Source organism: Streptomyces sp. NPDC111744 (genome assembly GCF_055634995.1).
This window is the reverse complement of record NZ_JBVKCG010000015.1, coordinates 1-56,199: the sequence shown is the minus strand read 5'-3', so window position 1 is coordinate 56,199 and position 56,199 is coordinate 1. Positions and strand designations below refer to the sequence as shown.

The window sequence follows — 56,199 nt, the reverse complement described above, 5'->3', positions numbered from 1 at the left end:
GGATCGAGGCACGGGCATGCCGCAGCCGCGAAGCTCGGAACGGCGCTCGTGGAGGCCGGCGCGACGGCGAGCCGGAGTTCGAGCGGTGAGACGGGGACGTAGGAGCCGAACACCAACCGCGCCCCCGCGGCCAGTGGATCCGCCTGCCCCCCGCACCCGCACCCGCACCCGCACCCGCACCCGCACCCGCACCCGCACCCGCACCCGGGCGAGTCTCACCGCCGCTCCCGGGGCGGTGTCTCCACCACCGGCCCGGCGGTGTGTCTGCGAAGTCCGTCGTCGAGCCTGAGCCACCCTCTGCGGCAGCAGCCGTCCTCAGCCGTGACGCTGCGGACGTGGCGCCCGCCGGGACCACCGGTGGGCCACGACGGCACAACTCGTTTTGCCTCTGAGGCAACTTACCGTGCCGGGTGCCACACCCAGCGTGAGGATCACGCCATCCCGACCCGGAGGCGCTGCCCCCGGCGCTCAAGCCCGACGACCCGCTGATCCTCCGGGTCGCCCGGCTGGCGGCCGAGATGGTGGTGTGCGTCGGCTACTGCGAGGACGGTGGGACCGAGCGCCACAACGCGGCCGTCTGTGTGAGCGGCGACGGGATCCTCGGCCATCACCGCAAGGTGCATCTGCCGGCCGGGGAGACCGCCGCCTACACGGCCGGCGACCGTTTCGACGCCTTCGACGCCCCGGTCGGCCGGCTCGGCATGCTCATCGACTACGACAAGACCTTCCCGGAGTCGGCCCGTTCGCTGGCCCTGGACGGCGCCGAGGTCCTCGCCTGTCTCTCCGCCTGGCCGACCAGCATCACCAACCGCGCCCCGCGGATGCCCCAGGACCGCCAGGCCAAGCTGTTCGACCTGTACGACCAGGCGCGTGCCGCCGAGAACCAGGTGGTCCTCGCCTCCTCCAACCAGACCTGCGCCCTCGGCGGAATGCGCTTCCTCGGCCAGGCCAAGGTCGTCGGCCCCGGTGGGGACATCCTCGCCCGCACCTGGTCCAAGGCGGCCCTCGCGGTGGCCGAGCTCGACGTGGCGGCCGAGATCGAGCGGGCCCGCCGGGTCCTGCGCCACCTCGGCGAACGCCGTCCGGACGCCTACCGGGAGACCCAGTCGTGAAGATCGCCCTGCTGACCTACTCCACCAAGCCGCGCGGCGGGGTGGTGCACACTCTCGCCCTCGCCGAGGCCCTGGCGGCGCTGGGCGAGGACGTCACGGTGTGGACGCTGGGCCGGGGCGGCGACCCGGGCTTCTACCGGCCCGTCTCCCCTGCGGTGCGGGTGCGGCTGGTGCCGTTCGCCGACGGCCCGACCGGTGAGACGGTCGGGGAGCGGGTCCTGCGGTCCATCGCCACGCTCCGCGGGGCCTTCGACCCGGCGCCCTACGACGTCGTCCACGCGCAGGACTGCATCAGCGCCAACGCGGCCGGCCGGTGCGTCCGTACGGTCCACCACAGCGACCACTTCACCACGCCCGAGCCGGCCGCCTGCCACGAGCGAGCCATCGTCGAGCCGTACTCCCACATCTGTGTGTCGGCTGCCGTCGCCGCTGAACTCGCCGACGGGTGGGGCATCGAGGCCACCGTCGTCCCGAACGGTGTGGCCTATGACCGCTTCGCCACCACCGACGCCACAGCGAGGGCGAGTTGGCGCTCCCGGCTGGGTCGCTACGTGCTCACCGTCGGCGGCATCGAGCCCCGCAAGGGTTCGCTGGACCTGCTGGAGGCGTATGCCCTGCTGCGCGCCGATCACCCCGGCGTACGGCTGGTGATCGCGGGCGGCGAGACCCTCTTCGACTACCGTGACTACCGCGCCCGTTGGGAGCAACGCGCCGCCGAGCTGGGCCTCGACCCGGTGGTGCTCGGCCCGGTGCCCGAGGACGAACTCCCCTCCCTGGTCGCCGCCTCCGGGGCCTTCGCCTTCCCGTCCCACAAGGAGGGCTTCGGACTGGCCGCGATGGAGGCCCTGGCCGCCGGGGTGCCACTGGTGGTCCGCGAACTCCCCGTGCTGCGCGAGGTGTTCGGCCCGGCGGCCCGCTTCGCCGGCACACCCCGGGAGCTGGCCGACGAGCTCGGCCACGCCCTCACGTCCGACGACCCGGACCGCCGGGCCGCCGGACACGTGCTCGCCGCCCGCCACACCTGGCGCACCGCGGCCCGCCGGCACGTCGACGTCTACCGGTCCCTCGGGGCGACAGGGGCCGACTCGGCCTGATCCGGTCGCCGGCCGCGGACGCCGACAGGCAACCGACAGCGCTGTTTCACCGGGGGCTCATGTAGGGGTGGTCACTATCGGGATGCCGTCTGAACAGGTGGTGCCCGAAGACCGTACCCCTGGACGGATCAACGAGAAGCTCCGCGGAAGGGACCCCCTCACATGACCAGCGCATCGCTCAACCCCTCAGCCGGACCGGCGCGTCGTACGATCATGGCGGCTGCCGGAGCGGCGGGGCTCGCCGCCGCGCTGACCGCCTGCGGGTCGTCGGACGACTCGTCGAGCTCGACGACCACGAACAACGCGGGCGGTGGCTCCACCACCCAGGACAGCAACGGCTCGGGCGGCGGCTCGACCGACACCTCCACCGCGGCGGCCGGCGGCACCGCGCTCGCCAAGACCTCGGACATCCCCGAGGGCGGCGGCACGATCTTCAAGGACCAGGCCGTGGTCGTCACCCAGCCGACGTCCGGCACCTACAAGGCGTTCGCGACCAAGTGCCCGCACGCCGGCTGCCCGGTGACCAGCGTGGCCAACGGGGCGATCGTCTGCCCCTGCCACGGCAGCCAGTTCTCCATAGAGGACGGCAGCGTGAAGCACGGCCCGGCGACCACGGGTCTGACGGCCGCGAACATCACGGTCTCGGGCGACCAGATCACCCTGGCCTGACCCTCGGCTCAGGCCCTGCGTGGGTTCGTGAGGCAGCCGAGCACCTCGTTCGTGGTCGCGACCGTGGCGACCAGCGCGAGGGTATGGCGGACCATCGCGGGGGTGTACTCGGCGGGCACTCCCGCGATGGCGTCGGCCGGGACGACGGCCGTGTAGCCCCGGTTCACCGCGTCGAAAACGGCGTTGGGGACGGCCACGTTGGCCGAGACCCCGGTGACGATCAGGGTGCGGCAGCCGAGGTTGCGCAGCAGCGGGTCGACGTCGGTCCCCTGGATCGGCGACAGGCCGTGCAGCCGCCGTACGACCAGGTCCTCCTCCGAGACCTCGATGGGGGGCGCGACGCGGACCGCCGAAGTGCCGGAGAGCTGCTGTACGGGCAGCCGCTCGGCGGCTCGGAACAGGCGGGCGTTGCGGCTCGCGCCCCGGCCGTCGGGGCGGCGTTCGGCGAGCGCATGGATCACCTGGACGCCGGTGTCGTGCGCGGCGGCGACCAGCCGTGCGATGTTGCCGAGGGCGCCCGACGCCCTGGCCTCATGGGCGAGTTCGGGCAGCGCGCTCTGCGGCCCGACCACGCCCTGCTGGCACTCCACGGTGAGCAGGACGGTGCTCACGGGATCGATGAGCTCCGCAAGCCGTTCGTACGACGGCATGTAACGGCCCCCTTCCACCTTGGTGCGGGGCGGGCGAGACTAACCAGCATTCCGCGGGAACGGAAGAAGAGGGGGCCGCATGACCGTCACTCAGCGCCGGGGCCGCAAGATCATGATGACGCCCGGTGAGCTGGACGAGTTCCTCACCACACAGCGCACCTGCCGGGTCGCGACCATCTCGGCGACAGGCGCCCCGCATGTCAGCGCCCTGTGGTTCGCCTGGGACGGCAAGTCGCTGTGGCTCTACTCGGTGGTGCGCAGCCAGCGCTGGAAGGACCTGAGCCGCGATCCGCGGGTGGCGGTCGTCGTCGACTCCGGCGAGGAGTACGACCAGTTGCGTGGCGTGGAGCTGCGAGGGACCGTCGAGTTCGTGGGCGAGGTGCCGCGCACCGGTGAACTGGTCGCCGAACTCGACTACGTCGAGACGCTGTTCGCCCGAAAGAACTTCGGCCTGGACGAGATGCCCCACGACGGCCGGCACGCCTGGGCCCGGCTCACCCCGGCGAAGATCGCCTCCTGGGACTTCCGCAAGCTGGGGGGCTGAGGAGCGTCGCGTCCGGGGCCTGCTCGATGGCGACGGCCGCGGCGGACAGGAGGGTGGCCGCGGCCAGGGTGCCCCAGAGGGCGGCCGGGCCGCGTGCCGCGAGCGTGGTGCTGCGCTGAGCGGCCACAGTCCGCTTGTTCGGCAGGTCGCGGGGCGGTTCAGGAGATCGTCTTTGCCGCGCCCCGCAGGGCCTGTACGGCCGCCCGGATCGAGGGGCGGCGGTCGGCGTCGGCCCGCATGTAAGCGATTCTAAGAGGTGCTGCTCGTCAAGTCCCGCTCGCGCTACGACGTCTGCTCCAGCAGGGTGGACGGCATGTGCCCCGTCCGCGCCCCCAAGGGACGCCTGGTCCCGCCTAGGCTTGGATGCGGCCCCTCGCTGGTGTGACCGCTGCGGCCACGGCCGCCGCCAACGGACCGGTCTCCTCGGGGGTCAATGTCGAGACGGTGATCCGGATGCCGGGCGGGGAGGCCAGGCGGTACACCGCCCCAGGGGACACCGCCCACCCCTCGTGCAGCAGACGGGACACCGCGCCCGTCTCGTCCGGGACCGGGACCCAGACGTTCATGCCGCTGCGGCCGTGGGCCTCGATGCCGTGGTCCGCGAGCGCGTCGATGAGCAGTTCACGGCGGGCCCGGTAGGCCGCCGCCACCTCCGGGCCGTGCACCGCGCCGTCCGTCCGCATCCGGATCACCGTGCGCTGGAGCAGGCGGCTCACCCAGCCCGGGCCCAGCCGCTGCCGGCCCCGCACCCGGTCGACGGTGACCTCGTCGCCGGTCACGACGGCCAGCCGCAGGTCCGGGCCGTAGGCCTTGGCGACCGAGCGGACGAAGGCCCAGTGCCTGGTGGTGCCCACCAGGGGATGCAGCGGGAGATCGACGATGCCGTGGCCGTGGTCGTCCTCAATCAGCAGGGTGTGCGGGTGGTCGCGCAGCACGGCACGCAGCGCACGCGCGCGTGCGGCGCTCACCGCGGCGCCGGTGGGGTTGTGCGCCCGGGCGGTGACGATCAGGGCGCGCGCCCCGGACTCCAGCGCTCGACGCAGGCTGTCGGCGCGCGGTCCGTCGTCGTCGACGGCCACCGGGACGGTGCGCAGCCCCAGTGCGGGGACGAGATCGAGGGTGCGGCCCCAGCCGGGGTCCTCGACGGCGACCGGGTCGCCCGGCTTGAGGTGCGCCAGCAGGACCCGCTCGACGGCGTCGAGGGAGCCGGAGGTGACGGTGAGCGGTCCGTCGGGCAGGCCGTCAGCGGCGAGTTCGGCGCGCGAGATCCGCTCCAGCTCCGGCTCGACGGGGTCGGCGCCGTAGAGGACCGGGGGGCGGTCGCCCTCGTCGGCCGCCATCGCCGCCAGGACCGGCGCGAGGGCGGGGAGCAGCGCGGGGTCGGGGTTGCCGGAGGACAGGTCCCGCACGCCGGCCGGGACGTCGACCCGGATCTGGTCCCGCCCGGTGGTGGCCGGCTTGGACCGCACACGGCTGCCCCGTCGGCCGGCGGTCTCGATGACCCCGCGCTCACGCAGGGTGCGGTAGGCAGCCGCGACCGTATTGGGATTCACCCCGAGCCGGGTCGCCAACTCCCGCATCGGTGGCAGCAGTTGACCCGGCTCCAGCTCGCCCGCACCCACCGCGCGCTCGACGCTGGCCGCGATCTCCGCTGCGCCCCGGCCTTCGATCCTATATTCTCCTAGCACAAAGCAGATTATGCACTAGTGCAATGGAGATGTGCAATGGGAACCACCGCCGTGCAGGGGACCGTACCGGCACAGCCCGCCGCCTACACCCCGACCGACCGCACCGTCCCGACGCGCTCTGCGGAGAGGGCGTCGTACGACAGGGAAGTGGTGCACTCGATCCTCGACGAGGGGTACCTCTGCCACCTCGGCTTCGTGCGCGACGGCGCGCCGGTGGTGCTGCCCACGCTGTTCGCCCGGGTCGGCGAGGTGCTGTACCTGCACGGCTCGACGGGCTCGCGCCCCCTGCGGATGACCGGCCAGGCCGACCCCGGGCTCCCGGTGTGCGTCACGGTCACCCATGTCGACGGCCTGGTGCTGGCCCGCTCCGCCTTCCACCACTCGATCAACTACCGCTCGGTCGTGGTGCACGGAGTCGCCCACCAGGTCACCGACCCCGAGGAGAAGCGGCTCGCGCTGGACTCCCTGGTCGACCACGTGGTGCCGGGCCGCTCCGCCGACTCCCGCCCGGCCGACCGGAAGGAACTGGCCGCGACGGCGGTGATCCGCCTGGACCTGGCCGAGGTCTCGGCCAAGACCCGCACGGGCGGCGCCAACGACGAGCCCGAGGACATGGACCTTCCGTACTGGGCGGGCGTGGTGCCGCTGCGGAAGGGCTACGACGCTCCGATCGCCAACGGCGACCTGGCGGCGGACGTCCCGGTTCCGTCGTACCTCGAGCGCGGCTGACGCACGTTCCGGCAAGGGCTGACGCGCCCCTCGGCAGGGGCGCGGGGCCCTGGCGGGGTACGACCCGCCACGGAACGTCCGCACCCGCCGACGGGCCGGTCACCCCGCAGGCGTCGAGGCGACCCGCTCCTCCACCGCACTCCGGCCCACCACCGACTCCTTCGCCGGAGCCGACGACTGCGCGATGAAAGCGCCCAGCAGCACCACGGCCCCGCCCAGTACCTGCGGCAACGCCAGCCTCTCCCCCAGCAGCACCCAGGCCAGCACCGTTGCCACGACCGCCTCAAGGCAGGCCACCACCCCGGCGACCTGCGGGGACAGCCGCCGTACCGACAACACACCGGTGACGTAGGCGACGACCGTCGCGACCAGCACGATCCACACCAGCAGGGCGGCCGCCGGCACCGTCGACCCGTTCATCCGCGCGGAGCCGGCCAGCACCGACCAGTCCATCGCCCACGGCCGTGCCACGACCGTCAGCACACCGGCCCCCACCAACAGCCCGTACGCGATGACCCCCAGGGGATCCACCCCGTCGCCCCCACCGTGATCGGCGAGCACGAAGTAGCCCACCTGACAGCAGGCCGCCCCCAGGGCCAGCGCCAGCCCCAGCGCGTCAAAGCTCAGCCCCGACCACACCTCCACGACGCAGGCGAGGCCGCCGGCCGCGAGGACGACGCCGAGGGCAGCGGCGCGGGTGACCGGCCGGCGCTGTACGAAGCGGACCCAGCCGAGCACCAGCGCGGGGGCGAGGTACTCCACGAGCAGCGCCACCCCCACCGGGATGCGGGAGATCGCGGCGAAGTAGCAGGCCTGGACACCCGCGACGGCGAGCAGGCCGAACCCGGCGATCAGCGCGGGCCGACGACGCGGCAGGTCACGGTGGCGGACGGCGAGCGGCAGCATCACCAGGGCGGCCCCGGCCACCCGAAGCCACACCACGTGCAGCGGGTCGAGCCCGGCTTCGATCAGCGGCTTGGCCGCGACTCCGGACCCGCCGAAGGCGAGCGCCGATCCGAGGGCGAGGGAGAGCCCGAGGCCCCTTCCATGACTGCTGTCGGTGATACGCACCGGCACATGATGACAGGGGGCGACATGAGCGTCACCCCCTTTGACCCCTGTCTCAACGGCTGGACGTGCGACTCTCCGCCTCGGTGGCGCGCACTCCGCCGTCCCCGTCGATCCGCACGGCCAGGGCAGGGGCGGCCACTCCGGCCCGCTCCAGCACCTCCACGGCCCGGGACTCCGGGTCGACGACCAGGCCCGCCAGCAGATCGGTGCCGTCGGCCTGGTCGGCGGTGCGGCGCCGGGCGCGGCTGCGGGCGTACTCCAGAGCGGCCGCAGCCACCGGCGACCACGCCCCGTCACCCACCGCCGCAGCCTGTGAAACGGCCGGGAGCGCGCCGGAGTCCTCGACCCCGCTCTGCCAGCGCAACCCGTAGCCGATGCTGCGCTGCACGAGATAGCCGAGCAGACGGGCGAGTTGCGGGGCGTCACCGATGACGGCACGGACCTCGGGGTCGTACTCGATCAGGGAGTGCAGCAGATGGGCGGTGTCGACCTGGCGGTCCCCGTCCCGCACGGCCCGCCGACGGGCACCGGCGACCACCGCTGCCAGCTCGTCGCCGAGCCCGGCATCGTCGTCCGCGTGGATGCTGCCGTGGTCCTGGACGGGCCGGCGGGGAATACGGGGTTGCACACCCCTACCTCATCAACCGCAAGCGCTTGAGTCATCGCCGAGGGGAAGCATCTTCACGTCCCACGAAGAGTGGACGGCGACGGCCGGAATCTCCTCCTTACGGATGAGATCAGGCCGATTCCCCCTCGGGGGCGCGCGCCCTGTTGCCGTGCGCCTCGTGCGCAACCGCCGCACACCGCTCGTACGTCTGTCGTCGATGTGGAGAGCGCGTGCGGTTGCTGGCTGGTCGCGCTGCCGTCGGTCGACGGCAGGCAGTACGTGTACCGGGTGTACGCGCCCGAGGACGCGCTGCTCGCGGACCTCTTCTGGGAAGCGTGGCACTGTCACGACGAGAGCGCGTTCCCACGGGCGTGGGACCTGTTCGACGCGGCGGAGATACGGCGGGTGGGCTGAGACTCCGGGCATGGCCGGGGATCCGCACATTTCCTGACGGTTCATCAGTATTGAATGTTCGAGGCCCTGCGGCTACGTTCCGCGACACCGTAGCCTGATACGAAGGGGTGGTCGCATGGCCGAAGTCAGCGCGGAGGCACGCATCCAGGCACCGGCCGAGAAGGTGTGGGCACAGCTCACCGACTGGCCGGCGTACGGGGAGTGGAACGCGACCCACACCAGTTTCCCGAAGGGCGGCCCCGAGAACCTGGCGGTGGGCGGGACCTTCCAGGAGAACATGAAGCTGATGGGCTTCCCGGCTGAGGTCGAGTGGACCATCGAGGAGCTGGAGCCGGCGCGGGTGCTGGCGATCCGCGGCAAGGGCCCGATGGCGGTGACCGTCGCGACCCGCTACACACTGACCCCGGACGGGGACGCGACGGTGGTGCGGATCGACGGCGAGTTCACGGGCGCGGCCGTGTCGCTGATGGCGGGCAAGCTCAAGGACTCGGCGACGGCGGCCCTCAACGAGTCGCTGCGCAAGCTGGCCGGGTTGGTGGCCTGAGTCCTGCCCCGAGACGACGGAGGGGCGCCCCGCGGATCTCTTCGCGGGGCGCCCTGTTCGCCGTGCCCACGAGGATCAGTCCTCGTCGGCGAGGATGAGGTACAGCTTCTTGCGGGTCTCGTTGATGACGGCCAGCGCCTTCTCGCGCTGTTCCTTGGTGCCGGTCTTCCAGACCTGCCCGAAGGCCTCCATCAGACCGAAGCCGGCCTGCCGGATCTCGCCGAGGGCCTCGAAGTCGACGCCGCGGGAAGCCTCTTCCCAGGGGGCGTCCGGACCCTCGTCGGCGGCCGTACGGCCGCTGTCGGTGAGGGAGAACAGCTTCTTGCCGCCCTCGCTCTCACTGGTGATCAGGCCCTCGTCCTCCAGCAGCTGGAGGGTGGGGTAGACCGAGCCGGGGCTGGGCTTCCACGCACCGCCGCTGCGCTCGGCGATCTCCTGGATCATCTCGTAGCCGTGCATCGGGCGGTCCTTCAGCAGGGCCAGGATCGAGGCCCGTACGTCACCGCGCCGCGCCCTTCCCCTGGGACCGCCGCGCCCTCGCGGCCCCCAGTGCCCGGGTCCGAAACCGGGCCCGCCGGGGCCGAAGCCGGGGCCACCCGGGCCGAAGGGCCCGAAGGCCGCACGGCGGCCCTGTCGCTCTCCATGTCCACGCTCATGTCCGTGGGAACGCATCGCAATCACTCCATTCCATCGTTGATCTGTCGCGTATCGTTCGCGATGCGTCAACGATATATCGGGAGCGATCGAATGGCAACCCCCTCCACCCATCCGTCCGCCGACCCGTTCAGCCATGAACTGCGGCGTTGCATGACCATGCGGTGTGGTGCATACTCTTCCTATGTCCAAGGTCCTCACCTCCCTTCCCGCCGGCGAGCGCGTCGGCATCGCCTTCTCCGGCGGGCTCGACACCTCGGTCGCCGTCGCGTGGATGCGCGACAAGGGCGCCGTTCCGTGCACCTACACCGCCGACATCGGCCAGTACGACGAGCCCGACATCGCCTCGGTGCCCGGCCGCGCGCAGACCTACGGTGCCGAGATCGCGCGTCTGGTCGACTGCCGGGCCGCGCTGGTGGAGGAGGGCCTGGCGGCGCTGACCTGCGGCGCGTTCCACATCCGCTCGGGCGGGCGGGCGTACTTCAACACCACCCCTCTCGGCCGTGCCGTCACCGGCACACTGCTGGTGCGGGCGATGCTGGAGGACGACGTCCAGATCTGGGGCGACGGCTCGACCTTCAAGGGCAACGACATCGAGCGGTTCTACCGGTACGGGCTGCTCGCCAACCCGCATCTGCGGATCTACAAGCCCTGGCTGGACGCGGACTTCGTGACCGAGCTCGGCGGCCGCAAGGAGATGTCCGAGTGGCTGCTCGCGCACGGGCTGCCGTACCGGGACAGCACCGAGAAGGCGTACTCCACGGACGCCAACATCTGGGGCGCCACGCACGAGGCGAAGACCCTGGAGCACCTGGACAACGGCATCGAGACCGTCGACCCGATCATGGGCGTGCGATTCTGGGACCCCGAGGTCGAGATCCTCCCCGAGGACGTGACGATCGGCTTCGACCAGGGCCGTCCTGTGACCGTGAACGGCAAGGAGTTCGGGACCGCCGTCGAACTGGTCATGGAGGCCAACGCGATCGGCGGCCGGCACGGCCTCGGCATGTCCGACCAGATCGAGAACCGGATCATCGAGGCCAAGAGCCGCGGGATCTACGAGGCGCCGGGCATGGCGCTGCTGCACGCCGCGTACGAGCGGCTGGTGAACGCGATCCACAACGAGGACACGGTCGCCCAGTACCACAACGAGGGGCGGCGGCTGGGCCGTCTCATGTACGAGGGCCGCTGGCTGGACCCGCAGGCCCTGATGATCCGCGAGTCGCTGCAGCGGTGGGTCGGCGCGGCCGTCACCGGCGAGGTGACGCTGCGGCTGCGGCGCGGCGAGGACTACTCGATCCTCGACACGACGGGTCCGGCGTTCAGCTACCACCCCGACAAGCTATCGATGGAGCGCACCGAGGACGCGGCGTTCGGTCCGGTGGACCGGATCGGTCAGCTCACCATGCGCAACCTGGACATCGCCGACTCCCGCGCGAAGCTGGAGCAGTACGCGGGGCTGGGTCTGATCGGCTCGACCAACCCGGCGATCGGGGCGGCGCAGGCTGCGGCGACGGGGCTGATCGGCAGCATGCCGGAGGGCGGCGCCGAGGCGATCGCGTCCCGCGGGGAGGCCGCGCCGGACGCGGACGAACTGCTGGACCGGGCAGCGATGGAACTGGGCACGGACTGAACGTGCCGCGCGGAGCGGCCGACCCGACACCAACGGGTCGGCCCATCTCGTTGCCGGGGACACGGGCGCCGCGGGAGCGGACGTCCGGCTGACCGGTGCGGCGCCGTCACACGGTTTCGCGCAGCCCCCGCGCCCCCGACGGGCGCCCCGTCATAGCTCGCGATCGGACAGCCGGTGCGGCACCGTCGCGGTGACCCGCGCAGCCCCCCCGCGCCCCCGACGGGCGCGGCGTCGTAGTTCGTGAGCGGACAGCCGTCACGTCGGCCCGTGCAGTCCCCCGCCTCCGGCACGGCGCCCGTGCTCGCCCCTTCACGTGGGTGCGCGCCAGGTCGCGTTGTCCCCTTCTCCCCGAGGCAGGTCCAGTGGAGGGAAATAGGTCCAACGGGGCCGGATTGGCCTTGGGCGGTGGAGTCGTAGAAGCCCTAGCTTCGGGGCATGCGGATTCGAATCGTCGATGCCTTTGCCGAGCGGGCCTTTGCCGGGAACCCGGCCGGAGTCGTGTTGCTGGACGGATTCCCCGATGACGGGTGGATGCAGAACGTCGCCATGGAGGTGAACCACGCCGAGACCGCGTTCGCACACCCCCTGCCCGAGGGCGGGGACGCCGACTGGGCGTTGCGGTGGTTCACCCCGGTCACGGAGGTCGCGATGTGCGGGCATGCCACACTCGCCACCGCCCATGTGATCGCCACGACGGGGGCACACCCGGGGCCCGTGCGGTTCGCCACCCGGAGCGGGGTGCTGATCGCGACGCCCGGCGCGGACGGGGCGATCACCCTCGACTTCCCCACCGCCCCGCTCACCCGCGTCGACACCCCCGCCGGCGTCGCCGACGCGCTCGGCGCCGAACCCGTCGCCGCCTTCGACACCGGACCGAACGTCGGCGACCTGCTTCTCGAGCTCGCCGACGAGAAGACCGTGCTCGGTCTCTCCCCCGACCTCAGAGCCCTCGGCGCCTACTCCGCGCGCGGGATCATCGCCACCGCCCGCGCCGCGGACCCGGCCCAGGGCTACGACTACGTCTCCCGCAGCTTCTTCCCGAACGTCGGTATCGACGAGGACCCGGTGACCGGCAGTGCGCACACCGCCCTCGCACCGCACTGGTCCGGCCGGCTCGGCAGGCCCGATCTGACGGGGCTCCAGGCCTCCCGGCGTACCGGCTTCGTCCGCACCTCGCTGCGCGGCGACCGCACCCTGCTCACCGGACGGGCCGTCACCGTCATCGACGGGGAACTGCTCACGCCGTAGGCAGCCAGCCCACCTTGCCCGCCAGCAGCGCGTACCCGACGAACGCGCCGATGTCGAGCAGGGAGTGCGCCACCACCAGGGGACCGACCCGGCCCCGCCGCCGGTACAGGTAGACGAAGACCACGCCCATCACCATGTTGCCGACGAACCCGCCGATCCCCTGGTAGAGGTGGTACGACCCGCGCAGTACGGAACTGGCCACCAGGGCCGTGCCCGCGCTCCACCCCAACTGGTCCAGCCGGCGCAGCAGATAACCGACGACGATGACCTCTTCGAGGATCGCGTTCTGCATCGCGGAGAGGATCAGGACGGGATACTTCCACCACACGTCCGGCAGCGCCTCCGGCACCACCGTGAGGTTGAAGCCGAGGCCGCGTGCGGCCAGGTAGAAGGCGATTCCGGTGCTGCCGATCACCGCCGCGACACCCGCCCCGCGCCCGAGGTCGGGCCAGGGGCGGGTGCGGTCGAAGCCGAGCGTGCGCAGGCCCGCCCCCTCGCGCAGAAGGAGATGGGCGACCAGGAGGACGGGGACGAGCGCGCTCGCGATGCCGAACAGCTGCCAGGCGAGATCCAGCCATGGGCGGCCCGGCGCGGCGGAGGCGTTGAGGGTCGCCGCCTGGTCCTTGAGCCCACCCGGTTTGGTGACCGATCCGACAAAGCTGATCAGGGCTGACACTCCACTCGCACCGAGCGAAAGCCCCAGAACGAGCAGTGTCTCGGCCCTGAACATGCGCTGCGAGGGCCGCTCCAGAGGGTATGAATCGGCCACCTGCTCCGCCTCCACCTGCACTCCTGACTCGGGTCGAGCAATCCCCATCGTGCTGGGACGTCACAGCTTGCCCGATCAACCCCGCGCGGGCGCGGCCGACCCCCGTCAGTGCTGCTGACCGAACTGCGCAAAACCGAGAATCCCGGAACGGCCGGTCCCGCTGAGGTCGACGCCCCGTCCCGGACCCACACGGTCGTCCTGGCAGGCGACCGCAATCCTCACCGTCCCGTAAGGGGCGCGGGGAACTGCGCGACCAGCCCCCGCGGCGCCGCACCCGTCATCTCACCGCGCCGCCCCCACCACCTCCGCGATCACCCTCACCCCATCAGCGCCGGCTCCAATAACCCCACGGGCCACGTATGCACCGGCTCCCCCGCATTCATCAGCTCCGCGTAGCGCCGCGTCATCGCGGCCAGCGCCTCCGCCCTCGGCAACCCCCGCTCCACCGCCCGACGGAACGTCGCCGCCTGCCAGGACGCCCCGTTCACCCGCCGTCGGCACCGCTCCTCGATCACGCCCAGGTAGAAGTCCCGGTCGGCGGCCTCCACCCCCCACGCGTCCAGTCCGGCCGCCGCCAGCGGCAGCAACTCGTCGCGGACCAGCGTGACCGCGTCCGCTTCCGTCGTACCGCTGCCGTGCCGGCCCCTCCTCGGCCACACCAGCCGCGCGTCGATGCCATGCCGGCACGCCGCGTCGAAGTTCGCCTCGGCCGCGGCGAACGGCAGCCGGGTCCACACCGGTCGTGACTCCTCCGCGAGGGCACGGACCAGGCCGTAGTAGAACGCCGCGTTGGCGATGACGTCGGTGATCGTCGGCCCGGCCGGAAGGACACGGTTCTCGACGCGGAGGTGCGGGACGCCGTCGGCGACGCCGTACACCGGCCGGTTCCAGCGGTACACCGTGCCGTTGTGCAGGACGAGTTCCGCGAGCTTCGGCACCCCGCCCGCGTCCAGCACGGCCAGCGGGTCCTCCTCGTCACAGATCGGCAGCAGCGACGGGAAGAACCGCAGGTTCTCCTCGAACAGCTCGTACGCCGAACTGATCCAGCGTTCGCCGAACCAGATGCGCGGCCGTACCCCCTGCGCCTGGAGCTCCGGCGGGCGGGTGTCCGTGGCCTGGAGGAACAGCGGGGGGCGGGACTCCCGCCACAGTTCATGGCCGAAGAGGAAAGGGGAGTTCGCGCCCACGGCGATCTGCGCGGCGCACGCCGCCTGCGCCGCGTTCCACACGTCGGCGAAGCGGTCGGGGGTGACCTGGAGGTGCAGTTGGACAGAGGTGCAGGCGGCTTCGGGGACGATCGACTTCGACGTGCACCTGAGGTGCTCGACGCCCTCGATGTCGAGAATGAAGTCCTCACCCCGGGCCGCCACGATCTGGTCGTTGAGCAGGGTGTAACGATCGACCTCGGAGAGGTTCGCGGAGACCAGGTCGTCCCTCTCCAGCGTCGGCAGAATGCCGATCATCACGATCCCGGCGTCCACCTCGCCCGCCTTGCGGTCGGCGTACGCCAGCGACGTCCGGAGTTCTTCGTCGAGCCGGTCGAATACCCGGCCGCCGAGCCGGTGTGGAGCTATGTTCACTTCCAGATTGAACATGGCGAGTTCTGTTTGGAAATCTCGGCTCGCGATACGTTCCAGAACCTGTCCGTTCAACATTCTCGGCATGCCGTCCGCACCGGCGAGATTCAATTCGATCTCGACGCCCATGAGGTTCTTGGGGCGGTCGAACCGCTTCTCCACCAGCAGCCGCTCCAGCCCCGACAGACAACTGCGGAGCTTTTCACGGTAGCGCTGGCGATCGGACAGGTCGAACCGGCCCGCCACGACCTTCTCCCCCATCGAAGCGTCCCTCCTCGAATGGGCGGACCGAGGTTCCGGCCGCCGGTGGTCCCGGGTCCAGCTGTGATGATGCCCCGTGGAAGCGATCGATAACGTCGCGCGCGGCACGGGTAGCCGCTACTCTGTTGGAATGTGTCCTGCGGCACATTCACGGGGCATGGGGCATCATGCAACTTCGGGTTCCCCGTTGCCCTCGTGAAAAACGCCGACGACATTCGGCCGACCGCGAGAACCGAGTGTTACGAGGTCAGCGCGGTCGCAGTGGGCCGGAAATCGGGAGGATTCCGCACGTATCAACGGCTGAATTGCACCTTGTTCTGCTTTGCCGGACGGGCCGGTGAAACACCGTCTGAACAGGCGTCGTATAAACTCCGCGAACAAGGCAGAAGGCTGGCCCACGGTCCTGGTTCCTGCCGTCTGAATGACGTGCGGCAGGCAACGCCCGCACCTCTCTTCACCGAACCGGGCCCCCGCCTCTCTGACCTCCCTGTGAGCTGACAGCGCCGTCCGCCCCCGCCCTCGCGCCACCGCGCCTGTCGAATGAGAGGCGACCCACCATGCCGCTGCAAGTCCCCCCTGCCCCCGCGCCCGCCCTGCGTTCCGTCCTCACCGCCCTCGGTTCGCCCACCGCGGTCCGCGAGGCCCGCACCCCTTCCCTGCGCACCGCTCAGGGACCCGTGACCCCCGAACTCCCTTTGCCCGTACACGTCCTGGACCGGATCACGCCGGAGGGCGTGTCCGCCACCCGACTGGCCGGCTGGCGCTTCATGATCCGCTGCGGCGACCGCGCGGTGGCCGCGGCCGAGACGATGCTCACCCCGGACGGCTGGACCTTCTCGCACTTCTTCGAGGGGCCCTACATCACCTCCACCGAGCGGGCCCTGCACCAGGCCGAGGCCCTGCAACAGACCTACCAGCCACGCCTGTTGTCCCTGCCCGGCCTCTACATGCTCACCCTGTGGCTGCACGGCGACTGCACCGCCGACGGCGCCGAGGGCCACCCGGCCGCCAACGACCTGCTCGTCCCGCTCGCCCCGGCCCCGCCCGGTATCGCGGCGCACCGGCCGCACCCGGTGGCCGAACTCCTCCCGGTGCTGACCCATCGGGTCACCCCTGCCCCGCTGCTCATCACACCCGCCTGAGAACGTCACCCGCCGTACCCCGCCACCCTTGAAAGAGTGACGGGGTACGCTCGTATTTCCTTAAGTCAATACCTGGGACACCGGAAGCCGCTCGTACGAGCAATTAGCCGCTCCTAAGAGCCCGATAACCCTTCTCCGCTGTCCTGACTAGCTCCATCGGGCCATGGAAAACCACCCGAATCGACAGCCCGGCCGAGGTGAACCGTCCGCGCGGGTGACGCGTCTCCAACCATTGAGAAGCGGTGCGGCGAAATCCCTGCGGAACACCGCCCGGAGGGCAACACTGGTTTCCGACCGACTCATCACCACGGGGGACCGAGATGACCACGACAGAGCGAGAGACCCCATTCATGTGCCAGCACCAGCCACCGTGCCCGACAGCAGAATCCGCCGACCGGGAGTCCGCGCGCCTGACGGCGCACCACCCGGAGCAGGGGTGGAGCCTGCTGTGCAACGGCGTTCTCCTCTTCGAGGACACCGGTGAGCTTCTGCCCGACGGCCAGATCATCGCCCCGCACCGCCCGCTCGGTGCCGGCAGCGTGATGACCGCCGCCTGACCAACACCGCACCACCCCCGGGCGGCCCGCCGCTCCGCCCGGTGACAAGCAGGGGCCGGACGCACACCCATGGTGCGCACCGGCCCCGACGTGCGTACAGGGTTGGTCACCCCCTGTAGTCAAGCGCTTGGCGCAGCGCGAAGTAGGCCGGCTTGGGAGCGAGTCGCTCGTCCCAGGGCAGGGCCGCGCCCTCGCCCGGGAAGAACGCCGGGATCCACGAGTACTTGTCCGTGTAGTCCCAGATCGTCACGCCCACGCACCGGCGTACCGCCAGGCACGCCTTGGTCAGATCGGTGTACCAGGTTGCCTGCTCGGCCAGTTTCTCGTCGGTGGCGGGCAGTTGCATCCGCACGTCCACCTCGGTAAGCGCGGTGTCCAGGCCGAGTCGCGAGAAGCGGCGGAGGTTCTCCTCCAGGGTGGACGGATAGCCGTACTGGAGGGCGAGGTGGGCCTGGAAGCCGATGCCGTTCAGCGGCACGTGCTCGGCCTTCAGCTCCTGGGCGAGCGCGTAGTAGGCGTCGCTCTTCGGGCCGGTGGCCTCGATGTTGTAGTCGTTGAGGTACAGCCTGGCGTGCGGGTCGGCCTGGTGGGCCCAGCGCAGCGCGTCCGCGATGTAGCCGGGGCCGAGGGTCTTGTACCAGAGGGTCTCGCGGTAGCTGCCGTCCTCGTTGAAGGCCTCGTTGACGACGTCCCAGGAGTAGACCTTGCCCCGGTAGTGCCGCACCTCGGTCTGGATGTGCTTCTTCAGCACCGCCCGCAGTTTGGTGGCCGTCCACGCGCGGGAGGTGAGCCAGTCGGGCAGCTGGCTGTGCCAGACCAGGGTGTGGGCACGCACCCGCTGGTGGTTCTCGCGGGCCAGGTTGACGATCTGGTCACCGTTGGTCCAGTCGAAGACGCCCTGCTGGGGCTCGGTGGCGTACCACTTCATGCCGTTGCCGGGCGTGATCATGTCGAACTCGGTGCCGAGGATATTCGTGTAGGCGGTGTCGGTGAGTTCGGGGTTGTCGGTGGCGCTGCCGAAGTAACGGCCGTGCCGCTGGGCCAGTTCGGCGAGGGTGGGCGGCCGGTCGTGGGCCTGGGCGGCGGGGCCGGTGGCCACCCCCGCCGCCACCAGCACGGCCGCGAGGGCACCGGCGATTCTGATACGTGTGCGGGACATCGTGCGACTCCGATCAGTTGGGAGTGCGGATTCAGCCCTTGGTGGCGCCTGCGGTGAGGCCGCCGACGAGCTGCCGCTCGGCGACCGAATAGAAGGCCAGGGCGGGAACCATGGCGAGGACCAGATAGGCGAAGACCCGGGCGTACTCGGTGGCGTACTGGCCCTGGAACTGCTGCACGCCGATCGGGATGGTCCACCAGGTGGAGTCGGTGAAGACCAGCAGCGGCAGGAAGAAGTTGTTCCAGCTGGTGACCACCGCGAGCACGGAGACCGTGCCGAGCGCGGGCCGGGCCATGGGCAGCAGGATCCGCCAGAAGAAGGCGAACGGCCCGCAGCCGTCCAGGGTGGCCGCCTCCTCCAGCTCGCCCGGGATCTCCCGGAAGAAGCCGCGCAGGATGATGATGGTCATCGGCAGTCCGAACGCGGCCTGCGGGAGGATCACGCCCAGCGGGTTGTCCAGCAGGTTCATCGAGCGCAGCAGCAGGAAGAGCGGCAGGGCCGCCACCGCGAAGGGGAACATCAACCCCATCGTGAACACCGTGAACAGCACCTCACGGCCCCGGAAGGCGAACCGTGCGAAGGAGAAGGCCGCGAGCGCCGCCACGGCGACCACCAGCACGGTCGTGCTCACCGCGATCAGCGTGCTGTTGCCGACCAGCCGCCAGAACGCGCCGGAGCCGAGGATGTCGGTGTAGTTGGAGAGGACCCAGGAGTCGGGCAGCCCGACCGGGTTGCGGGACAGCTCGCCGGTGGACTTGAACCCGGACAGGGCGGCGTACAGCAGGGGTACGACCATCACCGCGCCGACCACGACGAGGACCAGGTGCAGGGGCAGGTTCCGTATGGTGGTCCTACGGCCGCTCATGCGCCGTCTCCCCTCATGTTCGTGGTGGCGCCCGCCAGGTCGCGGCGGAGCACGAACCGCTGGTAGGCGAGGGCGAAGACAAGGCTGATGGCGAACATGACCACGCTGATCGCGCTGGCGTAGCCGACCTGGTAGCGCTTGAAGCCGTACTGGAACATGGTCACGGCCATGGTCTCCGAGTGGTGGTCGGGGCCGCCCGCGGTGATCACCCAGACCAGGTCGAAGAGCTGGATGGAGCCGATGACCGACAGGAAGACGCTGATGCGCAGGGTCGGGGCGAGCAGCGGCAGGGTGACATGGCGGAAGCGCTGCCAGGGGTTCGCCCCGTCGACGATCGCCGCCTCCGTCAACTCGGCCGGGATGGACTGGAGTCCGGCCAGGTAGAGCATCATGTGGAAGCCGAAGTACTTCCAGGTCATGACCAGGAAGAGGGTGGCCATCACGGTGGAGGGGTCGGAGAACCACTCCCCGCCGAGGCCGTCGAGCCCGACGGCGCCCAGCACATGGTCGGCGAGCCCCTGGCCGGGCGCGAAGATCATGCCGAACAGCACACCGGTGATCGCCTCGGACAGCACATAGGGCGCGAAGAACAGCATCCGGTAGACGGCCCGGCCGCGGATCTTCTGGTTGAGCAGGACCGCCATGGCGAGCGCGAACGGCAGTTGCAGCGCCAGCGAGAGCAGGACCAGGAGCAGACAGCGCCACAGGTCGCCGAGGAAGACGTCGTCCTGGAAGAGCCGGGTGAAGTTGTCGGTGCCGGTGTAGTCGGAGGGCATGCCGAAGCCGCCCCAGCGGAAGAACGAGGCGTAGAGCGCGAACAGGATCGGCAGCAGGACGAGCACACCGAACAGGACCAGGGCGGGCAGTTGGAAGCCCATCGCGGTGAGCCAGTGCAGCAGCCGGCGCCGGGAGCGGGTCCGGCCGGCGGACGGGGGCGGCTGGGGCGGGGCGTCCGGTCCCGACCGCGTGCCGGACAGGTAGGTCGAGGTCATCGGCCGGCCTACTGCTCTTCCTTCGCGGTCTTGGTGATCGCCTGGGCCACGTCTTCAGGCGACTTGGACCCGGCGATCAGCCCGGCGACGCTGTCGTTGACCTGCTGTCCGACGGCAGGGGCGTAGGCCTGGTCGAGGTAGAGCTGGAAGCCGGTGGCGGCCTTCAACTGGGCCTGTACGAGCTTGAGGTTGGTGTCGGTCAGCGCACTCTCGGCGGCAGGCACGACGGGCAGCACGCCGGTCTTCTTGACCAACTCCACGTCCGTGGTCTCGGAGGCGAAGAACTTCAGGAAGTCGACGGCCGCCTGTGGGGCGTCGGCGCGCAGCGCGTGTCCGCCGCCGCCGCCGAACACCTCGGTGATGGTGCCCTTGCCGCCCTCCACGGCCGGGAACGGGAAGAAGCCCAGGTTCGCGCCGACGCCCTTGCCCGCGTCGGCCTCGACCACCGGCGCCCACTGGCCCATCAGCTCCATCGCGGCCTTGCCGTTGCCTACGGTGGCGGCCTGGCCGGTCGGGGTGGAGTAGGCGGCGCCCAGGAAGCCCTTCTGGAAAGGCTCCAGGGCGACCAGGTCCTTGAGGTGCCGTCCGGCCTGGACGAACCCGTCGCCGGTGAAGTCCTTGTCGTCGTCGGCCTTCTTGAGGGCGTCGATCCCGGCGGTGCGCATCGCCAGGTACGCCCAGTAGTACATGCCGGTCCAGCTCTCCTTGCCGGCCAGCGCGAGGGGGGTGATGCCGGCGGCCTTCAGCTTCTTCACGGCGTCGAGGAAGGCGCTCCACGTGGTGGGGGGTGTGCTGATCCCGGCCTTCTTGAAGAGTGCCTTGTTGTACCAGAAGCCGACCATGCCGATGTCGAAGGGGATGCCGTACGTCCTGCTGTCGATGAGGTACGGCTCCTTGGCGACCGGGAGCAGGCCTTCAGCCCAGGACTTGGTGGGGTCGGTGAGGTCCTTGACGAGCCCGGCGTCGACCTGCTGCCGGAGGACGCCGCCGCCCCAGGTGTGGAAGATGTCGGGGAGCTTCCCGGAGGCGATCAGGGCCGTCATCTTCGACTTGTAGGCGTCGTTCTCCAACTGCACGATCTTGACCTTGACCTTGGGGTTCTGCGCCTCGAACTTCTTGGCGAGGGCAGCCCAGACGCCCTTGGTCGGGTTGGTCGTGGAGATGTTCCACCACTCGATGGTGGTGGTCCCCGACGATCCTCCGTCCGAGCCTCCACCGCAGCCGCTGAGGGCGGTCATGCCCAGACCGGCGGCCGCGGTGGCCGCCAGGAAACCGCGACGGGACAGTGCCGGGTCGCCCATGATGCGCTCCTTGAGGTACGGGACGACCGACGCCGTCCTGATCGATGGTTCTCCGGGGACTTCGAAGCTTTCGAGGGCTCAGCGTCTATGTCGTTCGAAACATTCGACAATTTCTCCGAACGTTCCGAACCGCGACTCTAGAAAGGAGGATCAGGAGCGTCAAGGTGTCGCGCATCAGCTGATGGGCGTGTATTCGAACCAGTCGAAGGCGGCCCGGTGTTCGGTGACGTACATGCCGATGACCCGGCCGGTGAAGCCGCCCGCCACCTCGGTGGAGAGATACCGGCCGTCGAGTTCGGCCAGCCGAACGACACCGTCGGACGTTTCGACCGAAAGGGTCACGGCATCGGGCCCGGCCGGGCGGACTCCGGTCGTCCCGGAGCTCCCGGGCGCGACGGCGGTGGGCGGCGGCACCCGGGTCGTACGGATCTCGATGGCGAGGGTGACCGGCCCCGGCGGTACCGCGCGTTCGGCGAGCGTCTGCCGCAACGGCCCGATCCGTGCGACCGCGCTCACCACTCCCCCGCCCACCTCCAGGTCGTAGTGGTGGGCCTCGTCGATACGGACCGAGAGACCCGCGCGTGCCGGACCCGGGTCGAGCAGGGTGGCCGCGCGGCAGTCCGGGTGCTGCTGGCGGCGGCCGACGAAGGTGTGCCCGGGCCGGTCGAGACTGTCCCCGGTGGCCGTGAGCGTCAGCCACCCGGGCCGTTCGGCGAGCGACCAGGAGCCGTCCGGCCGGCTGCGCGGGGAGATCCAGTGCGGTGCGAGGGCGTCGGCCGTGAAGTCGTCGCGCAGGGGCGGCTGTTCGACCGGGTGCCAGGCCGCCGGTGCGGTCTCGCGCTCCCGTATCTCCCCCATGTGCGGCCAGCCGTCCGCCCACTCCACCGGCGCCAGGAAGGTCTCCCGGCCGAGCACGTGGAACTCCGGGAACCAGCCTCGCGGACGGGTTCCGAGCAGCACCGCCCACCAGCTGCCGTCGGCCGCCCGGACCAGGTCGGCGTGCCCGGTGCACTGGATCGGCGACCCGGTGCCCCGGTGCGAGACCAGCGGGTTGCCGGGCGCCGGCTCCCAGGGGCCGCGCGGGGACCGGGCCCTGGCCACCGAGACCCCGTGCCCGAGGGCCGTACCGCCCTCGGCGATCAGCAGGTACCACCACTCCCCCACCCGGTACAGGTGCGGTGCCTCCGGGTCCCGCAGGCCGGTCCCCGACCACAGGGGCAGCGGGCCTTCCAGCACCTTCCCGCTCCGGGTGTCTATCCGGGCGATCGCGTTTCCGGCCACGGCACACCAGCAGTCGCCGTTCTCGTCCCAGGCGAGGTCGGGGTCGATGCCGGGTACGTCGACCCACACCGGGTCGGACCAGGGGCCCTCGGGCCGCTCGGCGCTGACCAGGAAGGTGCCGGCGCCACTGACATCGGTGGTGATGACATGGAAGCGCCCGTCGTGGTGCCGGATCGTCGGGGCGTAGACACCGGCCGAGGCCGGAGTGCCGTCGGCCAGTGTCAACTGCCCGGGCCGGTCCAGCACGTTGCCGAGCTGCCGCCAGTTCACCAGGTCCCGGCTGTGGAAGAGCGGGACGCCGGGGAAGTACTCGAAGCTGGAACACACCAGGTAGTAGTCCTCCCCCACCCGGCACACGCTCGGGTCGGGGTGGAATCCGGGGATGACCGGGTTGTCGTAGGTCCGCATGCGGGTGCCCCTCCCCAGGCGTCACCGAAAGTTTCGGCGAGGTCGGCGAACATTACGAGGCGCACTGTAAGGGGCTGTCGGACGCCCGACAAGGCGGGTGTTCTACAGCTTCAGGCGGTACGGGAGCAGGCAGACCACGACGTCGGTGCGGGCCCGCAGGACGGTGGCGAGGAGCAGGCCACGCTGGTTCTGGAGGATCTCGTAGCGGCGGTGCGTCGGTTCCACCTCGGGGATGAGGACCGCGACCTGACGGCCGCCCTCCGCCGCCCGTTGCACATACTCGACGATGGGCTGCACCAAGGAGTGGTGCGGGCTGTTGAGGATGTCGAGGCGCACTCCGGGGTGCCACCGCTGCCAGGCCTCCTCCAGCGCACGGGACCTGTCCGGGTCCGCGTGCACCGCGACGGCCACCACCTCGTCGCCGAGGGCGAGGGCGGCGCCGAGGGCGTGCCGGGCGAGCTTGCTGACCTCGCCGATCGGCACGATCACGAGGCTGCCGGTGTGCCGGGGTGGCGGTTGCGGGACGCGCCCGAGGCCCAGCTCCTCACCCACGGCGGTGTAGTAGCGCTGGATGCGGGCGAACAGCAGCATCAGCAGCGGTACGGCGATCACGACCGCCCAGGCGCCGGCGAGGAACTTGGTGAACAGCAGGATGACGCCGGCCAGGGTGGTGAGCAGGGCACCGGTGCCGTTGATCAGCGCCCGGCGCTTCCAGCCGGGCGGCCGCCGGGTCGCCCAGTGCCGGACAAGGCCGAGCTGGCTGAGGGTGAAGCCGATGAAGACACCGATGGCGAAGAGCGGGAGCAGCCGGTGGGTGTCGGCGTCGGTGGCGAGCAGCAGGAGCGCGGCCAGCAGGGCGAGGGCCAGAACGCCGTAGCGGTAGACCGGGCGTTCGGCGCGCAGGCCGAAGAGATGGGGCAGCCGGTGGTCGCGGGCCAGCAGGCTCATCAGCACCGGCAGCCCGCCGAAGCTGGTGTTGGCGGCCAGGCCCAGGGCGAGGGTGACGATGAGATTGGTGGCGTAGTAGGGCCAGCCGGTGCCGTAGGCGCCCGCGGTGAGCTGGGCGAGGACGGTCACCCCGCCGCGCGGGGCCACATGGTCGCGGTGGATCAGGACCGCCACGCCGATCAGCATGATCCCGAGCAACGCGCCGAGCATCAACTCGGTGCGCTGGGCGCGCTTGACGCTGGGTGGGCGGAAGGTCGGTACGGCGTTGGCGATGGCCTCCACACCGGTCAGGGCCGAGCAACCGGACGAGAACGCCTTGAGGATCACCAGCGCGCTCAGTGCCTCGGTCGCGTGCACGGGCTCGTGGGTGCCGACGACGGCGACCGGGTGCGAGCGCAGCAGACCGAGGAGGATCACGCCGAGGATCGCCATGATGAACAGCAGGGTCGGCAGCATCAGCACGCGGGCGCTCTCGGCGACGCCCCGCAGGTTCACGGCCGTCAGCAGAGCCAGGCCGATCAGACAGACGAGCAGCTTGTCGCGGCCCAGCACCGGGAAGGCAGAGGCGAGCGCGTCGACGCCGGCGGCGAGGCTGACGGCGACGGTGAGCACGTAGTCGACGACCAGGCTGGCGGCGGCGAGCAGGCTCGCGTTGGCGCCGAGATCCGCCTTGGCGACGGCGTAGGCGCCACCGCCGTCCGGGTGAGCCGCGATGACCTGGCCGTACGACACGACGAGCACGGCGAGCAGAAAGGTGATCGCCAGGGTGATGGGCAGGGTGGCGGTGAGCGCCCCGGTGCCGGCGACCACCAGGGCCAGCACGATCGCCTCGGGGCCGTAGGCCACCGAGCTGAGTGCGTCCAGGGACAGCGCGGCCAGCCCTTCCAGGCTGGTCAGACCGTGCTTGTCGCCCTCACCCGGGCGCAGCGGGACCCTGGGTCTCAGTTCACGTCGTGCCAGGCCATACGCCATCGGGACCTCATCACGGCCGGTGGGACGGTCGGCAACAGTGTCCTCCGTGGTCGCCGGGCCCGCCCCGTGACAGGCCCGGTCGGGCCGGCCGGCGTGAATGAGGGATGGCTCACCCGTCCACAACCTCCCCGGACAGAACAGCTAGGGCATGGCCAGCCCCTAGCCGCCGGCGCCCTTCTCGGCCGGCCGTGCGGCCGCTGGATCCGAAGCCTGCCGCGTGCCATGTCATCCCTCGAAGCGGTAGCCCATGCCGGGCTTGGTGATCAGGTATCGGGGGTGGGAGGGGTCCGCCTCCAGTTTGCGGCGGAGCTGCGCCATGTATACCCGCAGATAATTGGTCTTGTTGCTCTGCGAGACTCCCCACACTTCCCGCAGCAGCTGCTTCTGGGTGACGAGCCGGCCGGGGTTGGTGACCAGGATCTCCAGCAGATGCCACTCGGTGGGGGTGAGGCGTACGTCGTGGCCCGCCCGTACGGCCCTCTTGGCGCGCAGGTCGATGGTGAAGTCGGCCGTCTCCACCAGGGTGGTCTCGGGGGCGAGCGGGAGCTCCTCGGTACGGCGGACCGCCGCCCGCAGCCGGGCGAGGAGTTCGTCCATGCTGAACGGCTTGGTGATGTAGTCGTCGGCGCCCGCGTCCAGCGCGGCGACCTTCTCGTCGGAGGCCTGCCGTGCCGACAGCACCAGGATCGGTACACGGGTCCAGCCGCGCAGCGCCCTGATGATGTCGACCCCGTCCATGTCGGGCAGTCCGAGGTCGAGCATCACCACGTCCGGCTGACGCGCGGCCGCCAGCCGGAGGGCCGTGGCGCCGTCGGGCGCCGCGTCCACTCCGTACTGGCGTGCCTGCATATTGATCACGAGCGCCCGTACGAGCTGTGGGTCGTCTTCCACGACAAGCACTCGGGTCATCAGCTGCCCTTGATCAGTTCCTTCAGCGCGGTGTTGAGTTCGAGGACGTTCACCCGGGGCTCACCGATGAAGCCGAGGGTACGGCCCGTGGTGTGGTCCTTCACCAGCTTCTCCACCTGGTCGACGGAGAGGTTGCTCTTCGCCGCGACGCGGTGGACCTGGAGCTCGGCGTAGACCGGGGAGATGTCCGGGTCCAGGCCGGAGCCCGAGGAGGTGACGGCGTCGGCCGGCACCTGGGCTGGCGTGACCGTGTAGCCGGGCACCGAGTTGTCCTTCACGACCGCGGCCTTGGCGTCCTTCACCTGCTTGATCAGCACCTTGTTGTCGGCGGCGAGGTTGGTCGCCCCCGAAAGGATCAGCTTGTACTGGGTGTTGATGCTGTTGCTGCCGAGCCCGTTGGCCGGGCGGCCCTGGAACCACTGCAGGGCCGCGTCCGGGGTCTCCTGACCCTTCTTCAGCGGCAGGTTGTACGACTGCCCGATCAGGGACGAGCCGACGACCTTGCCGTCCGACTTGACCTCGGAGCCGTTCGCCTTGTTGCTGAACGCGGCCTGGGCGATGCCGGTGACGACCAGCGGGTAGATCACGCCCGTCACCAAGGTCAGCACGAGGAGGGCGCGCAGGCCCGCCCCGAGCAACCGGGCCGTGTTCGTAACCGAGTTGTTCATGATGGATCAACCGATCCCGGGGATGAGGGAGATGAGCAGGTCGATGATCTTGATGCCGATGAACGGGGCGATCAGGCCGCCGATGCCGTAGATCGTCAGGTTGCGCCGCAGCATCTTGTCCGCGCTCACCGGCCGGTACTGCACACCCCGCAGGGACAGCGGCACCAGCGCGATGATGATCAGCGCGTTGAAGATGACCGCGGACAGGATCGCGGAGCTGGGCGAGGACAGGTGCATGATGTTGAGCTTGTCCAGGCCCGGATAGACCGCCGCGAACAGCGCCGGGATGATCGCGAAGTACTTCGCGACGTCGTTGGCGATGGAGAACGTGGTCAGCGCACCGCGGGTGATCAGCAGCTGCTTGCCGATCTCGACGATCTCGATGAGCTTGGTCGGGTTCGAGTCGAGGTCGACCATGTTGCCGGCCTCCTTCGCGGCCGACGTACCCGTGTTCATCGCCACGCCGACGTCCGCCTGCGCGAGCGCCGGCGCGTCGTTCGTACCGTCGCCGGTCATCGCGACCAGCTTGCCGCCGGCCTGCTCCCGCTTGATGAGGGCCATCTTGTCCTCGGGGGTGGCCTCGGCGAGGAAGTCGTCGACGCCCGCCTCCTCGGCGATCGCCTTGGCGGTCAGCGGGTTGTCACCCGTGATCATGATCGTCTTGATGCCCATGCGGCGCAGTTCCTCGAACCGCTCCCGCATGCCGTCCTTGACGACATCCTTCAGGTGGATGACACCAAGCACACGGGCGCCCTCGGCGTCCTCGACCGCGACCAGCAGCGGAGTGCCGCCCGCCTCCGAGATGCGGTTCGCGAGGGTGTCCGCGTCCTCGGCGACGGTGCCGCCCCGCTCGCGGACCCAGGCGATGACCGAACCGGCCGCACCCTTGCGGATCTTCCGCCCGTCCACGTCCACACCCGACATCCGGGTCTGGGCGGTGAAGGCGATCCACTCGGCGTGCGCCAGCTCGCCCTGGTGCCGCTCGCGCAGCCCGTACCTCTCCTTGGCAAGGACGACGATGGAGCGGCCCTCGGGAGTCTCGTCGGCCAGCGACGACAACTGGGCCGCGTCGGCCACCTCGGCCTCGGTGGCCCCGCGCACCGGCAGGAACTCGGAGGCCTGGCGGTTGCCCAGGGTGATGGTGCCGGTCTTGTCGAGCAGCAGCGTGGAGACGTCACCCGCGGCCTCGACCGCACGCCCGGACATCGCGAGCACGTTGCGCTGCACCAGCCGGTCCATGCCCGCGATACCGATCGCGGAGAGCAGCGCGCCGATCGTCGTCGGGATCAGACAGACAAGCAGGGCGACCAGCACGACCATCGTCAGGTGGGTGCCCGCGTAGTCCGCGAACGGCGGCAGAGTGGCGACGGCCAGCAGGAAGACGATCGTCAGCGAGGCGAGCAGGATGTTCAGCGCGATCTCGTTCGGCGTCTTCTGCCGGGCCGCGCCCTCGACCAGGGCGATCATCCGGTCGATAAAGGTCTCGCCCGGCTTCGTCGTGATCTTGATGACGATACGGTCTGACAACACCTTGGTACCGCCCGTGACCGCGGACCGGTCACCGCCGGACTCCCGGATGACCGGAGCCGACTCACCCGTGATCGCCGACTCGTCGACCGACGCGACGCCCTCGATGACGTCACCGTCACCGGGGATGATGTCGCCGGCCTCGCAGACCACCAGATCACCGATCCTCAGCTCGGTGCCGGGCACCTGCTCCTCGGTGTCGCCGACCAGTCGCCGGGCCACGGTGTCGGTCTTGGCCTTGCGCAGGGTTTCGGCCTGGGCCTTGCCGCGGCCCTCGGCGACCGCTTCCGCCAGGTTGGCGAAGATCACGGTCAGCCACAGCCAGGCGCTGATGGTCCAGCCGAACCAGTCGCCCGGGTCCTTGAAGGAGAAGACCGTGGTCAGGATCGAGCCGACCCACACCACGAACATCACGGGCGACTTGATCATGACCCGCGGGTCGAGCTTGCGGCAGGCCTCGGGGAGGGACCTGATCAGCTGCCTGGCGTCGAACAGGCCCGCGCCGACGCGGCCTTCGGCGGGCTTGTGCCCGGTCGGCGCGTCCTGGTGGGGCGCAAGGGTGGGTGTGGACATGGTGTCCTCGTGGGCTTCCGTTCGAGTGGTCATGACGCCAGCCCCTCGGCCAGCGGTCCCAGCGCCAGCGCCGGGAAGTAGGTCAGACCGGTGATGATCAGGATCGCGCCGACCAGCAGACCGGTGAACAGGGGCTTCTCGGTGCGCAGGGTGCCGGCCGTGGCCGGGACCGGCTTCTGCTCGGCGAGCGAGCCTGCCAGCGCGAGCACGAACACCATCGGCAGGAAGCGGCCGAACAGCATCGCGAGTCCGGTCATGGTGTTGTACCAGTCGGTGTTCGCGTTCAGGCCGGCGAAGGCCGAGCCGTTGTTGTTGGCCGCCGAGGTGAAGGCGTACAGCACCTCGGAGAAGCCGTGCGCCCCGGAGTTGAGCATGGAGTGCGGCGGGGTCGGCAGGGCCATGGAGGCCGCGGCGAACACGAGCGCCAGCGCCGGGGTGATCAGGATGTAGATCGCCGACAGCTTGATCTCACGGGAGCCGATCTTCTTGCCCAGGTACTCGGGCGTGCGGCCGACCATCAGACCGGCGATGAACACCGCGATGACCGCCATGATCAGGATGCCGTAGAGGCCGGAGCCGGTACCACCGGGCGCGATCTCGCCCAGCATCATGCTGAGCAGGGTGATACCGCCGCCCAGGCCGGTGAACGAGGAATGGAAGGAGTCCACCGCGCCGGTCGAGGTCAGGGTGGTCGACACCGCGAAGATCGACGAGGAGCCGACGCCGAAGCGGACCTCCTTGCCCTCGTACGCCCCGCCCGCGAGCTGGAGCGCAGGGCCGTGGTGGGCGAACTCGGTCCACATCATCAGTGCGGTGAAGCCGACCCAGATGGTGCCCATGGTGGCCAGGATCGCGTAACCCTGCCGGACCGAGCCGACCATCACGCCGAAGGTGCGGGTCAGCGCGAACGGGATCAGCAGGATCAGGAAGATCTCGAAGAGGTTGGTGAAGGGCGTCGGGTTCTCGAAGGGGTGGGCGGAGTTGGCGTTGAAGTAACCGCCACCGTTGGTGCCCAGCTCCTTGATGGCCTCCTGGGAGGCGACCGCACCGCCGTTCCACTGCTGCGAGCCGCCCATGAACTGACCGACCGCGTGGATGCCGGAGAAGTTCTGGATGGCACCGCAGGCGACCAGGATGACCGCGGCGACCGCGGCGAACGGCACCAGGATGCGGACGGTGCCGCGCACCAGGTCGGACCAGAAGTTGCCGATCTCACCGGTACGCGACCGGGCGAAACCGCGCACCAGAGCCACCGCAACCGCGATGCCGACGGCCGCGGAGACGAAGTTCTGCACGGCCAGACCGGCGGTCTGCACGACGTGCCCCATGGTCTGCTCGCCGTAGTACGACTGCCAGTTCGTGTTGGTCACGAAGGAGACGGCCGTGTTGAACGACTGCGCCGGGTTGACCGAGTCGAAACCGAGCGAACCGGGCAGGATGCCCTGGAGCCGCTGCAGCAGATAGAGGAAGAGGACGCCGACCAGGGAGAAGGCGAGGACCCCGCGCAGATAGGCGGGCCAGCGCATCTCGGTGTCGGGGTTGGCGCCGATGCCCTTGTAGATCCACTTCTCGACGCGCCAGTGCTTGTCGGAGGAGTAGACCCTGGCCATGTAGTTGCCGAAGGGGACGTAGCAGAGCGCCAGCGCGCCTATGAGCGCGACGAGCTGGAGCACGGCGGCAGTTACGGGACCCATGGCTGCCTCAGAACCTCTCCGGGAAGATCAGGGCGAGGACGAGATAGCCCAGCAGGGCGACGGCCACGACGAGGCCGACGATGTTCTCGGCGGTCACAGCTTGGTCACCCCTTTGGCGACGAGGGCCACCAGCGCGAAACCCGCGAGCACGGTGACGACGAAGGCCAGATCGGCCATCGTGAACTCCTGGATGAGGTTCGGAACGGACTCGGACTGTTAGAGGAAAGCCTCTTTCTGGCCGGATTCAGCCGCCGTTGACGGGTCCCTTACGGCGGTGTTCACGCCTTTGACGGGTCTCTTACGCCCGCTCGACCGAGCCGCGACCGGAAGCCGCCGTTCGGCCTCAGAAGACCCCTGAACAGGGGGAACGCGGGCCTCAGGCGCAACGGACGCGTCAGGGCAGGCCTCAGGCCAGGCGGAACCGCAGCCGCCTGCTCCTCCTGATCGACTGCGGATCTGGGACGTTCACCTGGTGGCGCGGCACTGTCTGGACCGCGCTCGCCCTGCTCCTCTTCGCCGTCCTCTGCCCCGCCAGGGTCCGCGCCGGCGACGGCTGGCTCACTCCCGTCGGCTGCTGCGCACCCGCGGGGTCCGTTGGTGTGGGCGAACTCGTCGACGATCGCCACCTGCGGGCGGCGCGCCAGCACGGCGGCGAGATCCATCTCCTCGAACGCGCCGCCCCGGTAGGGACGGCTCAGCCGCGGCACGACGGCCAGTCCGTCGGACATGGCCTCGGTCCGGGGGCGCCCATGGCACTCCGCGAACCCCACCACCACGTCCGCGCCCCGGGACGCGCGGCGCCGTGCCTCGTCGAGCATGCGGTAGGTCTTGCCGACCCCGGGGGCGGCCCCGAGGCAGACCTTCAGTCGTCCGCGCGGTACATCGTTCATCGCCTCAAAGAGAAGCGCTCCGCCAGGCCCGCAGTCGGCGTCTTGACGCGTCTCTGGCGCCGCTGACGAGGACGTTGACACTGTCTTGACGGCTGCACTCCGGGATACGGTGGAGGCGGTGTGCCGGGAAGTCTGGTCGGCGGGGAGTCAGGGTGGCTCCCGTACAGCCCCAGGGGGACGGCATGCGCAGCGTGGGTACGGTTCTTTCACTCGTGGTACTGGCCACGGTGGTGGCGACCTTCGCCCGTCGCTGGCGGATTCCCGCCCCCTCCCTCCTCGTGGTCGCGGGCCTCGCCGTGGCCCTGCTGCCGGGCACTCCGACGATCCAGATCAGCCCGGACGTCATCGGGCTCGTCGTCCTCCCGCCACTGCTCTACGCCAGCGCGGAGGAACTCTCCTGGCGCGAGCTGCGCGCGGTGTGGAAGCCGGTCGGGGTGCTCGCGGTCGGCCTGGTGCTGGCCTCCGCCGCGGCCGTCGGCGTGGTCGCCTCCGTGGTCACCCCGCTGTCCTGGCAGATGGCACTGGTGCTCGGCGCGATCCTGGCCAGCACCGACCCGGTCGCGGTGACCGCCCTGGGGCGCCGGCTGGCGCTGCCGCCGAAGGTGCAGGTGCTGGTCCAGGCGGAGAGCCTCTTCAACGACGCGACCTCCCTGGTCCTCTACCGGGTCGCGGTGAGCGTCGCGGTCGCCTCGGCGGCGGCGAACTGGGGGGCGGCGGGCGGCGAGTTCCTGCTGCTGGCGGGCGGCGGCACGCTGATCGGCGCGGTCGTGGCCGGTGTCGTCGCGCTGATCCGGCGGCGCACCGAGGACCCGGTCCTGGAGACGGTGATCTCGCTGGTCACGCCGTACGCGGCCTATGTCCTCGCGGAGGCAGCCCACACCTCCGGCGTGACCTCGGTGGTCGTGGCGGGCGTGGTCCTCGGCGGCCGCGGCGACCGGCTCACCAACGCCCGCATCAGGCTCCAGCTGCACGCCGTCTACGGCACGGTGGTCTTCCTGCTGGAGAGCGTGGTGTTCAGCCTGATCGGGCTGGCGCTGCCCGCCCAGGTGCAGGCGCTGTCCGAGGGGGACCGGGCGTGGCCGCTGTACGCGCTGGCGGTCGCCGGCACGCTGATCGCGGTACGGCTGCTGTGGCTGGCGCCGCTGTCGGCGGTGGTGCAGCGCAAGGGCGGCATACAGCGGCCGAACTGGCGGGTGCCGGTGGTGCTGACCTGGGCCGGCACCCGGGGTGTGGTGCCGCTGGCGGCCGCGCTGTCGATCCCGGTGACGGCCAAGGACGGCTCGGCCCTCACCGAGCGCCCACTGGTCCTGGTCCTGACCACCTCGGTCGTGGTCGTCACCCTGGTCGTGCAGGGCTTCAGCCTGGCCTCCGTCGTACGCCGCTCCGGCATCGCCCTTGAGCCCGATCACACCGAGCGCGAGGAGGCCGCCGCCCGCTGCCGGCTGGCGGACGCGGGCATCCGGCGCCTGGAGGAGCTGTCCGAGCTGGAGGCGGTCCCTGAGGTGGTCATCGACCGGCTCCGGCGCGGTCTTCACGCCCGCCTCGACGACGCCCGGGACCGCCTCGCCGACAGCACGGCGGAGTCCGCCGACCTGGTCTACCGGCAGCTGCGCCGCGATCTGATCGCGGTGGAGGCGGCGGAGCTGCGGCGGCTGTACGACGAGCACACGATCAGCGACACGACCCGAAGACGGCTTCAGCGGTCCCTGGACCTGGAGGAGGCGAGGCTGGCGGACGTCTGAGGGGCCACCCGACAGGCTGCCGGCCGGGGGCGCGCCGCGGGCCGCGGTGGGGCTCGCGGGGGCACGGGCGGTGCGCCAGGCGATCATACGGTCTGGGTGCACCAGCAGCGGCCCTGCTCGCCGAGGCCGGCCCGCCACAGCGTCGAGATCTCGCTCGCCCTGCACACCGTCCAGGACCCCGCCGGCCGTGCACCCCGGCCACCGGCCACCGGCAGTAAGGCTCGCCGTTCAGCGGAACTCCGCCAGCCGGAGCCGCAGCCCGGTCAGGGCCACCGCCAGCAGCAACAGTCCGCAGGCCCAAGGCAGTTGACCGGTCAGCTCGGCTCGGCCGGCCGCCACCGACCCGGGCTCCCGCGACACCACGCGGCTCCCGCTCTACGCCCACGAGGGCGGCCCGGCCGCCGAGGGCGCGGCGCATGTGGTGCGGCTCTGCGACCCGGCCGTCGAGATCGTCAACGGCGCCTACTACGACCGTGACGCGGGCATCGAACCGGCCCCGGCGGCGACGGACGACCGCACGGTCAGGCGGCTCAACAGGCTCGCCGACCTGCTCGTCGGCCGCAGCGCTTGAACGCCCCATCACGGAACGGAGTTGACGCACATGTCCAAGCGAGCCCGCAAGAAGAGGGCCCGTCGCAGGAAGAAGGCCGACCACGGCACCAGGGCCGGTCAGCGCCAGGGCCTGTCTGACAAATCCCGTCGTCGCCCGGAGGGCGGCCTCGCGGCGTCAGGTGCGTGCGTGCTCTCGGCATGCCGGGCGTAGGCCCTCGTACTGGACGTACCTGGGTCTGCGCCCGGTGCGGCGAAAGTGCTTGCATGGCGTCGCGAAGCACACAATTGTCAGACAGGCCCTGGCACCACCGACGGTACGGCCGGGGACAGGGAAACACCCCCTGCCCCGGCCTCCGTGCGTCAGGCCCCGCCCACAGCCTCACGGGATAACGCTCGGTGTCCGGCCCCGGCCATCCCGGGCCGCCGCCCCCCGTACAGCCGAGCGCCCTGTTCCAGCCTTCAGGCCACCTCTTCTTGATGCTCCACCACCGCCTGCCGTGCAATTCTTAACGCGAGCTTGACGCCCTCGGACCGCCGATCCATGGGCCCACGCGTCACTCTCTGCATACGCTGGTGCCGCCGTCCGCGTGATGGCCGGAATCGAACCACCCCGCACTCAGCGCGCCGGACACCAGGAGCCCGACCGATGGCCACAACCGAACATCCCCCTCCCAGTCGCCTGCGCGCCTGGATGCTGGAGGGGCTGTCCGACATGGGCAAGAGCGGCGGCCACACCGGGCCCCACGCGCAGCCCGAGCCCGCGCACAAGGGCCAGCGCTGGTGGCGGGTGATGTGCCTGACCGGTGTCGACTACTTCTCCACCCTCGGCTACCAGCCCGGCATCGCGGCCCTCGCGGCCGGTCTGCTGTCCCCGATCGCGACCATCGTGCTGGTCATCGTCACCCTGGCCGGCGCCCTGCCGGTCTACCGGCGCGTCGCCGAGGAGAGCCCGCACGGCGAGGGCTCCATCGCGATGCTGGAGCGGCTGCTCTCCTTCTGGCAGGGCAAGCTCTTCGTGCTGACCCTGCTGGGCTTCGCCGCCACCGACTTCCTCATCACCATCACCCTGTCGGCCGCCGACGCCTCCACCCACCTGGTGGAGAACCCGCATCTGACGGACTTCCTCCAGGGCAAGCAGATGTTGATCACGCTGATCCTGGTGGCGCTGCTCGGCGCGGTCTTCCTCAAGGGCTTCCTGGAGGCCATCGGCGTCGCGGTTGCCCTGGTAGGCATCTACCTCGCGCTCAACGTCGTGGTCGTGATCGTCGGCCTCTACCACGTCGTCACCGCGGGCCATGTCATCACCGACTGGACCAGCGCCCTCACCACGGAACACGGCAACGTCTTCGTCATGATCGGCGTGGCCCTGATCGTCTTCCCCAAGCTGGCGCTCGGCCTGTCCGGCTTCGAGACCGGCGTCGCCGTCATGCCGCACGTCCAGGGCGACCCCGGCGACACCGAGGAGCGGCCCACCGGCCGGATCCGGGACACCAAGAAGCTGCTCACCACGGCCGCCCTGATCATGAGCATCTTTCTGATCGCGACCAGCTTCATCACCACGCTGCTGATCCCGGAGAACGAGTTCAAGGCCGGTGGCAGCGCCAACGGCCGTGCGCTCGCCTACCTGGCGCACGAATACCTCGGCAACGCCTTCGGCACGGTCTACGACGTCTCGACCATCGCCATCCTGTGGTTCGCCGGCGCCTCCGCGATGGCCGGCCTGCTCAACCTGATGCCCCGCTACCTGCCCCGCTACGGCATGGCACCGCACTGGGCGCGCGCGGTGCGCCCCATGGTCATCGTCTTCACCCTGATCGCCTTCCTGGTCACCTGGATCTTCGACGCCAGCGTCGACGCGCAGGGCGGCGCCTACGCCACCGGTGTGCTGGTGCTGATCAGCTCCGCCGCCGTCGCGGTGACCATCGCCGCCCGCAAGGCCGGCCAGCAGAAGTGGGCTGTCGGCTTCGGGATCATCTCGGCGGTCTTCCTCTACACGACCGTCGTGAACGTCATCGAGCGACCCGACGGTGTGAAGATCGGTGCCTGCTTCATCGTCGGCATCATCCTCGTCTCGCTGCTGTCGCGCCTTGCCCGCGCCTTCGAGCTGCGTGTGACGAGCGTGACCCTCGACGACATGGCGGAACGATTCATCCGCGATATGGCCAGCCGCAAGATGCGGTTCATCGCCAACGAGCCGGACCGGCGCGACAAGGCCGAGTACCGCGACAAGATCGAACAGATCCGGGCCGACAACGACATGCCCGAACAGGAGGACTTCGTCTTCGTCGAGGTCACGGTCACCGACCCCTCCGAGTTCGAGGCGAGCCTGACCGTCCGCGGCGAGGTCCTGCACAACCGCTACCGCGTCCTGACCCTGGAGTCGGCGTCCATCCCCAACGCCCTGGCCGCCCTTCTGCTGCACGTCCGCGACGAGACCGCCGGCATCCCGCACATCTACTTCGAGTGGACCGAGGGCAACCCGTTCGCCAACTTCCTGCGCTTCTTCCTCTTCGGCCAGGGCGAGGTCGCCCCGGTCACCCGGGAGGTACTGCGCGAGGCGGAACCGGACCGCTCGCGACGGCCCCGCGTCCACACGGGCTGAGCGGCCACTCCGGAACGGACCACGGCGTAAGAACCCCGTCAATAACCGCTCCGTCCGCATAAGAACCCCGTCAGCCGCCGTTCCCTGGCGCCCGCCGGCCCCTACCGTCGGCCTCATGGAGGACAGAAGACGCAGGGGCCGGGCAACCGGCGACCGCACCTGGCGCGGCAGCGCACGCCTGGCGGTCGGGTGTGCCCTCGGCTTCGGCGGCCTGACGTTCCTGGTGGACTGGGACGCGGGCACCCTCACCCCGGTCCGCGCGCTGCTCTGGGTCACCCTGTCGGCCGCCATCCTCACCGTGCTGCTACCCGCCCGGGTCACGGCGGGCCCCGGCTGGCTGGCCGTACGCGGGCCCCTCCGCCGCCGTACCGTCCGTACCGACTCGCTCGTCTACGTCGGCCAGTACGGTGACATCTCCGCCCATCTGGTCCTGTGCGACACCGCCGGCCACCGGCTGGAGCTCGACCCGAACGTCCTGCACGCCAATCCGCTGCTCTGGCACGAACTGGACACCGGCGTGCGCCGCTCCCTGGCCCGCGGGACCCTGCGCCGGGGCACCGAGGTACTCGCCCAGCTCGGCCACGAGATCGACGACACCAACGCACAAGCGGTCCTTAAGGCATCCGGCCTCACCTGACCACGACGGACGCTGCCACATCCGACCGACATCCCACCCGGGCCGAAGTCCTCGGCAGATCAACTGCGGCGGACGTCCTGTCCGCACGCCCCGTTATCGTGACCACATGCAGTCCTACACGATCGGCCAGGCGGCACGGCTGCTCGGCGTCAGCCCGGACACCGCCCGCCGCTGGGCCGACGCCGGCCGGATGACCACCCATCGCGACGAGGGTGGCCGGCGGCTCATCGACGGCACGGACCTCGCCGCGTTCTCCGTCGAACTGGCCAGGGCCGGCACCGTCGAGGAGGACGCCTCCTACACCTCGGTCCGCAACGCCTTCCCCGGCATCGTCACCGCGATCAAGCTCGGCGACGTCGCCGCCCAGGTCGAGATCCAGGCCGGCCCGCACCGCCTGGTCTCCCTGCTGACCCGCGAGGCTGTCGAGGAACTGGGCCTGGAGGTCGGCATGGAGGCCACCGCCCGGGTGAAGTCGACGAACGTGCACATCGATCGCGTCTGACGCGGGCAGCGAAAGTGCTCCACCCGCTGCATCCGGTAGTGCACGGTGTTGACGTGCAGATGCAGCGCCTCGGCGGTCCGCGCCCAGGAGCCGTCGCAGGCCAGGAAGGTCTTCAGGCTGCTCAACAGCGCGGCGGAGGCGGCCCGTTCGCCGGTGAGCAGCGGGCCGAGGACGATCCGGCTGTAGCCCGCGCGGACGTCGGCCGGCACTCCGGTGAGCAACGCCGCCAGGCTGGTGAGCGCGGTGGCGCTCACCCCCGGCGGTCACGAGGAGATTCTGCACATCGCGAGCTACGGACTCGACCAGTGTGTCGATCGTGCGCCGTGCGCAGTCGGATCCGATCGTGGCCCAGGCGCCGGACGGCTGGCTGGTCGGCGAGGGCGCGGCTCTGGCGATGATCGCGACGGGTCCGCCGGGCGGCCATATCGCCGACGCCAAGGCCGCCGTGCTCCGACGGGAGCTTCGATCTGGCCGTCGGCACGGCCGAGTTCGGCAACGGCACCACGACCGTGCACAAGCAGATCGCGGCCGGCGAACTCGCCACCACCGTCGACCGGATCACGATCCGCCACTCCGACACCGATGTCGTACGGCATGACACGGGCGCGTTCGCCTCCACCGGCACCGTGGTGGCGCGCAAGGCCACCCTGCGCGCCTCCCGCCCCCTGACCGACCTGCTCCTGGACTTCACCGCGGCCCAGCTGCGCGTCCCGCGTGCCGACTGCCGACTCGCGCAGGAGGCCGTCCTGCATCCGGGCGGGCGGCTCCCCCTCAAGGAGCTGTACGTCGCCGCCCGTGCGGTCGGCGTCGAGCTCAGTGCCGACGGCCACTTCGGCGGCACCCCGCGCTCGGTCGCCTTCAACGCGCAGTGGTTCCGGGTGGCCGTCGACCCCGGCACGGGCGAGATCCGCATCCTGCGCGGTGCGCACGCGGCCGACGCGGGCAAGGTGATGAACCCGATGCCGTGCACGGGCCAGGCGGAGGGCGGGTCGCGCAGGCGCTCGGAGCCACGCTCTTCGAGAACGTACGGCTGGACGCGCGCGGTCAGGTCGAGACGGCGGTCTTCCGCCGCTACCGGCTCCCGCAGTACGCGGACATCCCGCGTACCGAGGTGCACTTCATGGAGACCGCCGACGCCATCGGGCCGCTGGGCGCCAAGTCGATGAGCGAGAGCCCGTTCAACCCGGTCGCCCCGGCGCTGGCCAACGCGCTGCGGGACGCGACCGGCGTGCGGTTCACGGAGCTGCCGCTGACGCGCGACCGGGTGTGGCGGGCACTGGATGCCAGCCGCCGTACGCCCCGTCCACCCGTATCCCGGTGATGCCGCTGATGTGCCGGGCCCCGCAGCGGTCCTGCGGCAGGACCAGTTGCGGGCCGGCCAGGTCCAGCGGGGTGTCGTCGATGCTGACGGCGAGCAGAACGGGGGCGTGAGCGAAATCCGGGTCGATCTCCGCCCAGGAGAGCAGCGCGTGGTGTCCGTCGGCGCCGGTGACCGCGATCAGGAAGCGCAGGCGGTCCTTGCGCCGGGCGGGGTCGAACCCCGGGCCCGCGTCGCTGAGGACGTCGTACAGCAGGGGTCCGGTGAAGCGGTGGTGCTGAACGCCGCTGGTGGCGCACTCGAAGCTGACCCGCACCCGGTGCTGGGGCCGGCGCAGGAGGTCGGGCACGGTGAGCCGGGCCGGCCGTGCCAGGTCCCCGGTGAGGTCGAGTGCGGCGAGCGTCATGTGCGGCCACCTCCTGGATGACGCTACCCACGGCACACCTCCGTACAAACGCACATGCCAGGATCAAGTCATAAGTGTGCAGCTCATGCGATGTGACAGAAGACTTACGCCTGGCACATGCGGCAGTATCATCTGCTGGCGGCTGATAGACAGGTCGCAGCAGGGCGCGACAGCTTTTCCATCTGGATTCAGAGGAGTTCACTCGTGATGACCCGTTCCGCGCGCCGGACCCGGCGGACGCTCCAGCTGGCCGGTGCCTCGGTCGCGGCCCTGCTGACCCTGGGCGCCTGCTCCTCCTCGAACGACGACTCCTCCGCGTCGACGAAGTCGGACACCTCGTCGTCGGCGTCGCCCAAGCTGTCGGGCTCGATCACCGTGTTCGCGGCGGCCTCCCTCAAGGAGAGCTTCACGACGCTGAAGGCGGACTTCGAGAAGGCGCACCCGGGCACGAAGGTCAACTTCAGCTTCGGCGGCAGTGACACCCTCGCCGCGCAGATCACCAGCGGGGCCCCCGCCGACGTCTTCGCCGCCGCGAGCGCCAAGACGATGGCGACCGTGACGGACAAGAAGGACACCGCCACCACGCCGGCCACCTTCGTCCGCAACCAGCTGGAGATCGCCACCCTGCCGGGCAACCCCGGCAAGGTCGCCTCGCTGAAGGACCTGACCAACTCGTCGCTGAAGGTGGTCCTCTGCGACAAGACGGTGCCGTGCGGGGCCGCGGCGCAGAAGGCCCTGGACGCCAGCAAGCTCAAGCTGACCCCGGTCTCCTACGAGGAGGACGTGAAGTCCGCCCTCAACAAGGTGGTCCTCAAGGAGGCCGACGCCGCGGTCGTCTACAAGACCGATGTGAAGGCCGCGGGTGACAAGGTGGAGGGCGTGGAGTTCCCCGAGTCCGCCGACGCCATCAACGACTATCCGATCGCCCTGCTGAAGAACGCCCCGAACCCGACGGTGGCCAAGGCGTTCATCGCGCTGGTGCAGTCCGCCGAGGGCCAGCAGGTCCTGAACGAGGCCGGGTTCCTCAAGCCGTGACGAAGGTCGACGAGCCGGGCGCCGGAGCCGTCACCGCCACGGGCGGCCCACGGCGCCGGCGCGTCCGGCCGGCGGTCCCGCTACCGCTCCTCCTCCCCGGAGCGGTAGCGCTGGCCTTCCTCCTCCTGCCCCTGCTCGCCCTGCTCCTGCGCGCTCCCTGGAGCAGCCTCCCGTCGCTGCTGACCAGCACGGAGGTGTGGCAGGCCCTTCGGCTCTCCCTGCTCAGCGCGACCGCGGCGACGGCCGTGAGCCTGGTCCTGGGGGTCCCCCTGGCCTGGCTGCTGGCCCGCACGGAGTTCCCCGGCCGAGGCTTCGTACGAGCACTGGTGACTCTCCCTCTGGTCCTCCCCCCGGTGGTCGGCGGTGTGGCGCTGCTCCTCGCCCTGGGCCGTAACGGGGTCGTCGGCCAGTGGCTGGACGACTGGTTCGGGATCACGCTCCCGTTCACGACGACCGCCGTGGTGATCGCCGAGTCCTTCGTGGCCATGCCCTTCCTGGTGATCAGCGTCGAGGGCACCCTGCGCGCCGCCGACCCGCGCTACGAGGAGGTGGCGACGACCCTGGGCGCCTCCCGCTTCACGGCGTTCCGCAGGGTCACGCTCCCCCTCATCGCCCCCGGCATCGCCGCCGGCTCGGTCCTGGCTTGGGCCCGCGCGCTCGGCGAGTTCGGCGCGACGATCACTTTCGCGGGCAACTTCCCAGGCCGCACCCAGACCATGCCGCTCGCCGTCTACCTGGCCCTCCAGAACGACCCCGACGCGGCGATCGCCCTCAGCCTGGTGCTGCTGGCGGTGTCGATCGCGGTGCTGGCGGGGTTGCGGGACCGTTGGATGACACCCTCATGACCAAGCCCGAGCCCACACAACCACCCCACACCCCATCCGCAGCGGCCGACGGCGCACGGCCCCCACTGGGGCCACCCGCACCTGACACCGATATCCGCACCGGTGGTGCGGGTGGGAATCACAACCCGGCCGAGGGCCGGGTACCCCCCGCCCACCCGCGGACCACCGACGGCCTCGATGCCCACCTCGTCGTCACCCGCCCCACCTTCCACCTCGACATCACTCTCACCGCCGCCCCCGGCGAGGTCGTCGCCCTCCTGGGCCCCAACGGCGCCGGCAAAACGACCGCCCTCCGCGCCCTCGCCGGCCTCACCCCCCTCACCGCCGGCCACCTCCACCTGGACGGCACGGAGTTGGACCGCACGCCCCCCGAATCCCGCCCGGTGGGCGTCGTCTTCCAGGACTACCTCCTCTTCCCTCACCTCACGGCCCTCGACAACGTCGCCTTCGGCCCCCGCTGCCAAGGCGCGACAAAGACCGAGGCCCGCGCCCAGGCAGCCGCGTGGCTGGACCGCATGGGTCTCGCGGAGCACACCGGCGCCAAACCCCGCCGCCTCTCCGGCGGCCAGGCCCAGCGCGTCGCACTGGCCCGAGCCCTGGCCACCCACCCCCGCCTGCTGCTCCTGGACGAACCCCTCGCCGCCCTCGACGCCCGCACCCGTCTGGACGTACGGTCCCAACTCCGTCGTCATCTGACCGGTTTCGAGGCCGTCGCGGTACTGGTCACCCACGACCCGCTGGACGCCATGGTGCTGGCCGACCGCCTGATCGTCATCGAGCAGGGCAGGATCGTCCAGGAGGGCACCCCCGCCGACATCGCCCGCCACCCGCGCACCGACTACATCGCGCACCTGGTCGGCCTCAACCTCTACCGCGGCCGGGCCGAGGGCCACCTGGTCAGGCTGGACACCGGCCCCGCCGTCGCCACCACGGAGGACCTCGCCGGTGACGTGTTCGTCGCGTTCCCGCCGAGCGCCGTCACCCTCTTCCGGGACCGCCCCACCGGCGCCAGCGCCCGCAACCTCTGGCGCTGCGAAATCGTCGGCCTGGAGATCCACGGCGACCAGATCCGCGCCGACCTGACCGGCGATCTCCCCCTCGCCGCCGACCTCACCACGGTGGCCGCCGCTGAACTGGACCTGCACCCCGGCGCCGCGGTCTGGGCGACGGTGAAGGCGGCACAGACCCACGCGTACCCGGCGTAGAACCGCACAGAACCGCACACGAGAGGCCCCGCCGAAGCGGGGCCTCTGTGCCGTACCCGTACCGCGGATCAGTCCTCGTACGCGTCCAGCGGCGGGCAGGAGCACACCAGGTTCCGGTCACCGAAGGCCTGGTCGATCCGGCGCACCGGCGGCCAGTACTTGTCGGCGGCGGACACCCCGACCGGGAAGACGGCCTGTTCACGGGTGTATGCGTGCTCCCACTCCCCGCCGAGCGCGGCGGCCGTGTGCGGAGCACCGCGCAGCGGGTTGTCGTCGCTGGGCCACTCCCCCGCCCCGACCTTGTCGATCTCCGCCCGGATGGCGATCATCGCCTCGCAGAAACGGTCCAGCTCACCGAGGTCCTCGGACTCGGTCGGCTCGATCATCAGCGTCCCGGCCACCGGGAAGGACATCGTCGGCGCGTGGAACCCGTAGTCGATGAGCCGCTTGGCGACATCGTCGACGCTCACCCCGGTCGCCTTGGTCAGCGGCCGCAGATCGATGATGCACTCGTGCGCGACCAGCCCGCCGGGCCCGGTGTAGAGCACGGGATAGTGCGGCTCCAGCCGCTTGGCGATGTAGTTGGCGCTGAGCACGGCAACCTGCGTGGCGCGCTTCAGCCCCTCGCCGCCCATGAGCCGGACGTACGCCCACGAGATCGGCAGGATCCCCGCGGAGCCCCACGGCGCGGCCGAGATCGGTCCGACACCGGTCTGCGGCCCGGCGGCCGGCTGGAGCGGGTGGTTCGGCAGGTACGGCGCCAGGTGGGCCCGTACGGCCACCGGACCGACGCCCGGCCCACCGCCGCCGTGCGGGATGCAGAAGGTCTTGTGCAGGTTGAGGTGGGAGACGTCGCCGCCGAAGTGCCCCGGCTTGGCGACCCCGACCAGGGCGTTGAGGTTGGCCCCGTCGACGTACACCTGGCCGCCGGCCTCGTGCACCTGCCCGCAGATGTCCGCGACATGCTCCTCGAACACGCCGTGCGTGGACGGGTATGTGATCATCAGCACGGCGAGCTGGTCGCGGTGCTGCTCGATCTTCGCCCGCAGGTCCTCGACATCGATCTCGCCGTCCTCGGCGGTCTTCACGACGACGACCTTCATCCCGGCCATGACGGCGCTGGCGGCGTTGGTGCCGTGCGCGGAGGAAGGGATCAGGCAGACGGTCCGCTGCGCATCGCCGTTGGCACGGTGGTAGGCGCGTACGGCGAGCAGCCCGGCCAGCTCACCCTGTGACCCGGCATTGGGCTGGAGCGACACCTTGTCGTAGCCGGTGACCTCGGCGAGCCGCTCCTCCAGCTCACGGATGAGCGTCAGATAGCCCTGCGCCTGCTCGGCGGGCGCGAAGGGGTGCAGCTGGCCGAACTCGGGCCAGGTGACCGGCTCCATCTCGGTCGTCGCGTTGAGCTTCATGGTGCAGGAGCCCAGCGGGATCATGCCCCGGTCCAGCGCGTAGTCCCGGTCGGCGAGCCGGCGCAGGTAGCGCAGCATCGCGGTCTCGGAACGGTGCTCGTGGAAGACGGGGTGGGCCAGGTAGCCGTCGCCGCGCAGCAGCGCCTCGGGCAGCGTGTCCTCGGCGACCGCGTCCAGCGTCTCGACGTCGCCCTCGACGCCGAACGCCGTCCATACGGCGCCCAGCTGGGCCCGCGTGGTGGTCTCGTCGCAGGCCATGGAGACGTGGTCCGCGTCCACGAGCCGCAGGTTGACACCGCTCTGCCGGGCGGCGGCGACGACCTCGGCGGCCTTGCCGGGCACGCGCGCGGTGAGAGTGTCGAAGTAGGCGCCGTGCACGATCTCGACCCCGCCGGCCCTGAGCCCCGCGGCCAGGATCGTGGCGTAGCGGTGGGTTCGCCGGGCGATGGCCCGCAGCCCCTCGGGCCCGTGGTAGACGGCGTACATGCCGGCCATCACGGCGAGCAGCACCTGCGCGGTGCAGATGTTGCTGGTGGCCTTCTCACGGCGGATGTGCTGTTCGCGCGTCTGCAGCGCGAGCCGGTAGGCCTTGTGCCCGTCGGCGTCCACGGACACGCCCACGAGCCGCCCGGGCAGGCTGCGCGCGAACTTCTCCCGCACCGCCATGTAGCCCGCGTGCGGCCCGCCGAAGCCCATCGGCACACCGAACCGCTGGGTCGTACCGACGGCGATGTCGGCGCCCAGCTCACCCGGCGAGGTCAGCAGCGTCAGCGCGAGCAGGTCGGCGGCGACGGTGACGAGCGCGCCCAGCCCGTGCGCCTGCTCGACGAGCGGCTTGATGTCGCGTACGGCACCGGAAGCACCGGGGTACTGGACGAGCACCCCGTTGATCTCACGCGAGGCGAGGTCCGCCGGAATCCCGTCGCTGAGGTCCGCGACGACGACCTCGACCCCCGTCGGTTCGGCCCGCGTCCGGATCACGGCGACGGTCTGCGGCAGCGCGTCCGCGTCGATGACGAAGACGCCCTTCTTGTTCTTGCCCATGCGCAGCGACAGAGCCATGGCCTCGGCGGCGGCCGTGCCCTCGTCGAGCAGCGAGGCACCGGAGGTGGGCAGCCCGGTGAGGTCGGCGACCATGGTCTGGAAGTTCAGCAGCGCTTCCAGCCGGCCCTGGGAGATCTCCGGCTGATACGGGGTGTAAGCCGTGTACCAGGCAGGGTTCTCCATCACGTTGCGCAGGATGACGGGCGGCGTGAAGGTGCCGTAGTAGCCGAGCCCGATCATCGAGTCGAGCACCTGGTTCCGGTCCGCCAGCGACCGCAGTTCGGCCAGCACCTCGGCCTCGGTGCGCGCACCCGGCAGTTCCAGGGTGTCGGCGTTCTTGATCACGTCCGGCACGGCGGCAGCGGTCAGCTCGTCGAGCGAGCCGTACCCGACCTGGGCGAGCATCTTGGCCCGGGCCCCGTGATCGGGCCCGATATGGCGCTGCTCGAACGGGATTCCCTGTTCAAGCTCGGAGAGCGGAACACGCTGGGCGGTCATTGCGGAGGCCTCCTGGTCTGACGCGACCTTCGAGGGGTACCCAGGCGGGCACCCCGACGGCCTCCCCCTCTGTCATCTCAACCTGAGAGCTTCGCCGGACGCCCAGGGGATCCGGCTTTCACCGTCGGTGAGAGCGGACGCCGTCGACGCCCGCCCTGCTTTCCAGAGTGACCTCGTCCGTGCGGTACGTGAGCCTGAGAGATTCCGGGGAGGATTTGCTCCTTCGGCGCCTCCGGTCTGCCCGGAGGACTCTCCCGCACGGGGTCAGCAGCCGCTTGCCAGCCTACCAGCGAGGGCAACGCACGGACCTTCGAGTGGCCGCCTCCTTCAATGTGCTCTTTTGTAGTGCTTACGGATGAGTTGCGACCAAGTGGAGGGCCCGTGCAGACCGACATTGATCCGCGCAACCTGATCGGCCGCAAGGCGTTCGACTGCCACGGCACGAAGATCGGCACGATCGACGAGGTCTACCTCGACGACGCGACCGGTGTGCCGGAGTGGGCGGCCATACGCACCGGCCTGTTCTCCCGGGACGCCTTCGTGCCCCTGGAGCCCAGCGAGCTGGTCGAGGGCACCCTCCAGGTCCCCTTCGACCGCGCCCTGATCAAAGATGCCCCCGACTTCGGCGTGGGCCGCCACCTCTCCCCGGAGCAGGAACTTCAGCTCTATCACCACTACGGCCTGGACATGACCGCCCCACCCGCCGACCACCCGGACCACGACTTCGGCAAACTGGCGGGAACCGAGGACGCGGGCGCGTAGACGGCGCGCGCGCCTCTCCAGCCGCGGGCAGTCGTGCCGCTGGGGCGGCACGGGTGGACGCTGGGGATGCCCCCTCTGGGGGAGGCGTCCTGCGAGCGCCGGTAAGCGACCCCCACCTCCGCCCAGCCCTCACCCCGGGTCACGCACCAACCCCGTCCACTGGAATCTCCGGCACCAACGGCAACGGATCCACCGGCTCCAGCTCAGGATCCTCCACCCGGAACGTCCGCACCCGCCCCGGCTCCACCGACCCCGGCGTCTCGAACCGAACCGTCACCCTCCCCAGCCCACTCCCCTGCACCCACCCGTGTCCGTACTCGGCATGCCGGACGTCGTGCCCCGAAGGCCATCTCCGCTCTACGACCACCTCCTGCTCGGCGACCGGCTCGGCCGCGTCCTCCTCCGCCAGGACCTCTGCCGCCTCCCCCGCCGCCTGCGCGAACAGATCCTCCTGTGTGAAGTCGGCCAGCCCCGTCACCCCCACCCCCAGCAACCGCACACCCCCCGTCGTGTCCACCGAGTCCAGCAACCGCGCGGCCGCCTCCCGCACCACCGCCGGATCGTCGGTCGGCCCCCTGAGCGTCTCCGACCGGGTGAGCGTCGAGAAGTCGTACCGCCGTACCTTCAGCACGATGGTCCGCCCCGACAGCCCGGCCCCCCGGAGCCTGCGCACACACCGGTCGGCCAGCCGCTGCACCTCCATCCCCACCCGCAGCCGGTCATGGATGTCCACGTCGTACGTGTCCTCGACGGATACCGACTTGGCCTCCCGCTCGGCGACCACCGGCCGTTCGTCGTGCGCCAGTGCCATCGCGTGCAGCGCATGCCCATGGGCCTTGCCCAGCAGCCGTACCAGCTCGTCCTCCCCCGCCTCGGCGATCTCGTCGACCGTGGTGATCCCGGCCCGCCGCAGATGGTCCCCCGTCGCCGGCCCCACGCCCGGCAGGGTCCGCACCGACATCGGCCCGAGCATCGCCCGCTCCGTGCCCGGCTCGATCAGCACCAGCCCGTCCGGCTTGGCCTGCTCGGAGGCGATCTTCGCGAGCATCTTGGAGGCGGCGAGCCCGACCGACCCGGAGAGCCCCGTGGCCGCCCGTATGTCCGCGCGCAGCTTCTCCCCCACCAGCCGCGCCGACACCGCGTCCCAGGCCACCTCACCCGCCTCCAGGTCGACGAACGCCTCGTCCAGGCTCAACGGCTCCACCAGCGGCGACAGCTCGTGCAGCAGCGCCATCACCTGCTCGCTGATCGACCGGTACAACCCGAAGCGCGGCACGAGATACGCGGCGTTCGGCGCCAGCCTGCGCGCCTGTGCCATCGGCATCGCGGAGTGCACCCCGAACACCCGTGCCTCGTACGAGGCGGTGGCCACCACCCCGCGCGGTCCGAGCCCGCCCACGACCACGGCCTTCCCGCGCAGACTCGGCTTGGATGCCTGCTCCACCGAGGCGTAGAAGGCATCCATGTCGAGATGCAGGATCGTGGGCGCGTTTCTCACATCTCCGATGCTGCACCACGCCACTGACAATGCCCCGGCACGGTTCCGTGCCGGGGCATCACAACAGGCTCAAGGGGCTGAAGGGTGCGGTCCGGGGCGTCAGACCGCGCGGTTGCGACGCCGCGCCAGCTCGTCGGCGGGGTTGGGCCCGACCAGGGTCTCGCCGGTGTCGACACGCTCGCCGTGCAGCTGGGAGAGCGCGCTTTCCACGTCCCGCCAGACCACGCCGACCGCGATCCCGAAGATGCCCTGGCCGCCCTGGAGCAGGGCGTGGACCTCATCGGGCGAGGTGCACTCGTAGACCGTGGCGCCGTCGCTCATGAGGGTCATGCGCTCCAGGTCGCAGAAACCGCGTTCTCTGAGATGGTGCACGGCGGTGCGGATGTTCTGAAGGGACACCCCGGTGTCCAGGAACCGCTTGACGATCTTCAGAACGACGACGTCCCGGAAGCTGTACAGGCGCTGGGTGCCCGACCCGTAGGCGGGCCGCACGCTGGGCTCGACCAGGCCGGTGCGGGCCCAGTAGTCGAGTTGCCGGTAGGTGATGCCGGCCGCCGCACAGGCCGTGGGCCCCCGGTAGCCGATCTCCTCGGTCGTCATGGACGCCGCCCCTCCGCCGCTCGGCACTGCCGTCGGCCGCTGCGGAGCGTGACCGGCAGTGCTGCCGTGAAGCGAGTACGGACCGCTCTCCCCGAGACGGCGTCCCGGGGCACCCCCAGCCGTACCGTCGCCGCTGCTTCTCACGCCGACCTCCGTCCTTGACCTGCCTTCTCGACGGTAGGCAGTCACCAGGGGTGCGTCAACGATCGCCACACTCGGCACGCCGAGTGATAATCACCCTAGGAGTGGTTTCCCGTGCCCCACCGCGGGGAAAGGCTAGCCGAATGCTCTGGCGGTAAAGCGTAGGACGCTCTCAGTGGCCGCTGGCAATTGCCCATGAGTTTCGGCTGTGACCAGCCGTGAACCGGCCCGTCACCGACCTCTTGGGTGACGGGCCGCTCCGGTCTGTCACTGGCTGCTGGTGCCGAAGTCCTCGGGCGAGATCTGGTCGAGGAACTCGCGGAACTTCTCCACCTCGTCCTCCTGCTCGTCGGGGATCGCGATGCCCGCGTCGTCCAGCACCGTGTCGCTCCCGTAGATCGGCGTTCCGGTGCGCAGCGCCAGCGCTATGGCGTCGGACGGACGGGCGCTCACCTCGACACCGCTGGCGAAGACCAGCTCCGCGTAGAAGACGCCCTCACGGAGGTCCGTGATGCGTACTTCGGTGAGCTCCTGGCCGACGGCCTCCAGCACGTCCTTGAACAGGTCGTGGGTCAGCGGTCGCGCGGGGGCCATACCCTGCTGGGCGAAGGCGATCGCCGTCGCCTCCCCCGGCCCGATCCAGATGGGGAGGTAACGGTCGCCTCCCACTTCGCGCAGGAGCACGATCGGTTGGTTGGAGGGCATTTCCACCCGGACACCTACGACATCGAGCTCGTTCACACAGCAACCCTAGGCCGTGCCCGGGACGTTTGGGTAGTCGGGCCCGGAACGCGCGCCCGATCCGGCCTCCGCCCGGGTCCTGTCACGATGGTCACGGCAGCCGCACCCCAAGCGCGGTCTGCACCAGTGCGGCGTGCAGCTTCACCGTGAGCGCCGCCAGTTCCTTCGTACGGGCCTCCGCATGGGCCCTGGTCTGCGGATTGCGGTGCCGCTTGAGCGGGGCCACCACCTGGTCCACCAGGCCCGCCTCACGGTCGGCGGCGGCCTTCATCACCCGCAGATGGCGCGGCTCGATCCCGAACCGGCCCAGCTCGGTCACCAGCGCGGCCACGGTGACCGCCTCGGCGTCGTACACGCCGTCCTCCAGGGGAGCGAGCAGCCCGTACGACTCCCACTCCGCCAGGCAGTTCTCGTCGATCTCGGCGGCCGCGAGCAGCTCGTCCCGCCCGATCCGCGCCACCGAGGGCGCCTCGGGAACCATCGGCACCGCTTCACCGTCCCGCTGCCGCCCCAGCACGGGCGGCTGCACGGCCTCGCCGCGCTCCATGGCCTCCAGGTACTCCCGGATGACCTTCAGCGGCAGATAGTGGTCCCGCTGCATCCTCAGGACGTGTCCGAGACGCTCCACGTCCGCGGCGCTGAACTTGCGGTACCCGGACGGGGTCCGGCGCGGTTCGATCAGCCCCTCCGACTCGAGGAAGCGGATCTTGGAGATGGTGACTTCGGGGAACTCGTCGCGCAGCACGTTCAGCACCGTGCCGATGCTCATCAGCCCGGTTTCCGTGGCGGCGGTGCCGTGACCGGTACCGCCGCTCGGTTTGTGCAGCATGGACCTTCTTCCCTGGGGTCCCCCGGACGAGGCCCGGGGGGTCAGATGCCCTGCCGGCTCGCGTAGAAGACCAGCCGGTACTTACCGATCTGGACCTCGTCACCGTTCGACAGAGCGACCTGGTCGATGCGCTCCCGGTTGACGTACGTGCCGTTGAGGCTGCCCACGTCGGCCACCGTGAACGAGCCGTCCGGCTGGCGGCGGAACTCCACATGGCGGCGCGAGACCGTCACGTCGTCCAGGAAGATGTCGCTCTGCGGATGACGGCCGGCCGTGGTCAGGTCGCTGTCCAGCAGGAAGCGGCTACCCGAGTTCGGTCCGCGGCGCACGACGAGCAGCGCGGAACCGAGCGGCAGCGCGTCGACGGCCGCCTGTGCCTCGGGCGAGAGCGCCGGTGCCTGGGTCTGGCCGGTGACCTCGGCGTCGTAGGCCTCGAGACCGGAGATCGAGATCGTGGACGTCGTCTCCGACGCACGCTCGGGGACGGCGCCCGCGCGCAGCGGAGCACCGCAGTTGGAACAGAAGCGGGCGTTCTCCGCGTTGCGGTTACCGCACCTCGTACAAACCAGGGCCGACATGGACGGATCCTCCTGCCGCGGCTGCCCCGCCGGGGCGTTTGACGCGTACGGGTCGGAGGTAAACCCTCCACCCGCACCTGAGGTTGACGGTTGCCCGAAACCTATGCCGCCGGACTGCGACGGGTCAACTGACCGCGCGCCCTGACCTCCCGAAATGTCACCCCCCGGACCAGCCACCTGGTCCCGGAACAGCGGGCGCTGACCGTCCGCGTCAGGCTGTGCGCGATGGCGAGCGGTCGCGTTGTCGCTGCCCTCTCGCGCGCTCTTGCCGAACAACTTCGAAAACAACTTCACGGGCGATTCCCCTTGACCGAAACAGACCCGCCCGTGGGGCAGGACGAACCCTGACTGAATAGACCGGCCGACCCGGACAACCTCACAACGTCCGTATCCACCAAACAGTTTCCACCACGCACCGGCTCCCCGGTGCGCCGACCCCCCGCATCCTCATGCCCCTGCCGGACGTCCCGCATGCACCGCCGGTTCACTGTGCAGACGACCGAGCGTAGTCAGGCTGCTTCGCCGGTCGCAAGGCATCCACAACGATCTTGGTCGACCGCTCGACGGTCACAGTCGCCTGCTCCTTCTCGAGGGTCTGCACCACACCTCCGGGGATGTTGAGGGCCGGTTCGAGGTCCTGCGGTTTGCCGATCACCTTGAAAACGTAAGGCTGGGTGATCTTGTTCCCGTCGACGCTCACGCTCTTCCCGGAGCCGGTGAGATAGGTGCCGGCGACCACCCGCACCCCGTTGACCTGGATCGCCTCCGCGCCGGCCGCGCGCAACTCCTGGATCGCGTCGAGCAGCATGTCCGCCTGTACCGTTCCCTTCGGGTCGTCGACCGTCATCGTGATGCCAGGACCCTGCGCCGCCACGGTGCCCGCCAGAATGCCGAGTTGCCTCTCCTTCTCGACCGTCTGCTTGCGTGCCTCCGCCGCCTGGTCGGAGCTGCTCTGCAACTCCTGACGCTGTTTTTCGAGTCCTGTCTTCTCGTCCTCAAGACGCTGAGTACGGTCGTCCAGTTCATCGAGGATGCGAACAAGATCCTCCTGGCGGGCCCCGCGCAACGCGCTGTCACTGTTGCTGTTCGACGCCACCTGCACGGCGAGGCCGAATCCGAGCCCGAACAGCAGCACGGCGACGATCAGTTGGGCCCGGCTCACCCGCGGCGGCCACAGCCCCTGGACCAGCCGCTGCCGGCCGGTCGGCCCGGCCTCCGGCTTCGGCTCGGCGGCGGACCCGGTCTCCGTCGCCGCGGCCGGCACCTCGGCGGGCAATTCCTTGCGGAGCCGGTGCTCCGGCCGTTTCTCGTGCTCGCTCATGCCGCTCACGCCCGGAAGACATGCCGTCGGATCGCCGCGGCGTTGGAGAAGATACGGATACCGAGGACCACGACGACACCCGTGGACAGCTGCGAGCCCACACCCAACTTGTCGCCCAGGAACACGATCAGCGCGGCCACCACCACGTTGGACAGGAACGACACCACGAAGACCTTGTCGTCGAAGATCCCGTCGAGCATGGCCCGCAGCCCGCCGAAGACGGCGTCGAGCGCCGCGACGACGGCGATCGGCAGATACGGCTCGACGACCGCCGGAACCTCAGGACGGACCAACAGTCCGGCCACGACGCCCACGACGAGGCCAAGTACGGCGATCACGATGTGCCCTTCTCAGTCTTCTCGGTGTACGGCTCAGCCGTACGTACGATCACGCTGGGTGCGGCGGGCAGCCGGACGTCACTCTCCGTGGAGATCGTCGCCCGGATGCCGAAGTTCTCCTCCAGGGCATGCAGATACAGCCCGTCCGGGCTGTCCTGGAACCTGGAGCCGAGCCTCTCCCCGTCCCCCACCGCCAGCACCGTGTACGGCGGGACCAGCGGCCTGTTGTCGACCAGTATCGCGTCTCCCGCGGCCCTGATCGCGGACAGGGCCGTCAGCCGCTGCCCGTTGATGGAGATCGCCTCCGCACCCGAGGCCCACAGCCCGTTCACGACGCGCTGCATGTCGTGGTCACGCACCCGGCCGGTGTCGGAGAACCCGGAGGTCTCCCGCGGGTTGCTGCCGTCGCCGCCCGAGGAGGCCTCCTTGGCGTCGCTCACGACCAGCTTCACGCCGGGACCGTGCACCGCCGTGGCTCCCGACAGGATGCCCACCAGGTCGGCCTGCCCGCTGACGCCGCTCTCCTTCAGCGCCGCGCGCTGGCGGGCGCTGACGTCGTCACGAAGTTTGTCGACATTGGTCTCCAGCTTGTCGGCGGCCACCGTCTCACGGTCGATACGGTCGATGAGTTCCTGGCGCTCCTTGGCCACGACAGGGGCCGTCACGCGCGCCTGGGCCGCTCCCACGGTCACCACGAGGGCCGCGAGCACCAGGCCGCCGGCGAGGCCCAGCCTCGCCCGGAGGGTCTTCGGCATGCCGCCGCCCTCGCCCTGGGCCCGCTTACGGGCCGCTGCCTCGGCGTATCCGTCGTCGAGGCTGTGATCCATGACGTTGGTGATCAACGACATGGAGGCGTCCGGGCGGTGCGGCCGGGTGGCGCTGCTCCGAACGGGGGGTTGCTGCGGCATGCCGCACATCGTCGCACGTTGCGACCGGTACCTCCGAATGGCCCCACCGGCGTGCCGGACAGGCCCCGTCGGGGGACACTTGTCCGGCACGCGCGCGTGCGGCGGATCTACCGTCCGGCGCTGTCCACGATCGCCGCCCATTCGTCCAACAACGCCTGTGCGGAGGCGTCGTCGGGCCCTTCGGCCCACAGATGGGTGACCGCCTCGGCCGGGTCGGGCAGCACCATCACCCAGCGACCGTCCGTCTCCACGACCCGCACTCCGTCGGTCGTGTCCACGAAGCGATCACCGGCCGCCTCGACGACACGTCGCATGACCAGGCCCTTGACAGCCCACGGGGTCGCCAGGTCCCGCTTGAGGACATGCGCCCGCGGGATCCGGGCGTCGATCTGGCTGAGCGTGAGCTGGGTCCGCGCCACCAGGCCGATCAGGCGCACGAAGGCGGCCGTACCGTCGTAGACGCTGCTGAACTCGGGGACGATGAATCCGCCCTTGCCGTCACCACCGAAGATGGTGCCTTCCTCGCGCCCCACGCGCGTGAGGTCGTCGGGCGACGTGGTCGTCCACTCGACCTGGGTGCCGTGGTAGGCGGCCACCTGCTCGGCGATCCGGGTCGTGGTGACCGGAAGCGCCACACGGCCGCTGCGTCGCTCGGCGGCGACCAGATCGAGCATCACCAGCAGCGCGCGGTCGTCCTCGATGATGCGGCCCTTCTCGTCCACCAGGGACAGCCGCTCACCCACCGGGTCGAACCGCACGCCGAACGCGGCCCGGGAGGACGCCACGATCTCGCCGAGACGCACCAGCCCCGCCCGCCGCTGATCCGCCGTCTCCGTCGGCCTGGCCTCGTTGAGACCGGGGTTGACGGTCAGCGAGTCCACGCCGAGCTTCCCGAGCAGGCTGGGCAGAACGAGCCCGGCGCTGCCGTTGGAGGCGTCCACCACGACCTTCAGGCCGGCCTCGGCTATCCCGGTCGTGTCGACGTTCCGCAGCAGCGAACCCGTGTACGAGTCGAAGACACTGGCCGGGAAGTACAGGTCGCCGATCTCACCCGGGAACGCACGCCGGTACTCCTGCCGCGCGAAGATCCGGTCCAGCTTCCGCTGGCTGGCCTGCGAGAGGTCCGCACCCTGCCCGTCGAAGAACATGATGTCGACGGAGTCCGGCACCCCGGGCGAGGTCCGGATCATGATGCCGCCGGCGCTGCCCCGCCCGGTCTGCTGCCGCGCCACCGGCAGGGGCACGTTCTCCAGGTCACGTACATCGATGGCACTCGCCTGGAGAGCGGAGATGACCGCCCGCTTGAGCGCGCGGGCACCACGGGAGTGGTCACGGGCCGTGGTGACCGTGGAGCCCTTCTTCAGGGTGGTCGCATACGCGCCGGCGAGCCGTACGGCCAGTTCCGGTGTGATCTCCACGTTCAGGATTCCGGAGACACCACGGGCACCGAAGAGATGCGCCTGCCCGCGGGACTCCCAGATCACCGAGGTGTTGACGAACGCGCCGGCCTCGATGGTCTTGAACGGATAGACCCGGACGTTGCCCTGGACGATCGATTCTTCGCCGATCAGGCACTCGTCACCGATGACCGCGCCGTCCTCGATCCGGGCGGCCCGCATGATGTCCGTGTTCTTCCCGACGACACAGCCGCGCAGATTACTGTGCTGCCCGACGTAGACGTTGTCGTGCACAACGGCCCGGTGCAGGAAGGCACCGCTCTTGACGACGACGTTGGAGCCCACGACGGTGTGTTCGCGGATTTCGGTGCCGGCCTCGACCTTGGCGTAGTCACCGATGTACAGCGGTCCACGCAGCACGGCATCGGCGTGCACCTCGGCGCCCTCGGCCACCCATACGCCGGGTGATATCTCGAAGCCGTCGATGTCGACGTCGACCTTGCCCTCCAGGACGTCGGCCTGCGCCTTCACATACGACTCGTGGGTGCCGACGTCCTCCCAGTAGCCCTCTGCGACATAGCCGTAGATCGGCTTGCCCTCCTTCATCAATTGCGGGAAGACATCGCCGGACCAGTCGACGGGAACGTCGGCCTCGACGTAGTCGAATACCTCGGGTTCCATGACGTAGATGCCCGTGTTCACCGTGTCGGAGAAGACCTGCCCCCAGGTCGGCTTCTCAAGGAATCGCTCGACCTTCCCCTCTTCGTCGACGATGGTGATGCCGAATTCCAGCGGATTGGGCACACGGGTCAGGCAGACCGTGACGAGCGCACCCTTCGCCTTGTGGAAGTTGATCAGTTCGGTGAGGTCGAAGTCGGTCAGCGCGTCGCCGGAGATGACGAGGAAAGCATCGTCCTTCAACGCCTCTTCGGCGTTCTTGACGCTTCCGGCAGTACCGAGTGGCTTCTCCTCGTTGGCATAGGTGAGCTCCATACCGAGCTCTTCGCCGTCCCCGAAGTAGTTCTTGACGAGCGATGCCAGGAACTGCACGGTGACGACGGTCTCGGTGAGCCCATGCCTTTTGAGCAGCCGCAGCACATGCTCCATGATCGGGCGGTTCACCACCGGAAGGAGCGGCTTGGGCATGCTAGAGGTCATGGGGCGAAGGCGTGTGCCTTCACCACCGGCCATCACGACGGCCTTCATGTCGGAAGCGTCCTCCTCTAAAAGATGACGGTCTAGCCGACTTCACCCGTCACGATTGTCCCGCACTTTTCCGCCGCGGGCCATCGAGAGCCACCACGTCCGGACAATCGCCAGGCTCAATCGGCTGTGGCGTCCGCGCGAACGAGACGACGGACCTGCACCACGTAGAGCACTCCTGCCCACCAATAGAGGGTTGTACCCCATCCGGCGAACGCCCATCCGAAAATTGCAGCGAGTGACGAGATCCAGCCGCTTCCGTCACTGAGCAGCAGGAGCGGGAAGGCGTACATCAGGTTGAACGTGGCGGCCTTGCCAAGGAAGTTCACCTGCGGAGGCGGATAGCCGTGCCGCCGGAGGATCCCCACCATCACCAGCAGCACCAGCTCGCGCAGCAGTAGCACGGCCGTCAACCAGAGCGGCAGGATCTCGCGCCAGGTGAGTCCGACCAGCGTCGACAGGATGTAGAGCCGGTCCGCGGCGGGGTCCAGCAGCCGGCCGAGGCTGCTGATCTGGTTCCAGCGCCGGGCGAGCTTGCCGTCCAGGTAGTCGCTGATGCCGCTGAAGGCGAGCACCAGCAACGCCCAGCCGTCGCTTTTGGGCCCGCCGAACTCGGGCCTGAGGATCAACCACAGGAAGACGGGTACGCCGACGAGACGCGCCATGCTGAGGATGTTCGGGATGGTGAGGACCCGATCCGTCTGGACACGGGTCTCCTGGACCTCCACCCGGGGGCCTCCTGTGATGGGAAACGAGCCAACTTTGCCCCCTGACCTTACCCCAACGCAAAAAAGCTCTGGCTCTTGGGCTTGGTGCCCAAGAGCCAGAGCTCTAAAAGGAGTTCGGCGGTGTCCTACTCTCCCACAGGGTCCCCCCTGCAGTACCATCGGCGCTGTAAGGCTTAGCTTCCGGGTTCGGAATGTAACCGGGCGTTT

49 protein-coding genes, 1 rRNA gene, 5 pseudogenes and 1 riboswitch are annotated in these 56,199 nt (G+C 70.2%); of the genes and pseudogenes, 21 read left to right on the top strand and 34 right to left on the bottom strand.

From position 1 onward, the window contains the following. Window positions 1-455: 455 nt before the first annotated feature. The 3 genes from ACZ7OO_RS28955 to ACZ7OO_RS28945 all read left to right on the top strand — a co-directional run bounded on the left by ACZ7OO_RS28955 (window position 456) and on the right by ACZ7OO_RS28945 (window position 2,875). On the top strand, window positions 456-1,112 hold the full coding sequence (locus ACZ7OO_RS28955) for a carbon-nitrogen hydrolase family protein (protein ID WP_471509380.1): 657 nt from the start codon (window positions 456-458) through the stop codon (window positions 1,110-1,112). Then, entirely contained in the window at window positions 1,109-2,206 is a 1,098-nt protein-coding gene (locus ACZ7OO_RS28950; protein ID WP_471509118.1) for an MSMEG_0565 family glycosyltransferase, read from the top strand. Before ACZ7OO_RS28955 ends, ACZ7OO_RS28950 begins: the two co-directional genes overlap by 4 nt. Window positions 2,207-2,368: 162 nt before the next feature. Next, on the top strand, window positions 2,369-2,875 hold the full coding sequence (locus tag ACZ7OO_RS28945; protein WP_471509116.1) for a Rieske (2Fe-2S) protein: 507 nt from the start codon (window positions 2,369-2,371) through the stop codon (window positions 2,873-2,875). An 8-nt stretch (window positions 2,876-2,883) separates the two neighbouring features. Here the strand turns inward: ACZ7OO_RS28945 and ACZ7OO_RS28940 are convergent, their stop codons facing one another. Next, window positions 2,884-3,525 (bottom strand): cysteine hydrolase family protein, encoded by a 642-nt coding sequence (locus ACZ7OO_RS28940; protein WP_471509114.1) that lies wholly within the window; start codon window positions 3,523-3,525, stop codon window positions 2,884-2,886. 79 nt (window positions 3,526-3,604) lie between these two features. On the opposite strand from ACZ7OO_RS28940, the gene ACZ7OO_RS28935 reads away from it, so the two are divergent. Then, window positions 3,605-4,069, top strand: a complete 465-nt coding sequence (locus ACZ7OO_RS28935; protein ID WP_352222091.1) for a pyridoxamine 5'-phosphate oxidase family protein — start codon at window positions 3,605-3,607, stop codon at window positions 4,067-4,069. A gap of 353 nt (window positions 4,070-4,422) precedes the next feature. Here the strand turns inward: ACZ7OO_RS28935 and ACZ7OO_RS28930 are convergent, their stop codons facing one another. Then, on the bottom strand, window positions 4,423-5,757 hold the full coding sequence (locus ACZ7OO_RS28930; RefSeq protein WP_471509111.1) for an aminotransferase class I/II-fold pyridoxal phosphate-dependent enzyme: 1,335 nt from the start codon (window positions 5,755-5,757) through the stop codon (window positions 4,423-4,425). A 51-nt stretch (window positions 5,758-5,808) separates the two neighbouring features. Between ACZ7OO_RS28930 and ACZ7OO_RS28925 the strand changes: the two genes are divergently transcribed. Then, window positions 5,809-6,486 carry a pyridoxamine 5'-phosphate oxidase family protein gene (locus tag ACZ7OO_RS28925; protein WP_471509378.1) on the top strand — a complete coding sequence of 226 codons (678 nt, stop codon included), beginning with the start codon at window positions 5,809-5,811 and terminating at the stop codon, window positions 6,484-6,486. 99 nt (window positions 6,487-6,585) lie between these two features. Here ACZ7OO_RS28925 and ACZ7OO_RS28920 read toward each other — a convergent pair whose 3' ends face one another. Both ACZ7OO_RS28920 and ACZ7OO_RS28915 read right to left on the bottom strand, forming a co-directional pair. Further along, window positions 6,586-7,563, bottom strand: coding sequence for an EamA family transporter (locus ACZ7OO_RS28920; protein ID WP_471509109.1), 978 nt, complete (start codon window positions 7,561-7,563; stop codon window positions 6,586-6,588). A 46-nt stretch (window positions 7,564-7,609) separates the two neighbouring features. Continuing rightward, a complete protein-coding gene (locus ACZ7OO_RS28915; RefSeq protein ID WP_471509107.1) occupies window positions 7,610-8,185 on the bottom strand; it encodes a hypothetical protein in 576 nt (191 codons plus the stop codon). 198 nt (window positions 8,186-8,383) lie between these two features. On the opposite strand from ACZ7OO_RS28915, the gene ACZ7OO_RS28910 reads away from it, so the two are divergent. Both ACZ7OO_RS28910 and ACZ7OO_RS28905 read left to right on the top strand, forming a co-directional pair. Next, a complete protein-coding gene (locus ACZ7OO_RS28910; RefSeq protein ID WP_471509106.1) occupies window positions 8,384-8,578 on the top strand; it encodes a hypothetical protein in 195 nt (64 codons plus the stop codon). A gap of 115 nt (window positions 8,579-8,693) precedes the next feature. Then, window positions 8,694-9,122, top strand: a complete 429-nt coding sequence (locus ACZ7OO_RS28905) for a type II toxin-antitoxin system Rv0910 family toxin (RefSeq protein ID WP_471509104.1) — start codon at window positions 8,694-8,696, stop codon at window positions 9,120-9,122. A gap of 75 nt (window positions 9,123-9,197) precedes the next feature. Here ACZ7OO_RS28905 and ACZ7OO_RS28900 read toward each other — a convergent pair whose 3' ends face one another. Further along, window positions 9,198-9,794, bottom strand: coding sequence for a PadR family transcriptional regulator (locus ACZ7OO_RS28900; protein ID WP_471509102.1), 597 nt, complete (start codon window positions 9,792-9,794; stop codon window positions 9,198-9,200). Between the two features lie 166 nt (window positions 9,795-9,960). Between ACZ7OO_RS28900 and argG the strand changes: the two genes are divergently transcribed. Further along, window positions 9,961-11,409 (top strand): argininosuccinate synthase, encoded by a 1,449-nt coding sequence (gene argG, locus ACZ7OO_RS28895; protein WP_352222082.1) that lies wholly within the window; start codon window positions 9,961-9,963, stop codon window positions 11,407-11,409. Between the two features lie 435 nt (window positions 11,410-11,844). Further along, entirely contained in the window at window positions 11,845-12,657 is an 813-nt protein-coding gene (locus tag ACZ7OO_RS28890) for a PhzF family phenazine biosynthesis protein (RefSeq protein WP_471509100.1), read from the top strand. On the opposite strand, the gene ACZ7OO_RS28885 is transcribed toward ACZ7OO_RS28890, so the two are convergent. Beyond that, entirely contained in the window at window positions 12,647-13,447 is an 801-nt protein-coding gene (locus tag ACZ7OO_RS28885) for a CPBP family intramembrane glutamic endopeptidase (protein WP_471509376.1), read from the bottom strand. The genes ACZ7OO_RS28890 and ACZ7OO_RS28885 overlap by 11 nt on opposite strands. 296 nt (window positions 13,448-13,743) lie before the next feature. Further along, window positions 13,744-15,264, bottom strand: coding sequence for a glutamate-cysteine ligase family protein (locus tag ACZ7OO_RS28880; protein ID WP_471509098.1), 1,521 nt, complete (start codon window positions 15,262-15,264; stop codon window positions 13,744-13,746). A gap of 557 nt (window positions 15,265-15,821) precedes the next feature. Here ACZ7OO_RS28880 and ACZ7OO_RS28875 point away from each other — a divergent pair. Together ACZ7OO_RS28875 and ACZ7OO_RS28870 are read left to right on the top strand one after the other, a co-directional pair. Next, window positions 15,822-16,406 carry a hypothetical protein gene (locus ACZ7OO_RS28875; RefSeq protein WP_471509096.1) on the top strand — a complete coding sequence of 195 codons (585 nt, stop codon included), beginning with the start codon at window positions 15,822-15,824 and terminating at the stop codon, window positions 16,404-16,406. Window positions 16,407-16,756: 350 nt separating this feature from the next. Then, entirely contained in the window at window positions 16,757-16,963 is a 207-nt protein-coding gene (locus tag ACZ7OO_RS28870) for a DUF5999 family protein (protein ID WP_046727224.1), read from the top strand. Window positions 16,964-17,069: 106 nt separating this feature from the next. Here the strand turns inward: ACZ7OO_RS28870 and ACZ7OO_RS28865 are convergent, their stop codons facing one another. From ACZ7OO_RS28865 to ACZ7OO_RS28810, 12 genes and pseudogenes are all read right to left on the bottom strand, one after another. Next, entirely contained in the window at window positions 17,070-18,122 is a 1,053-nt protein-coding gene (locus ACZ7OO_RS28865) for an endo-1,4-beta-xylanase (protein ID WP_471509094.1), read from the bottom strand. A 31-nt stretch (window positions 18,123-18,153) separates the two neighbouring features. Further along, entirely contained in the window at window positions 18,154-18,987 is an 834-nt protein-coding gene (locus tag ACZ7OO_RS28860; RefSeq protein WP_471509092.1) for a carbohydrate ABC transporter permease, read from the bottom strand. Next, window positions 18,984-19,979 carry a carbohydrate ABC transporter permease gene (locus ACZ7OO_RS28855; RefSeq protein ID WP_352222076.1) on the bottom strand — a complete coding sequence of 332 codons (996 nt, stop codon included), beginning with the start codon at window positions 19,977-19,979 and terminating at the stop codon, window positions 18,984-18,986. Before ACZ7OO_RS28855 ends, ACZ7OO_RS28860 begins: the two co-directional genes overlap by 4 nt. An 8-nt stretch (window positions 19,980-19,987) precedes the next feature. Beyond that, entirely contained in the window at window positions 19,988-21,280 is a 1,293-nt protein-coding gene (locus ACZ7OO_RS28850) for an extracellular solute-binding protein (RefSeq protein WP_471509090.1), read from the bottom strand. Between the two features lie 174 nt (window positions 21,281-21,454). Further along, on the bottom strand, window positions 21,455-22,969 hold the full coding sequence (locus ACZ7OO_RS28845; protein ID WP_471509088.1) for a glycoside hydrolase family 43 protein: 1,515 nt from the start codon (window positions 22,967-22,969) through the stop codon (window positions 21,455-21,457). 102 nt (window positions 22,970-23,071) lie between these two features. Beyond that, window positions 23,072-24,889: an APC family permease gene (locus ACZ7OO_RS28840; RefSeq protein ID WP_471509086.1), complete on the bottom strand. Its 1,818-nt coding sequence runs from the start codon at window positions 24,887-24,889 to the stop codon at window positions 23,072-23,074. Between the two features lie 225 nt (window positions 24,890-25,114). Continuing rightward, a complete protein-coding gene (locus ACZ7OO_RS28835; protein WP_471509084.1) occupies window positions 25,115-25,798 on the bottom strand; it encodes a response regulator in 684 nt (227 codons plus the stop codon). Continuing rightward, the gene (locus ACZ7OO_RS28830; RefSeq protein WP_471509083.1) at window positions 25,798-26,466 is read right to left on the bottom strand and encodes a potassium-transporting ATPase subunit C; all 669 of its coding nucleotides are present in this window, start codon (window positions 26,464-26,466) and stop codon (window positions 25,798-25,800) included. Before ACZ7OO_RS28830 ends, ACZ7OO_RS28835 begins: the two co-directional genes overlap by 1 nt. A gap of 6 nt (window positions 26,467-26,472) precedes the next feature. Further along, a complete protein-coding gene (kdpB, locus tag ACZ7OO_RS28825; RefSeq protein WP_471509081.1) occupies window positions 26,473-28,599 on the bottom strand; it encodes a potassium-transporting ATPase subunit KdpB in 2,127 nt (708 codons plus the stop codon). Next, complete coding sequence (kdpA, locus tag ACZ7OO_RS28820) at window positions 28,596-30,260, bottom strand: potassium-transporting ATPase subunit KdpA (RefSeq protein ID WP_471509079.1); 1,665 nt, start codon at window positions 30,258-30,260, stop codon at window positions 28,596-28,598. Before kdpA ends, kdpB begins: the two co-directional genes overlap by 4 nt. Before the next feature lie 7 nt (window positions 30,261-30,267). Then, on the bottom strand, window positions 30,268-30,357 hold the full coding sequence (gene kdpF / locus ACZ7OO_RS28815) for a K(+)-transporting ATPase subunit F (protein ID WP_016434100.1): 90 nt from the start codon (window positions 30,355-30,357) through the stop codon (window positions 30,268-30,270). A 484-nt stretch (window positions 30,358-30,841) separates the two neighbouring features. Beyond that, window positions 30,842-31,150, bottom strand: a pseudogene (locus ACZ7OO_RS28810) (histidine kinase); the annotation flags it as partial. A gap of 182 nt (window positions 31,151-31,332) precedes the next feature. On the opposite strand from ACZ7OO_RS28810, the gene ACZ7OO_RS28805 reads away from it, so the two are divergent. Continuing rightward, on the top strand, window positions 31,333-32,892 hold the full coding sequence (locus ACZ7OO_RS28805) for a Na+/H+ antiporter (protein WP_471509374.1): 1,560 nt from the start codon (window positions 31,333-31,335) through the stop codon (window positions 32,890-32,892). Between the two features lie 228 nt (window positions 32,893-33,120). Here ACZ7OO_RS28805 and ACZ7OO_RS28800 read toward each other — a convergent pair whose 3' ends face one another. Beyond that, complete coding sequence (locus ACZ7OO_RS28800; protein WP_471509077.1) at window positions 33,121-33,252, bottom strand: hypothetical protein; 132 nt, start codon at window positions 33,250-33,252, stop codon at window positions 33,121-33,123. Between ACZ7OO_RS28800 and ACZ7OO_RS28795 the strand changes: the two are divergent. The 4 genes and pseudogenes from ACZ7OO_RS28795 to ACZ7OO_RS28780 all read left to right on the top strand — a co-directional run. Next, window positions 33,236-33,463 (top strand): annotated as a pseudogene (locus ACZ7OO_RS28795) (SDR family NAD(P)-dependent oxidoreductase); the annotation flags it as partial. The gene ACZ7OO_RS28800 and the pseudogene ACZ7OO_RS28795 overlap by 17 nt on opposite strands. A gap of 627 nt (window positions 33,464-34,090) precedes the next feature. Then, the gene (locus ACZ7OO_RS28790; RefSeq protein WP_471509075.1) at window positions 34,091-36,046 is read left to right on the top strand and encodes an APC family permease; all 1,956 of its coding nucleotides are present in this window, start codon (window positions 34,091-34,093) and stop codon (window positions 36,044-36,046) included. A gap of 115 nt (window positions 36,047-36,161) precedes the next feature. Beyond that, window positions 36,162-36,683 carry a hypothetical protein gene (locus tag ACZ7OO_RS28785; RefSeq protein ID WP_471509073.1) on the top strand — a complete coding sequence of 174 codons (522 nt, stop codon included), beginning with the start codon at window positions 36,162-36,164 and terminating at the stop codon, window positions 36,681-36,683. A gap of 106 nt (window positions 36,684-36,789) precedes the next feature. Then, window positions 36,790-37,185 (top strand): TOBE domain-containing protein, encoded by a 396-nt coding sequence (locus ACZ7OO_RS28780; protein WP_352222067.1) that lies wholly within the window; start codon window positions 36,790-36,792, stop codon window positions 37,183-37,185. A gap of 68 nt (window positions 37,186-37,253) precedes the next feature. Here ACZ7OO_RS28780 and ACZ7OO_RS28775 read toward each other — a convergent pair. After that, window positions 37,254-37,394 (bottom strand): annotated as a pseudogene (locus ACZ7OO_RS28775) (PucR family transcriptional regulator); the annotation flags it as partial. A gap of 40 nt (window positions 37,395-37,434) precedes the next feature. Between ACZ7OO_RS28775 and ACZ7OO_RS28770 the strand changes: the two are divergent. Then, window positions 37,435-38,506, top strand: a pseudogene (locus tag ACZ7OO_RS28770) (xanthine dehydrogenase family protein molybdopterin-binding subunit); the annotation flags it as partial. On the opposite strand, the gene ACZ7OO_RS28765 reads toward ACZ7OO_RS28770, so the two are convergent. Then, window positions 38,421-38,909 (bottom strand): molybdopterin-dependent oxidoreductase, encoded by a 489-nt coding sequence (locus ACZ7OO_RS28765; protein ID WP_352222066.1) that lies wholly within the window; start codon window positions 38,907-38,909, stop codon window positions 38,421-38,423. The pseudogene ACZ7OO_RS28770 and the gene ACZ7OO_RS28765 sit on opposite strands and share 86 nt — an antisense overlap. 207 nt (window positions 38,910-39,116) lie before the next feature. On the opposite strand from ACZ7OO_RS28765, the gene modA reads away from it, so the two are divergent. From modA to ACZ7OO_RS28750, 3 genes are read left to right on the top strand one after another with little or no spacing between them, the layout of a single operon-like run. Further along, the gene (gene modA, locus ACZ7OO_RS28760; RefSeq protein ID WP_471509070.1) at window positions 39,117-39,944 is read left to right on the top strand and encodes a molybdate ABC transporter substrate-binding protein; all 828 of its coding nucleotides are present in this window, start codon (window positions 39,117-39,119) and stop codon (window positions 39,942-39,944) included. After that, window positions 39,941-40,789 carry a molybdate ABC transporter permease subunit gene (modB, locus tag ACZ7OO_RS28755; RefSeq protein ID WP_471509068.1) on the top strand — a complete coding sequence of 283 codons (849 nt, stop codon included), beginning with the start codon at window positions 39,941-39,943 and terminating at the stop codon, window positions 40,787-40,789. Before modA ends, modB begins: the two co-directional genes overlap by 4 nt. Next, window positions 40,786-41,994, top strand: coding sequence for an ABC transporter ATP-binding protein (locus ACZ7OO_RS28750; protein WP_471509067.1), 1,209 nt, complete (start codon window positions 40,786-40,788; stop codon window positions 41,992-41,994). Before modB ends, ACZ7OO_RS28750 begins: the two co-directional genes overlap by 4 nt. A 68-nt stretch (window positions 41,995-42,062) precedes the next feature. On the opposite strand, the gene gcvP is transcribed toward ACZ7OO_RS28750, so the two are convergent. Beyond that, window positions 42,063-44,948 (bottom strand): aminomethyl-transferring glycine dehydrogenase, encoded by a 2,886-nt coding sequence (gene gcvP / locus ACZ7OO_RS28745; RefSeq protein ID WP_471509065.1) that lies wholly within the window; start codon window positions 44,946-44,948, stop codon window positions 42,063-42,065. Between the two features lie 172 nt (window positions 44,949-45,120). Further along, a riboswitch (glycine riboswitch) is annotated at window positions 45,121-45,215 on the bottom strand. A 114-nt stretch (window positions 45,216-45,329) separates the two neighbouring features. On the opposite strand from gcvP, the gene ACZ7OO_RS28740 reads away from it, so the two are divergent. Continuing rightward, window positions 45,330-45,710 (top strand): PRC-barrel domain-containing protein, encoded by a 381-nt coding sequence (locus ACZ7OO_RS28740; protein ID WP_471509063.1) that lies wholly within the window; start codon window positions 45,330-45,332, stop codon window positions 45,708-45,710. Here ACZ7OO_RS28740 and ACZ7OO_RS28735 read toward each other — a convergent pair. The 11 genes and pseudogenes from ACZ7OO_RS28735 to rrf all read right to left on the bottom strand — a co-directional run. Beyond that, window positions 45,623-47,208: pseudogene (locus tag ACZ7OO_RS28735) on the bottom strand (DNA polymerase IV). The gene ACZ7OO_RS28740 and the pseudogene ACZ7OO_RS28735 sit on opposite strands and share 88 nt — an antisense overlap. Window positions 47,209-47,307: 99 nt before the next feature. Then, entirely contained in the window at window positions 47,308-47,952 is a 645-nt protein-coding gene (locus ACZ7OO_RS28730; protein WP_471509061.1) for a MerR family transcriptional regulator, read from the bottom strand. A gap of 264 nt (window positions 47,953-48,216) precedes the next feature. Next, window positions 48,217-48,690: a bifunctional nuclease family protein gene (locus ACZ7OO_RS28725; RefSeq protein WP_026253112.1), complete on the bottom strand. Its 474-nt coding sequence runs from the start codon at window positions 48,688-48,690 to the stop codon at window positions 48,217-48,219. A 91-nt stretch (window positions 48,691-48,781) separates the two neighbouring features. Further along, on the bottom strand, window positions 48,782-49,519 hold the full coding sequence (ftsR, locus tag ACZ7OO_RS28720; RefSeq protein ID WP_471509059.1) for a transcriptional regulator FtsR: 738 nt from the start codon (window positions 49,517-49,519) through the stop codon (window positions 48,782-48,784). 41 nt (window positions 49,520-49,560) lie between these two features. Beyond that, the gene (locus ACZ7OO_RS28715) at window positions 49,561-50,391 is read right to left on the bottom strand and encodes an FHA domain-containing protein (protein ID WP_352226331.1); all 831 of its coding nucleotides are present in this window, start codon (window positions 50,389-50,391) and stop codon (window positions 49,561-49,563) included. Between the two features lie 190 nt (window positions 50,392-50,581). Then, window positions 50,582-51,418: a DUF881 domain-containing protein gene (locus ACZ7OO_RS28710; RefSeq protein ID WP_471509057.1), complete on the bottom strand. Its 837-nt coding sequence runs from the start codon at window positions 51,416-51,418 to the stop codon at window positions 50,582-50,584. A gap of 5 nt (window positions 51,419-51,423) precedes the next feature. Continuing rightward, window positions 51,424-51,756: a small basic family protein gene (locus ACZ7OO_RS28705; RefSeq protein WP_046727248.1), complete on the bottom strand. Its 333-nt coding sequence runs from the start codon at window positions 51,754-51,756 to the stop codon at window positions 51,424-51,426. Then, entirely contained in the window at window positions 51,753-52,664 is a 912-nt protein-coding gene (locus ACZ7OO_RS28700) for a DUF881 domain-containing protein (RefSeq protein WP_471509055.1), read from the bottom strand. The genes ACZ7OO_RS28705 and ACZ7OO_RS28700 overlap by 4 nt, the downstream gene beginning before the upstream one ends. 107 nt (window positions 52,665-52,771) lie before the next feature. Next, window positions 52,772-55,267 carry a sugar phosphate nucleotidyltransferase gene (locus ACZ7OO_RS28695; protein ID WP_471509053.1) on the bottom strand — a complete coding sequence of 832 codons (2,496 nt, stop codon included), beginning with the start codon at window positions 55,265-55,267 and terminating at the stop codon, window positions 52,772-52,774. A gap of 116 nt (window positions 55,268-55,383) precedes the next feature. After that, a complete protein-coding gene (locus tag ACZ7OO_RS28690; RefSeq protein WP_351712455.1) occupies window positions 55,384-55,992 on the bottom strand; it encodes a CDP-alcohol phosphatidyltransferase family protein in 609 nt (202 codons plus the stop codon). A 112-nt stretch (window positions 55,993-56,104) separates the two neighbouring features. Further along, window positions 56,105-56,199 (bottom strand): 5S ribosomal RNA (gene rrf / locus ACZ7OO_RS28685); the annotation flags it as partial.

What these genes read in the sequence shown, in the direction of transcription:
- ACZ7OO_RS28945 (WP_471509116.1), top strand. Translation starts at nt 2,369, where the DNA reads ATGACCAGCGCATCGCTCAACCCCTCAGCCGGACCGGCGCGTCGTACG.
- ACZ7OO_RS28940 (WP_471509114.1), bottom strand. Translation starts at nt 3,525, where the DNA reads ATGCCGTCGTACGAACGGCTTGCGGAGCTCATCGATCCCGTGAGCACC.
- ACZ7OO_RS28935 (WP_352222091.1), top strand. Translation starts at nt 3,605, where the DNA reads ATGACCGTCACTCAGCGCCGGGGCCGCAAGATCATGATGACGCCCGGT.
- ACZ7OO_RS28905 (WP_471509104.1), top strand. Translation starts at nt 8,694, where the DNA reads ATGGCCGAAGTCAGCGCGGAGGCACGCATCCAGGCACCGGCCGAGAAG.
- ACZ7OO_RS28900 (WP_471509102.1), bottom strand. Translation starts at nt 9,794, where the DNA reads ATGCGTTCCCACGGACATGAGCGTGGACATGGAGAGCGACAGGGCCGC.
- argG (WP_352222082.1), top strand. Translation starts at nt 9,961, where the DNA reads ATGTCCAAGGTCCTCACCTCCCTTCCCGCCGGCGAGCGCGTCGGCATC.
- ACZ7OO_RS28890 (WP_471509100.1), top strand. Translation starts at nt 11,845, where the DNA reads ATGCGGATTCGAATCGTCGATGCCTTTGCCGAGCGGGCCTTTGCCGGG.
- ACZ7OO_RS28880 (WP_471509098.1), bottom strand. Translation starts at nt 15,264, where the DNA reads ATGGGGGAGAAGGTCGTGGCGGGCCGGTTCGACCTGTCCGATCGCCAG.
- ACZ7OO_RS28875 (WP_471509096.1), top strand. Translation starts at nt 15,822, where the DNA reads ATGCCGCTGCAAGTCCCCCCTGCCCCCGCGCCCGCCCTGCGTTCCGTC.
- ACZ7OO_RS28870 (WP_046727224.1), top strand. Translation starts at nt 16,757, where the DNA reads ATGTGCCAGCACCAGCCACCGTGCCCGACAGCAGAATCCGCCGACCGG.
- ACZ7OO_RS28865 (WP_471509094.1), bottom strand. Translation starts at nt 18,122, where the DNA reads ATGTCCCGCACACGTATCAGAATCGCCGGTGCCCTCGCGGCCGTGCTG.
- ACZ7OO_RS28860 (WP_471509092.1), bottom strand. Translation starts at nt 18,987, where the DNA reads ATGAGCGGCCGTAGGACCACCATACGGAACCTGCCCCTGCACCTGGTC.
- ACZ7OO_RS28855 (WP_352222076.1), bottom strand. Translation starts at nt 19,979, where the DNA reads ATGACCTCGACCTACCTGTCCGGCACGCGGTCGGGACCGGACGCCCCG.
- ACZ7OO_RS28850 (WP_471509090.1), bottom strand. Translation starts at nt 21,280, where the DNA reads ATGGGCGACCCGGCACTGTCCCGTCGCGGTTTCCTGGCGGCCACCGCG.
- ACZ7OO_RS28845 (WP_471509088.1), bottom strand. Translation starts at nt 22,969, where the DNA reads ATGCGGACCTACGACAACCCGGTCATCCCCGGATTCCACCCCGACCCG.
- ACZ7OO_RS28840 (WP_471509086.1), bottom strand. Translation starts at nt 24,889, where the DNA reads ATGGCGTATGGCCTGGCACGACGTGAACTGAGACCCAGGGTCCCGCTG.
- ACZ7OO_RS28835 (WP_471509084.1), bottom strand. Translation starts at nt 25,798, where the DNA reads ATGACCCGAGTGCTTGTCGTGGAAGACGACCCACAGCTCGTACGGGCG.
- ACZ7OO_RS28830 (WP_471509083.1), bottom strand. Translation starts at nt 26,466, where the DNA reads ATGAACAACTCGGTTACGAACACGGCCCGGTTGCTCGGGGCGGGCCTG.
- kdpB (WP_471509081.1), bottom strand. Translation starts at nt 28,599, where the DNA reads ATGACCACTCGAACGGAAGCCCACGAGGACACCATGTCCACACCCACC.
- kdpA (WP_471509079.1), bottom strand. Translation starts at nt 30,260, where the DNA reads ATGGGTCCCGTAACTGCCGCCGTGCTCCAGCTCGTCGCGCTCATAGGC.
- ACZ7OO_RS28805 (WP_471509374.1), top strand. Translation starts at nt 31,333, where the DNA reads ATGCGCAGCGTGGGTACGGTTCTTTCACTCGTGGTACTGGCCACGGTG.
- ACZ7OO_RS28790 (WP_471509075.1), top strand. Translation starts at nt 34,091, where the DNA reads ATGGCCACAACCGAACATCCCCCTCCCAGTCGCCTGCGCGCCTGGATG.
- ACZ7OO_RS28785 (WP_471509073.1), top strand. Translation starts at nt 36,162, where the DNA reads ATGGAGGACAGAAGACGCAGGGGCCGGGCAACCGGCGACCGCACCTGG.
- ACZ7OO_RS28780 (WP_352222067.1), top strand. Translation starts at nt 36,790, where the DNA reads ATGCAGTCCTACACGATCGGCCAGGCGGCACGGCTGCTCGGCGTCAGC.
- ACZ7OO_RS28765 (WP_352222066.1), bottom strand. Translation starts at nt 38,909, where the DNA reads ATGACGCTCGCCGCACTCGACCTCACCGGGGACCTGGCACGGCCGGCC.
- modA (WP_471509070.1), top strand. Translation starts at nt 39,117, where the DNA reads ATGACCCGTTCCGCGCGCCGGACCCGGCGGACGCTCCAGCTGGCCGGT.
- ACZ7OO_RS28750 (WP_471509067.1), top strand. Translation starts at nt 40,786, where the DNA reads ATGACCAAGCCCGAGCCCACACAACCACCCCACACCCCATCCGCAGCG.
- gcvP (WP_471509065.1), bottom strand. Translation starts at nt 44,948, where the DNA reads ATGACCGCCCAGCGTGTTCCGCTCTCCGAGCTTGAACAGGGAATCCCG.
- ftsR (WP_471509059.1), bottom strand. Translation starts at nt 49,519, where the DNA reads ATGCTGCACAAACCGAGCGGCGGTACCGGTCACGGCACCGCCGCCACG.
- ACZ7OO_RS28710 (WP_471509057.1), bottom strand. Translation starts at nt 51,418, where the DNA reads ATGAGCGAGCACGAGAAACGGCCGGAGCACCGGCTCCGCAAGGAATTG.
- ACZ7OO_RS28700 (WP_471509055.1), bottom strand. Translation starts at nt 52,664, where the DNA reads ATGCCGCAGCAACCCCCCGTTCGGAGCAGCGCCACCCGGCCGCACCGC.
- ACZ7OO_RS28695 (WP_471509053.1), bottom strand. Translation starts at nt 55,267, where the DNA reads ATGAAGGCCGTCGTGATGGCCGGTGGTGAAGGCACACGCCTTCGCCCC.